The organism is Arthrobacter sp. Ld5 (assembly GCF_051172775.1).
Lineage (GTDB): Bacteria > Actinomycetota > Actinomycetes > Actinomycetales > Micrococcaceae > Arthrobacter_D.
The window spans coordinates 111,604-167,414 of record NZ_JBPKBO010000017.1 but is presented as its reverse complement, the minus strand read 5'-3'; the positions used below and the strand labels follow the sequence as shown (position 1 = coordinate 167,414).

The window sequence follows — 55,811 nt, the reverse complement described above, 5'->3', positions numbered from 1 at the left end:
CCGGGCGGAGAGCGCCGCCCGTCGCGCACGGAGCAGCTTCGTGACGCCGGCCGCCGCCCGGTAGGAGAAGAACAGCAGCACGCGGTGGCTGTCGTGGCCTGCCAGCGCGGCCGCCGCCGGAGCGGCGCCCTTCGCCTCGCCCGCGGCGGCGCGGGCGGCCAGCACGGCCTCCCGCCGGACATCCGGCGGGACGGGCGCGGGACCGACGACACGCACCGCGCCGTCGGTTTCCAGCCCGTCGAGGAAGTGCGTGAGGGCTTCCCGGGTCCCCGTGAGCACCGCGTACCGGACGGCCGGCGGGAGCCCCAGCTCATGGCGCTCGGCCAGTTCACGGGAGGCAGCGCCGGCGGGATCCCACCGCACGAGGTGGCCCACCGCGACGTCGTCGTCGCCGGTGATCACCACGGTCCCGCCGGCGGCGGCGGGACGGGCGAGGATCGCCGCGGAGAACCAGCGGCGCAGGGCGTCCTCCGCTGCCCGCAGTGATTCGCGGCTGAGCAGGGCGTTGCCGTCGAGGAGGATGACGGCGGCATACCCTCCCGCGGCCACGGGCTCGGCCCCGGGGGTGGCGACGACGACCGCCGGCACGTCGCGGACGTCGTCGACGATATGCTCGCCCGCCGAGGAGATGACGGGGACCCCGGGGAAGGCCCGACCCAGTTCCTCGGCCGTCCGGGTGGCGCCCGCGACGGTGGCCCGCATCCGGGTGCCGCCGCACTCGGGGCAGGCCCAGTGGTTGTCGGGGCGTCCGCACCACCGGCAGGCCGGCGGCGCGTGCCGCCCGGGCTGGGCCAGCGGCCCGGAGCAGGCGGTGCAGCGCGCGGCGTGGCGGCACCGGTCGCAGGCCAGCGCCGGGGAGAAGCCCGTGCGCGCGACCTGCAGGAGGACGGGGCCGGTCCTCAGCCCGGCCTGTGCGGCGGCCCAGGCCGCGTGGGGGATGCGTGCCTGGGCGGCCAGCGGGTCGCGCTCCATCTGGTAGGCGTCCGCGGCGTGGAGGACGCGGGGCGCCGACCGGCGGACCTCGTTGCGGTCGGCCTGGATGGCATGCGCCCAGCCGGTGTCGACGAGGCGCTGCGCCTCCGTGGTGCGGCCGAAGGAGGACAGCAGCATCGCCGCCCCGGACTGCTCGGCGCGCAGCAGCAGGACGTCGCGGACGTGCTGGTAGGGCGCACGCTGCTCGACGTGCTGGTCGTCGCCGTCGTCCCACAGGCAGACGAGTCCGAGGTTCTGGACGGGCGCGTAGGCGGCGGACCGCGTGCCGACGGCGACGGTCGCCGCTCCGTGGAGGACGCGCAGGAAATTGCGGTATCTGGGGGTCGCGCCGTCCTCGCCCGTCAGCCGGGCTACCGCGGGCGCTCCGAGCCGCGCCACGAGGGAGGCCTCCACGCGTGCGAGGTCCCGCTGGTCGGGGACGACGACGACCGCTCCCCTGCCCGAGGACGCGGCGGCCGCGACGGCGTCGGCGATCTCCTCGTGCCAGGCCATCGCACCGTACCCGCCGAGACTCGTGAGTACCGCCCGGGGCGATTCCCCGGCGCGGACGTGCTGCAGGAAGGCGGAGCCGTTCGGGTAGCGCCGGAAGCCCCCGGAGGCCGCCCGCCCGGCGGCGACGGGCAGCAGGTCCGGCGGCACGGCGGAGGCCTCCGGGTCTTCGGAGGGCGGAGTCGGAGGGTCCGCGGCAGCGCCCGGCTCGTCGAACTCTGCCTCGACCCGTGCCATGCGTGGGGGGATGGCCGACCGCAGGACGTCGCTCACGGTGCCGACCGAGCGCGCGGCGACCGCCGTCGCGAGGGCGAGGACACCGGGCGTGAGCACCTGCTGGGGGGACACGACCTTCGCGAGGGGCAGGAGCGTCGCCGTCGTGCTGGCCTCCTCGACCCGCTCGGCGAGGAAACCGGCGTGCTCCCGCCCGGCGAACCGTACCTTCACCCGGACGCCCGGCTGCGCCTCCGCGTCCATGGCCGCGGGCACGGCGTAGTCGAAGAACCGGTCGAGGTGGGGCAGCTGCGCGTCGAGGATCACCCGGGCGACGGGCAGCGACGACGCCCGCTCGGGATCGGCCTGCGGCAGCCGGGCCGCCCCGAAGCCGTGCAGCAGCGACAGCTGGCCCTCGGTCGTCTCGGACACGCGGGTGGTGTGCGTCATGGTGTCCGCCCGCCCCCTCCCCTGTCAGGCGTTGAAGTAGCTCCTGAGCTTGTCCACGCGGTCGGTGCGCTCCCAGGTGAAGCCGTCCTCCTCGCGGCCGAAGTGGCCGTGGGCGGCGGTGCGCTGGTAGATGGGGCGCTTGAGGTCGAGGGCATGGATGATGCCGAGCGGCCGGAGGTCGAAGACCTCGCGGATCGCCTCCCCGATCTTCAGGGGGTCCACGGTCTCGGTGCCGAAGGTCTCCACGTAGATGCCGACGGGCTGCGCCATGCCGATGGCGTAGGCGATCTGGATCTCGGCGCGGCGGGCGAGGCCGGCCGCCACGACGTTCTTCGCGACCCACCGCATGGCGTAGGCCGCCGAGCGGTCCACCTTCGACGGGTCCTTGCCGCTGAACGCGCCGCCGCCGTGGCGGGCCATGCCGCCGTAGGTGTCGACGATGATCTTCCGCCCGGTCAGTCCGGCGTCGCCCACCGGGCCGCCGATCACGAAGGCGCCACCGGGGTTGAGGATGTGGCGGACCGAGGAGGCGTCGAGGTCGGACTCGGCGAGGACCGGGGTGACCACGTGCTCGACGAGACCGGCGCGCAGCTCCTCGAGGGACACCTCGGCGGAGTGCTGGGAGGAGATGACCACGGAGTCGATCGATACGGGGCGGTCGCCGTCGTACCCGATGGTGACCTGGGTCTTCCCGTCGGGGCGGAGGTACGGGAGGGTGCCGTCCTTGCGGACGGCGGTGAGTCGCTCGGACAGCCGGTGGGCGAGCCAGATGGGGGCGGGCATGAGCACCGCGGTCTCGTCGCTCGCGTAGCCGAACATGATGCCCTGGTCCCCCGCGCCCTGGGCGTCGTAGGGATCCACGCCCCTGCCCTCGCGGGTCTCGAGGGACGTGAACACCCCGGAGGCGATCTCGGCGCTCTGCTGTCCGATCGACACGGACACGCCGCAGCGGGCGCCGTCGAACCCGTTGGCGGAGGAGTCGTAGCCGATGCCGAGGATGGTCTTGCGGACGATGTCCGGGATCTCCACGTACGCCTCGGTGGTCACCTCTCCCGCCACGTGCACGAGCCCGGTGGTCACGAGCGTCTCCACGGCGACGCGTGAATCCGGGTCCTGCTCCAGCAGGCCGTCGAGGATGGCGTCGCTGATCTGGTCGCAGATCTTGTCGGGGTGGCCCTCGGTCACCGATTCCGAGGTGAACAGGCGCAGGGGCGAATCGATGCGGGGAGAATTCACGTGCTCACTCTACTTGGTCGGAGGGACAGTCTCGCCCGGGGATCAGCGGGCCAGCCGGCGCGCAGCATGGGCGACGACGGCGTCGGCGACGACCCGCTTGGAGCCGCGGACCGGCTCGGACCCGCCGTCGGCGTCGAGGATGGTGACCTCGTTGGAGTCCTTGCCGAACACCCGGTCCGGGCCGACGACGTTGAGCACCAGGAAGTCGCAGCCCTTCCGGCCGAGCTTGGCGCGGGCGTGCGTCAGGGGGTCGGCGGCGGCGTCTCCGGTCTCGGCCGCGAAGCCGGCGATGACGAGTGGGAGCGCGTCGGCTTCGCGGGCGAGCACGGCCTCCCGGAGCACATCGGGGTTCCGGACGAGGGTGATGACCGGGTCCGTGCCGTCCTCGGTCTTCTTGATCTTGGTGGCGGTGACCTCCGCGGGCCGGAAGTCGGCGACGGCGGCTGCCATGATCAGCACGTCCGTGGTGGGCAGCGCGCCGAGGACGGCCTCGCGCAGCTGGAGGGCGGACTCGACACGCACCACCTCGCAGCCCGCGGGAGGTGCCACCTCGGCGTGGGCGAGGACGAGCGTCACGTGGGCGCCCTGCGCGAGGGCGGCCTCGGCCAGCGCCATCCCCTGCTTGCCGGAGGACCGGTTCCCGAGGAACCGCACCGGGTCGAGGGCCTCACGCGTGCCGCCCGCGGAGATGGTGACGCGCCGGCCCTGCAGGCTGCCCCGGGCGTCCCCGGCGGACTGTCCGGCGGCGATGGCCGCCGTGAAGATCTCCGCGGGTTCGGGGAGCCTGCCGGGGCCGGAGTCCGCCCCGGTGAGGCGCCCGGACGCGGGGTCGAGGACGGTGACGCCGCGCGAGCGGAGGGTCTCGACGTTCGCGCGGGTCGCCGCGTGCTGCCACATCTCGGTGTGCATCGCCGGAGCCATGACCACGGGACCCCTTGCCATGAGGAGCGTGCCGGTCAGGAGGTCGTTGGCGAGCCCGGCCGCGGCCCGCGCCAGGACGTCGGCGGTGGCCGGCGCGACCACGATGAGGTCGGCCTCGTGCCCGAGGCGCACGTGGTTCACCTTGTCGACGTCGTCCCAGACGCTGTTGCTGACGGGGTGGCCCGAGAGGGCCTCCCACGTGGCGGTGCCGACGAAACGGGTGGCGGCGTCGGTGGGGATGACGGTGACGTCATGGCCCGACTCCGTGAAAAGGCGGAGGAGGGATGCGGCCTTGTAGGCCGCGATCCCTCCTCCGACACCGAGGACTACGCGCACTGGCTGTCCGTGCTCCGGGCTGCCGGAACTACTCGGACTGTTCCATGGGCGAGGACACGAGCATGCCCTCGTTGATCTCGCGCAGGGCGATCGAGAGGGGCTTCTCGTTCAGGCGGGTGTCGACGAGCGGGCCGACGTACTCGAAGAGACCTTCGTGGAGCTGGGAGTAGTACGCGTTGATCTGGCGGGCGCGCTTGGCGCCGTAGATCACGAGGGCGTACTTCGAGTCCGAGGCCTCCAGCAGAGAATCGATCGGCGGGTTGATGATGCCTTCGGGCTGAGTTGACACAGAGTTCTCCAAAAAATTAGGCGGGACCGGCCGGTTCAGCGCACTTCAGCGCTCCAGCGGTCGCAGTCCCATCAGTGATACGAGCTCGTCTGCCGCATGCTCCACGCTGTCGTTGACGACGGTGTGGTTGAATTCCGGCTCGGCGGCAAGTTCCAGTTTAGCGGTTTCCAGCCGCTGCTGCTGTTCCTCGGGCGATTCCGTGCCGCGCCCCACGAGCCGACGCACCATCTCGTCCCAGCTGGGGGGCGCCAGGAACACGAAGTTCGCCTCCGGCATGGTCTCCTTGACCTTACGTGCTCCCTGCAGGTCGATCTCCAGGAGCACGGTCCGGCCCTCGTCCATCGCGGCCTGCACGGTCCGGCGCAGCGTGCCGTAGCGGTTGCGGCCGTGCACCACGGCCCACTCCAGCAACTGCTCCTCGGCGACGAGCCGGTCGAACTCCTCCGGGGAGACGAAGTAGTAGTGCACGCCGTCGATCTCCCCCGGGCGGGGCGGGCGGGTGGTCGCCGACACGGAGAGCCAGACAGCCGGATAGTTGTCCCGGATGTAGGTCGAGACTGTTCCCTTGCCGACCGCCGTCGGGCCGGCCAGGACTGTCAACCGGGGCTGTGACACTAATGCTTCCTTACTTCCTGGCCGAGCCAGACTGGTGGTGTTCGAGATACGTGACGAGGGACTTGCGCTGGTGGATGCCGAGTCCGCGGACCCTGCGCGTCCCCGCGATGCCCACCTCCGCCATGATGGCGGCCGCCCGCACGTCGCCGACGCCGGGCAGGGCCTTGAGGAGGTCGAGGACCTTGAGGCGGCCCACGGCGTCGTCGCCGTCGGGGTTCTGGATCACGTCCGCCACCGAAAGCTTACCGGTCCTCAGCCGGGACTTGATGTCCGCCCGGACCGCACGGGCCGCCGTCGCCTTCTCGCGTGCCCGGGTCCGTTCGTCATCCGTCAATGGCTTCAGGCTCACTGCTGCTCCCTACAGTGGACGGCACCACGCAGCGCGGCGACCGCTCGTCGTGGCCGGGTCGGGTGGACCGCCGGACACGCATGGACGTCATCCGGAGGAGGTGGGGCCCGGCAGGCCCGGTGCAACGAACCTACCGGGCACACGCCTCCGAAATCAATGCGCGCCCGTGCTCAGGCGAGCCCGTCGCGGGTGCGCTCCGCCTCGGCCCGCAGGGACGCCGCATCGGGCCCGGCGGCGAGGATCGCCCGGCTCGACGTCGGCAGCACGAGCGGCAGGGCCGCCCCGAACGCGGCCTCCAGCTCGCGGCGCCCGGCCCCCTGGGCACCGACGCCGGGGGCGAGGACAGGCCCGTTGAGGGAGGGCAGGTCCAGTCCTAGCCGCTGTGCCGCGTCGCCGATCGTGGCGCCGACCACGAGTCCCACGTGGCCCGGCCGGGGCCCGGCGTTCTCCGCGCCCGCCGCGGAGGCGACGGACCGCGCCACGGACGCGTCCCCGCCCGCATGCTGCACCGACCGGCCTTCGGGATTGGAGGTCAGGGCGAGGACGAACACGCCCCGCCCGGTCGCGGCGGCAAGATCGAGTGCGGGACGGAGGGACTCGAATCCCAGGTACGGGTTCAGGGTGACGGCGTCGGCGGCCAGCGGGCGGCCCTCCCCCAGCCAGGCCTCGGCGTAGGCCTGCATGGTGGACCCGATGTCGCCGCGCTTGGCGTCCGCGATGGTCAGGGCCCCGGCGTCGGCCGCGCGGGCCAGCAGCGTCTCGAGGACCGCGAGTCCGCGTGCGCCGTGGCGCTCGTACAGCGCGACCTGCGGCTTGAGGGCCGCGGCGACCGGCCCGACGGCGTCGAGCACCGTCAGCGAGAACCGCTCGAGGCCCGCCGGGGTGTCCTCCAGCCCCCAGGCGGCGAGCAGCCCGGGATGCGGGTCGATGCCGATGCAGAGGCTCCCCCGATCCGCCCGCGCCGCCGCGAGCCGCTCCCCGAAGGGGGCTCGGCCCGCGGCGGCACCCGCCTCAGGAGGCATCGCGGACCGCTGTCGACGCCCGGAGGTTCGCCGCGTGCTCCTGGAGGCTCGTCACCGACCACTCGTAGGAGCGCATGGCCTCGATCGCCTGCACGGCGGCCCCCACCTCGGGGATCGTCGTGATGACCGGGAGACCGTAGGAGGTCGCGGCAGCGCGGATCTCGTACCCGTCGCCGCGCGCCTGGCCGCCGGAGGGCGTGTTGATGATCATGTCGATGCCGCCCTCGGTGATGAGGTCGACGACGGTGCCCTCGCCGTGTGCGCCCGTACCCTCGGCGACCTTGCGGACCGTCGTCGCCTGGATGCCGTTGCGCCGCAGGACGTCCGCCGTCCCGCCCGTGGACACGATCTCGAAGCCGAGGTCCACGAGCCGCTTGACCGGCATCACGATGGCGCGCTTGTCCCGGTTCGCGACGGAGACGAAGACCTTGCCCTGCACCGGCAGGGCCGCGTTCGCCGCGGCCTGGCTCTTCGCGAACGCCGTGTCGAAGTACTTGTCGATGCCCATCACCTCGCCGGTGGAGCGCATCTCGGGACCCAGCAGCGAGTCCACCACCGTGCCCTCGGGCGTGCGGAACCGGCTGAAGGGCAGCACGGCCTCCTTGACGGACACCGGCGCATCCAGGGGCAGGGACCCCCCGTCGCCCCGGGCCGGCAGCATGCCGCGCTCGCGCAGCTCCGCGACCGTGACCCCGGTGCCGATGAGGGCGGCGCCCTTGGCGAGCTGCACGCCCGTCGCCTTCGAGACGAACGGCACGGTCCGCGACGCGCGGGGGTTCGCCTCCAGGACGTACAGGACGTCGGAGGCCAGGGCGAACTGGATGTTGATGAGCCCCCGCACGCCGACGCCCTCGGCGATGGCGAGCGTGGCCGTCCGGACGCGCTGCAGCACATCGGCCCCGAGGGTGATGGGCGGCAGCACGCACGCGGAGTCACCGGAGTGGATGCCGGCCTCCTCGATGTGCTCCATGATGCCGCCGAGGTACATCTCCGTGCCGTCGTACAGCGCGTCGACGTCGATTTCGATCGCGTCCTCGAGGAAGCGGTCGATCAGCACCGGGTGCGCCTCCGTGATCTCCGTGGCGTTGCTGATGTAGCGGGAGAGGTTCGGCTCGTCGTAGACGATCTCCATGCCGCGGCCGCCGAGCACGTAGGACGGCCGGACCAGCACCGGGTAGCCGATGTCGTCGGCGATCGTCTTCGCGTCCTCGAAGGACACCGCGGTGCCGTTCTTGGGGGAGATCAGGCCGCCGGCGTCGAGCACGCGGCTGAAGGCCCCGCGGTGCTCGGCGAGGTCGATGGCCTCGGGGGACGTGCCGAGGATGGGGATCCCGGCGTCCGCGAGTTCCTGGGCGAGCTTCAGCGGCGTCTGCCCGCCGAGCTGGACGAAGACGCCGAGGACCCCGCCGGTGCGCCGCTCGGCCGCGATGACCTCGAGGACGTCCTCGAGGGTCAGCGGCTCGAAGTACAGGCGCGTGGAAATGTCGTAGTCCGTGGAGACCGTCTCCGGGTTGCAGTTGACCATCACCGTCTCGTAGCCGGCCTCCCGCAGCGCCATCGTGGCGTGGACGCACGAGTAGTCGAACTCGATGCCCTGCCCGATCCGGTTGGGCCCGGAGCCGAGGATGATCACCGAGGGCTTCTCGTGCTGCGCCACCTCGTCCTCCTCGTCGTAGGACGAGTAGTGGTAGGGCGTGTAGGCGGCGAACTCCGCCGCGCAGGTGTCCACGGTCTTGAAGACCGGGCGGATCCCGAGCGCGTGCCGCACCCCGCGCACCACGGCCTCGGGCGTGGAGGTGAGGGAGCCGATCTGCTCGTCGGAGAACCCGTGGCGCTTGGCGCGCCGCAGCACGTCCTCCGTCAGGTTCGGCGCCGAGCGGATCTCCTCCGCGATCTCGTTGAGGAGTTCCAGCTGGTCGAGGAACCAGGGGTCGATCCCCGTGGCCTCGTACATCCGCTCCACGCCGGCGCCGCCGAGCAGGGCGCGCTGCACCTGCGCGAGCCGTTCCGTGGTGGGGCGCCGGGCTGCCTCGACGAGGGCGTCCACCTCGCCGGCCGGGACGGGCGTGAAGGAGAACTGCGAGCCCTTCTGCTCGAGGGAGCGGAGCGCCTTCTGCAGCGCCTCCGTGAAGTTGCGGCCCATCGCCATGGCCTCCCCCACCGACTTCATGGTGGTGGTCAGCGTGGGGTCCGCGGCGGGGAACTTCTCGAACGCGAAGCGCGGCACCTTGACCACCACGTAGTCGAGGGTCGGTTCGAAGGACGCCGGGGTCTTCAGCGTGATGTCGTTGGGGATCTCGTCGAGCGTGTAGCCGAGGGAGAGCTTCGTCGCGATCTTGGCGATCGCGAACCCGGTGGCCTTCGACGCGAGGGCGGAGGAACGCGAGACGCGGGGGTTCATCTCGATGACGACCACGCGCCCCGTGTCGGGTTCGATGGCGAACTGGATGTTGCAGCCGCCCGTATCGACGCCGACCTCCCGGATCACGGCGATCGAGATGTCCCGCAGGCGCTGGTACTCGCGGTCGGTGAGCGTCAGGGCCGGTGCCACCGTGATGGAGTCGCCGGTGTGCACGCCCACGGGATCGACGTTCTCGATGGAGCACACGACCACGACGTTGTCGTTCCTGTCGCGCATCATCTCGAGCTCGTACTCCTTCCACCCGAGGATGCTCTCCTCGAGGAGGACCTCGCTCGTGGGACTGTACTGCAGGCCCTGGCCGACGATCCGGCGGAGGTCCTGCTCGGTGTACGCGAGGCCGGAGCCGAGGCCGCCCATCGTGAAGGACGGCCGGACGACCATCGGGTAGCCGAGCTCCTCCGCGGCGGCCAGGGCCTCGTCGAGCGTGTGGATGATCGAGGACCGGGCGGATTCGGCGCCGCACCGCGCGACGACGCCCTTGAACTTCTCGCGGTCCTCGCCGAGCTCGATCGCGGCGATGTTCGCGCCGATGAGCTCCACCCCGTACTTGTCGAGGACGCCGTTCTTGTCGAGGGCGATGGCCGTGTTCAGCGCCGTCTGTCCGCCCAGGGTGGGCAGCAGGGCATCCGGGCGTTCCTTGGCGATGATCTTCTCGACGACGTCCGGGGTGATCGGCTCCACGTAGGTGGCGTCCGCGAACTCCGGATCGGTCATGATCGTGGCCGGGTTGGAGTTCACGAGGATGACCCGCAGGCCCTCCTCACGCAGCACGCGCAGCGCCTGCGTTCCCGAGTAGTCGAATTCGGCGGCCTGCCCGATGACGATCGGCCCGGAGCCGATCACGAGGACGCTCTTGAGGTCGGTTCTGCGGGGCATCAGTTCTTCTCCTGGGTTGTGCTGTCGGAGGCGGGCTGGTCACCGGTGCGGTCCTTCTCGGCCCGCATCAGGTCGATGAAGCGGTCGAAGAGGTACGCGGAGTCGTGCGGACCGGCCGCGGCCTCGGGGTGGTACTGGACGGAGAAGGCCGGGAGGTCCAGGCACGCCAGGCCCTCGACGACGTCGTCGTTCAGGGACACGTGGCTCACCTCGACCCGGCCGTAGGCGCCGGCCGGTGCCTCGACGGGGCCGTCGAGCGGCGCGTCGACGGCGAACCCGTGGTTCTGCGAGGTGATCTCGACCTTGCCGGTGCGGCGGTCCAGGACCGGCTGGTTGATCCCCCGGTGGCCGTAGCGGAGCTTGTAGGTACCGAAGCCGAGCGCGCGGCCGAGGATCTGGTTGCCGAAGCAGATGCCGAAGAACGGCACGCGGGCGTCGAGCACGCGCCGCAGGAGCTCCACCTGGGCGTCGGCCGTCGCCGGATCGCCGGGGCCGTTGGACATGAAGACGCCGTCCGGCCGGACGGCCAGGACGTCGTCGAACGTCGCGGCGGAGGGCAGGACGACGGTGCGCACGCCGCGCTGGGCGAAGTGCCGGGGCGTCATCGCCTTGATGCCGAGGTCCAGGGCCGCGATGGTGGCCACCGTCTCGCCGGACCAGCCGTGGTCGGCGGGTTCGACGACGTACGCCTCCTCGATGCTGACCTCCTCGGCGAGCCGGGAGCCGGCCATGGACGGCTGGGCGAGGACCTGCTCGACGAGCCGGTCCTCGGGCAGCGCCGCGTCGGCGCCGGAAAAGATGCCGGCACGCATGGCCCCGCGCTCGCGGAGGTGCCGCGTCACGGCGCGTGTGTCGACGCCCTCGATCCCGACGATCCCCTGCTCGCGCAGCTGGTCGTCGAGGCTCTGCTCGGAGCGCCAGTTGGATGGACGGCGGGCCGCGTCGCGGACGATGTACCCGGCCACCCAGATGCGGCGGGACTCGGCGTCGGCGGCGTTCACCCCGGTGTTGCCGATGTGCGGTGCCGTCTGGACGACGAGCTGGCGGGCGTAGGACGGATCGGTGATGGTCTCCTGGTACCCGGTCATGCCGGTGGCGAAGACCGCCTCGCCGAACGTGGTGCCCTCGGCCCCGTAGGTGCGGCCGCGGAAGGTGCGGCCGTCCTCGAGGACGAGCACCGCGGGTGCCTGTCGGTGGACCGGTGCCGGTGTTGGAGCATGGCTCACAGCTGTTCCCTGCCTTCGGGGGTCGGTGGAGTGCGGTCGGGGATGGTGTCGGTGCGTGCGGTGCCCGGGTGTGCGCGGGTCGGGACGAGCGCGGAGGCGGCGGCGAGGAGCTGCGCCTTGTGCGCGGCGTGGCGCGTGCGGAACCCGGTGTCCACACCGTGGGTTCCGAGGCGCCAGGTGAGGATCACGAGCCCCTCCTTCTCGACGAACTTGCCCGTCATGCCGCCGGCGAGCTGCACCGAGGTGAGGTCGGCGCGCGGGATGAAGACGGTGCGGGCGCCGGTGCGCGCGATCAGGACGCCGTCCCGGTGGACGGAGGCGACGGCGTTGCCCCGCAGGCCCAGGCCGTGGACCGCGATGCGGTCGAGCCAGTCCCCCGCCGTCGTCGTCGCCACGTACTGTCCCTCCGCCTCGTACAGGACGGGTCCCGGGTCCGAGGGCGGCTCCGGGGGTGCGGGGACGTCCGCCTGGCGACGCAGCCGGTTGCGCCAGCCGAGTCCCATGAGCGCGACGATCACGACGATGATGGCGACGGTCAGCACCACCCAGCCTAGATATTCCATGCTGCGGCCTCCTCCGTCGTGGCGGCGGACGACGGGCGCGGCGTGGCCAGGCGCCCGTCGAGGACGGTCGGGTGCCCGGCGTAGAAGACGGCCCGGACGCTGCCGGGGAGCTCGAGCCCGCGGAACGGGCTGTTGCGGCCCTTCGTGGCCATCGTGGACGGATCGACGGTCCAGCGCGCGGCCGGGTCGACGAGGATCAGGTGGGCGGGCTCGCCCGCGGCGATGGGCCGCCCCTGGTGTCCGAGCCGACCGATCCGGGCCGGGCTGACCGAGGTGACCCGGGCGAAGCCCTCCCAGTCGAGCAGGCCGGTCTCCACCATGGTGTGCTGCACCACGGACAGGGCGGTCTCGAGGCCCGTCATGCCCATGGCGGCCTGCGCCCACTCGCACTCCTTGTGCTCGCTCGGGTGCGGGGCGTGGTCGGTGCCGACGACGTCGATCGTGCCGTCGGCGAGGGCCGCCCGCAGCGCGTGCACGTCGTCGGCGGAGCGCAGCGGCGGGTTGACCTTGTACACCGGGTCGTAGCTGCGGACCAGCTCGTCGGTCAGGAGGAGGTGGTGCGGGGTGACCTCGGCGGTGACGTCGATGCCGCGGGCCTTCGCCCACCGGATGATCTCCACCGACCCGGCCGTGGAGACGTGGCAGACGTGCAGGCGCGATCCGACGTGCTGGGCGAGCAGGACGTCGCGGGCGATGATGCTCTCCTCCGCGACGGCCGGCCAGCCCACCAGGCCGAGCACGGCCGAGACCTCGCCCTCGTTCATCTGGGCGCCCTCGGTGAGGCGGGGTTCCTGCGCGTGCTGCGCGATGACGCCGTCGAACGCCTTGACGTACTCGAGCGCGCGGCGCATGAGGACGGGGTCGGAGACGCAGATGCCGTCGTCGGAGAAGACGCGCACGGCCGCCCTCGACTCGGCCATGGCGCCGAGCTCGGCGAGCCGCTCGCCGCCGAGGCCCACGGTGACCGCGCCCACGGGGCGCACCTCGACCCAGCCGGCGGCCAGGCCCAGGCGGTACACCTGTTCGACGACACCGGCCGTGTCGGCGACGGGGGAGCTGTTGGCCATGGCGTGCACGGCGGTGAAGCCGCCGAGCGCGGCGGCACGCGACCCGGTCTCGACCGTCTCGGCGTCCTCCCGGCCCGGCTCGCGGAGGTGCGTGTGGAGGTCCACCATGCCGGGCAGGGCGATCAGGCCCCCGGCGTCGATGGTCCCGGCGTCCGTCGGGGCGTCGGCCGTCGCGGCGGCACCGACGGCGGCGACGACCCCGTCGCGGACGAGGAGGTCCTGCACGCCGCGGCCCAGGATCGAGGCGCCCCGGACGAGGTAAGCGGGCGGGGTGGGGCCGGTGGTGCTGGTGCTGGTCGTCACGGGGTGCGGCCTTCCGGGGTCGGGATGGGCGGGGAGTCGGAGCGGTCGTAGCTGCCGGGTTCGTCGACCTCGTCCCGCGGATCCCCCGAGAGCAGCAGGTACAGCGCGGCCATGCGCACGGAGACACCGTTGCGGACCTGGGCGAGGACGGTGGAGCGGGGCGAGTCCGCGGCGGCGGCGGAGATCTCGAGGCCACGGTTCATGGGCCCGGGGTGCATGATCACGGTGTCGTCGAGGCCCATCGTGTCCAGCAGTGCGAGCCGGCCGTCGTCGAACCCCCAGCGCCGCGAGTACTCGCGCGTCGACGGGAAGAAGGCGGCATTCATGCGCTCGGCCTGCAGGCGGAGCATCATGACGGCGTCGGGCCGCTGCGCGAGGGCGTCGTCGAGGTTGTAGAAGACGGTGCAGGGCCAGGACGCGATGCCGACCGGGAGCAGGGTGGGCGGGCCCGCCAGCAGGACCTCCGCGCCGAGCGTGGTCAGCAGCCAGACGTTGGAACGGGCCACCCGCGAGTGGAGGACGTCCCCGACGATCAGGATCTTCATGCCGGCGAGGGTGGTCCCCGCGCTGGGTGTGCCCCCGAGCCGCGCCCAGTGCCGGCGCAGCGTGAAGGCGTCGAGCAGGGCCTGGGTGGGATGTTCGTGGGTCCCGTCCCCGGCGTTGACGACGGCGGCGTCGATCCAGCCCGACGCCGCGAGCCGGGCCGGTGCCCCGGAGGCCGGGTGGCGGATGACGACGGCGTCGGCGCTCATGGCCTCCAGGGTCTGCGCGGTGTCCTTCAGGGATTCGCCCTTGGACACCGACGATCCCTTGACCGCGAAGTTGATGACGTCCGCGGAGAGGCGCTTCGCCGCGGCCTCGAAGGAGATGCGCGTGCGGGTGGAGTCCTCGTAGAAGAGGTTCACCACCGTCCGGCCGCGCAGCGCGGGGAGCTTCTTGATCTCCCGCTCCCCCACCGCGGCCATCTCCTCGGCGACGTCCAGCAGGCGCAGCGCGTTCCGGACGGAGAGGTCCTGGGTGCTGAGCAGGTGCTTCACGCGCCGCCCTCGATGACGACCTCGTTCACGGCGGACCCGCCGATCAGGTCGATCTCCGCGAGGTGCACGCGCACGCGTTCCCGGGACGACGTCGGGAGGTTCTTGCCGACGTGGTCGGCGCGGATGGGCAGTTCGCGGTGGCCGCGGTCCACGAGGACCGCCAGGCGGACCGCGCGCGGCCGGCCCAGGTCGGCGAGGGCGTCGAGGGCCGCCCGGATGGTGCGCCCCGAGTAGAGGACGTCGTCGACGAGGACCACGACCTTGTCGTCGATGCCCGACGGCGGCAGCTGGGTCGCGAGCGGGGAGCGCGTGGGGTTGCGGCGGAGGTCGTCCCGGTACATGGTGACGTCGAGCTGGCCCGTGATGAGGTCCGGGTCCACCGAGGGGTCCACGGATGCGATCTTCTGGGCGAGCCGCTGGGCCAGGGGGAAGCCCCGGCGCGGGATACCGAGGAGGACGAGGTCACGCGACCCCTTGTTCGCCTCGAGGATCTCGTGGGCGATGCGCGTGAGCGCGCGGTCGATGTCTGCTGCTGCGAGAACAACGCGCTTGGTGATGCCGGATTCCGAGGCAGGCATGGTCATGACACGCTTCCTCCTTCCCCGCCTCACAGGACGGAACTTAAAGGGTGGTTGCGCCTTCAAAACTACCACAGCGGTGCTTGCCCCTAGGGTTGGATCATGGCGTTGAACAACCAGGGAACGAATGCGGGCGGCCCGCACGGCTACGGACGATCCGACGATCCCCACCGGGCAGGGCAGGCCCCGCCGTGGCACCGGCAGGGTGACCAGGGCTGGTGGAGCGACACCACCGTGCGGCACCCCCGGGCGGCCCCGGTCCGCGGCCCGGGCCATCCCCTCCACCCGGTGTGGGATCGGACGCCCCGGCGCCGCCGCGTGCTCGACGTCGTCCTCGTGCTCGTCGCAGCCCTGGTGGTCGCCGCCGTCCTCCTCGTCCTCTCGCTGTCCCTCGGGCCGTCGGCGTTCGTGCTCTGCGGCATCCTCGCCCTGGTGCCGTTGGGCATCTGCCTGCTCGGGCTGCGCTGGATCGACCGGTGGGACCCCGAACCGCGCGGGGCCCTGCTCTTCGCGTTCCTCTGGGGTGCCGGCGCGTCGGTGGCCGTGACCCTGCTGCTCGGCACCTACGTGGTCGAGCTGCTCGGGGACGCGCTCACCTCGACGTCCCCCGACGTGATCGGGCCGGTCCTGCAGGCCCCGCTCGTGGAGGAGTTCGCCAAGGGCCTCGGCGTGCTGATCCTCGTGTACACGCGCCGCAGCCACTTCGACGGGCCCGTGGACGGCATCGTCTACGCCGGGACGGTCGCGGCAGGCTTCGCGTTCACCGAGAACATCCTCTACTTCGGCTCCGCCGTGATAAACTCGGGCAGCGCCGGCGCCCTCGTCGGTGTCTTCGTGCTGCGCGGACTGTTCTCCCCGTTCGCACACGTCATGTTCACGGCCCTGCTCGGGTTCTTCCTCGGCTACGCGCTCACCCGGGGCGGCGGCAACGCGCGCATCCTCGGCGCCTTCTTCCTCGGGCTCCTGCCGGCCATCGCCGGACACATGCTGTGGAACGGCGGCACGATCCTCCTGTTCGACAACTTCTTCCTCTTCTACTTCGTGGTCCAGGTGCCGCTGTTCGTCGCCGCCGTGATCGCCGTCGTCCTCCTGCGGCGGGCCGAGCGGCGCCTCACGGAGGCCCGCCTCGGCGACTACGCGCGGGCGGGGTGGTTCACGGTCGAGGAGGTGCACATGCTGGCCACCCGGCCCGGCCGGTCCCGGGCCCTCGCGTGGGCCGGGTCCGTCGGGGCGAAGGAGGACATGCGCGCGTTCATCCGGACGGGGTCGCGCATCGCGCACACGCGCCAGCGGATGCTGGGCGGGCGGCGCGACGGCGACTACGCGGCCGAGGAACGCGCCCTGCTGGCCGAGGCGACGCAGCGGCGGGCCCGGATCTTCCACCTGGCCTCGACCGCCCGGTAGCGTCACGACCCCGGCCCCATCCCAGCCGTCGAGTGCGCACCTCCGGTCGGTGTCCGACGGCACGACCCGCCACAGGTGCGCAACGAACGCCCGGGGCCGGAAACACGGAAGCTCCCGGGGCCATGGACGGCCTGCGGGAGCTTCCGGAGGATGAGCGGGGAGCCGCTCAGGCGAGCAGGGTCGGCTTGAGCTGCTGCAGGCGCCCGAGGAGGCCGTTGACGAACTTCGGCGACTCGTCGGTGGAGAGCATCTTCGCCAGCTCGACGGCCTCGCTGACCGCGACGCCGTCGGGCACGTCGTCGTTGTAGAGCAGTTCCCAGCTGCCGATCCGGAGGATCATGAGATCGACGGCGGGCATGCGGTCGAGCGTCCAGCCCTGCGAGTAGGTGCTCAGGTACTCGTCGATCTGCTCCTGGCGCTCCAGGACGCCCTCGACGACATCCACGGTGTAGTCCGCGATGATCATGTCGGTCTTCTCGCGGCGTGCGCGGATGACCTCGAGGGCCGGCAGGTCGCGCTGCGCGGATTCGAAGAGGATGTCCAGGGCCCGGCGTCGGGCCTTACTGCGTGCGCTCACTCGTTGACGCGTCCCAGGTAGTCGCCCGTGCGGGTGTCGACCTTGACCTTGGTGCCGGTGCCGAGGAACAGCGGGACCTGGATCTCGTGGCCGGTCTCGACGGTGGCGGGCTTGGTGCCGCCGGTGGAGCGGTCGCCCTGGAGGCCCGGCTCCGTGTACGTGATCTCCAGCGTCACCGACGCGGGGAGCTCGACGTACAGCGGCGAGCCCTCGTGCATGGCGATCGTGGCCATCTGGCTCTCGAGCATGAAGTTGGCGGCGTTCCCGACGGTCTTGCCCGGCACCGTGATCTGGTCGTAGTCCGTGGTGTCCATGAAGACGAAGTCCTCGCCGTCCTTGTACAGGTACTGGTAGTCGCGGCGGTCCACGGTGGCCGTCTCGATCTTCAGGCCGGCGTTGAAGGTCTTGTCGACCACCTTGCCGGAGAGGATGTTGCGAAGCTTGGTGCGGACGAAGGCGCCACCCTTGCCGGGCTTGACGTGCTGGAATTCGAGGACGTTCCAGAGGTTGCCTTCGAGCTTCAGAACAGTGCCGTTCTTGATGTCGTTCGTGGTCGCCACAGATTCACTTTCGTCGGTTTCGTACGTGTACGGGAGCGGGATGGGCCGGCCGGGGCGCAGCGGGCGCGCGGAGGCGCGCCGAAAGTCCAGGAACCAGTCTACCCCGCGCGGCGCCGGGACCCGGCGGACGCGGTCAGGACGCGATCTCCTGGTAGGCCGCGAAGAGGAGCGACGTGTCGGGCACCTCGAGCATGCCCGGCTTGCCGATGCCGTCCAGCACCACGAAGCGGAGGAGGTCGCCGCGGGACTTCTTGTCGCGCCGCATGCCGTCCAGGAGCGATGCCCAGCGGTCGCGCCGGTACGTGACCGGCAGTCCGAGGGACTCGAGGATGCTCCTGTGCCGGTCCGCGTCGGCGTCACTGAGCCGCCCGACCATCCGGGAGAGCTCCGCGGCGAACACCAGGCCCACCGACACGGCCGCGCCGTGGCGCCACGAGTACCGTTCGGCGAGCTCGATGGCGTGGCCCAGCGTGTGGCCGTAGTTCAGGTACTCGCGGCGCCCGGATTCCTTCAGGTCCTCGGAGACGATGTCCGCCTTCACCCGGATGGCGCGCTCCACGAGGTCCCGCAGCACGGGCGAGGCCGCGTCCGTCGCGCCGGCCTGGTCCCGCTCGATCAGGTCGAGGATCACCGGATCGGCGATGAACCCGCACTTGGCCACCTCGGCGAGTCCCGTCACGAGCTCGTTCTTCGGCAGCGTGCCCAGCGCGTCGAGGTCCACCAGGACGGCGGCCGGCGGGTGGAAGGCGCCGACGAGGTTCTTGCCCTCCGCGGTGTTGATGCCGGTCTTCCCGCCGACGGCGGCGTCGACCATGCCGAGCAGGCTCGTGGGCAGGTGCACCACGCGGACGCCGCGCAGCCAGGTCGCCGCGACGAACCCGCCCAGGTCGGTCACCGCTCCCCCGCCGACGGTGACCACGGCGTCCGAGCGCGTGAAGTCGTTCTGGCCGAGCACCTGCCAGCAGAAGGCCGCCACCTGGATGTGCTTGCCCTCCTCGGCGTCCGGGATCTCCGCGGTGACGGCGGTGAAACCGGCATCGGCGAGCTCGTCGCGGACGGTGTCGCCGGTCGCGCGCAGCGCCCGCGGGTGGATCACCAGGACGCGCCGCACGCGCTCGCCGAGGAGGGCGGGCAGCCGCCCGAGGAGGCCGTGCCCGACGACGACGTCGTACGAGTCTGCGGGCGCGCTCCCGGTGACCGGGATGGTGGTGGGGGTTTCAGTGTCCATGGGGTGTCGTCCCGCTCTCGTGGTCCAGGTCGTGTGTCGAGTCGTGTGTCGTCGGGGTGCCGCTGGTGCGACCGCTCTCGTCCAGGTCCGGCAGGGCCCGGAGCACCGCGGTGGTCACTCCGCGGACGGAGAGGCCGCGCGTGTCGACGACGGTCGTGGCCACTGCGGCGTAGACGGGCCGCCGGACGTCGTACAGTGCCTGCCACCGTTCCGCCGGGCGCCCGGCCAGCAGCGGCCGGCCGGACTCGGCGCCGAGGCGCGGGAGGACGGTGGCGAGGTCGGTGTCGAGGAAGACGACCGTCGTGTCCTGCAGCAGCTCGCGGGTCCGCGGATGGAGGACGGCCCCGCCGCCCAGGGAGACGACGGCGTCCTCGGCGAGGGCGGCGCGGACGACGTCGGCCTCGAGGGCGCGGAAGGCATCCTCCCCCTGGCTCGCGAAGATCCCGGCGATGCTGCCGTGCTGCTCGACGACGAGCCGGTCCGTGTCGATGAACCGGGCGCCGATCCGTTCGGCGAGCATCCTGCCCACGGCCGACTTGCCGACCGCCATGGGCCCCACCAGGGCGATCGCGCGGGTCCGCGGCATCAGGCTCCTGCGGAGTCCAGGAACTCCGGGATGTTCTCGAGGTAGCTGCGCAGGTTGCGGGCGGTCTCGTCCAGGGAGTCGCCGCCGAACTTCTCGGTGACGGCCTCCGCGAGCACGAGGGCGGTCATGGCCTCGGCCACGACGCCGGCCGCGGGGACGGCGCACACGTCCGAGCGCTGGTGGTGCGCGCGGGCGGCGGCGCCCGTGCTGACGTCGACGGTCCGGAGCGCCCGGGGCACGGTGGCGATCGGCTTCATGGCGGCGCGGACGCGGAGCGTGTCCCCGATGCTCATGCCACCCTCGATCCCGCCGGCGCGGTTGCTGGCACGGACGATCTTGCCCTCCGCGTTGCGGACGATCTCGTCGTGAGCGGCGGTGCCGCGTCGGGCGGCCGTCTCGAAGCCGTCGCCCACCTCGACGCCCTTGATGGCCTGGATGCCCATGAGGGCGGCGGCGAGGCGTGCGTCGAGCCGGCGGTCCCAGTGGACGTAGCTGCCGAGGCCGGGCGGGAGTCCGTACGCGATCACCTCGACGACACCGCCGAGCGTCTCGCCCTCCTTGTGGGCGGCGTCGACCTCCGCGACCATGGCGTCCGAGGTGTCCCGGTGGAAGCACCGCAGGGGGTCGTTGTCGAGGGCGATCACGTCCTCCGGCGTGGGCAGGACGGCGTCCTCGGGCACCGAGATGTAGCCGACGGCGACGGTGTGGCTGACGAGGTGGATCCCGAGGCCCTCGAGGAATTTCGCGGCGACGGTGCCGAGCGCCACCCGGGTGGCCGTCTCGCGGGCACTGGCGCGTTCGAGGACGGGGCGTGCCTCGTCGAAGCCGTACTTCTGCATGCCGGTGAAGTCCGCGTGGCCGGGGCGCGGGCGGGTCAGGGGGGCGTTGCGGGCGGAGTCGGCGAGCTCCGCGGCGTCCTGGTCGCCCAGGGGGTCCGCGGACATGATCTTCTCCCACTTGGGCCATTCCGTGTTTGCGACCTCGATGACGACCGGGCCGCCCTGCGTCTTCCCGTGCCGCACACCGCCCATGATGCGCACCTCGTCCCGCTCGAACTTCATCCGGGCACCGCGCCCGTATCCGAGCCGCCGGCGGGCCAGGGCGTCCTGGATGTCACTGCTCGTGATTCCCACCCCGGCGGGCATGCCCTCGATGATGCCGACCACGGCGGGGCCGTGCGATTCTCCTGCGGTCAACCAACGCAACATGGCTTCCATACTGCCATGCGGCGCAGCCCAGCTCAGCGCCGGGTGACCCCCGCGGCGTCACACATGGCGCGCAGGACGGCGGCGCGGTCCCCTCCGGCCCCGGGGAAGAACAGCGCCACCTGCTCGACGGCCTGGTGGATCAGCATGTCGAGGCCGGGCACGATGCGCCCGCCGGCCCGTTCCCAGGCCTCGGCGAGCCGGCTGGGCCAGGGGTCGTAGGCGACGTCGAGCAGCGTCCCGTCCGTGTGGAAGGGCGCGCCGGCGGTGAGCTCGCCGGCGAGCGGGTCCGCGGCCCTCGGCGGGAGGGTCGAGACGACGACGTCGGAGGTGCGCACCGCGTCCGCGGCCGAAGCCCACGGGACGACGGCGACCGCCACGCCGAGGGCGGCGCCGATGCGCTGCAGGGCCGCCGCGGCGTCGGGACGGCGCACGAGGACGGACACCGTCCCGGCTCCGAGCTGCGCGAGGCCGGCCACGGCGGCCGCGGCGGTGCCCCCTCCGCCCAGGACGACGGCGCGTCGGGGCGTCCCGGCTCCGGCCGCCGCGAGGGCGTGCGCCACCCCGGCGACGTCGGTGTTGTGGCCAATGAGGGTGGGGTGCGGGCCGTCACCGACGACCACGGTGTTGACGACGCCGAGCACGCTCGCCGGCGCCGTCGTGCTGTCGACCAGCCGTGCGACGGCGCCCTTGAGGGGCATCGTCACGGACAGTCCGCGCCACGTCCCGCCGGTGCGCACGCCGTCGATGAACGCGGCGAGACCCGCCTCATCGACGTCGACCGCGGCGTAGGAGCAGTCGACGCCGAGCGCCCGGTACGCCGCGGTGTGCAGCAGCGGCGACTTGGAGTGCGAGATCGGCGAACCGATCACGGCCGCCCGGCGCCCCCGGGGCGCGGTGGGCCCTGCGGCGTGCACCTACTCGCACCGTCCGGGATTGTCGCCGCACCATTCGTCGTACTCGGCGACGTAGCGCAGGTGCTCGGCGTACGTCTCCGAGAACTTGGTCTCCCCCGTGTCGAGGTTCACCGTGACCCAGAAGTAGAACGGCACGTCGGCGGGGTTGACGGTCGCGTCGATCGCCGCGTCGCTCGGGGAGCCGATCGGCCCCTTCGGGAGCCCAGGGTTGGCATAGGTGTTGTAGGGGTTGGAGGTGTCCTTCTTCTCCTCCTCCGTCAACTGGTACGTGCGTGTCCCGAGGCCGTAGGTCACGGTCGCGTCCGACTGGATCAGTCCGTTGGTCTCCGTGTTGCCAGGCTTGAGCCGGTTGAAGATGGATCCGGCGACCGTGGCGTAGTCGCCCTCCTGCGCCTCCGCCTGCACGATGCTGGCGACGGTCAGGATGTCGTACTGCTCGTCCGGGTCGGTCACACCGTCCTGGACGAGGCGGTCGGTGGTCGCCGTGATCATCTCGGTGAGGATCTCGGTGGCCGTGGCCTCGACGTCGAAGCGGTACTCCCCCGGGTGCAGGTAACCCTCGAGGGAGAGCGCCTGGTCGGGGAGGCCGAACTGTCCCGGGTCCTCGGCGAGGGCGTCGAACTCGGCGCGCGGGATCCCCGTCGACTCGCTCAGGATGTCGAAGACCTCGCCCTGGCGCAGGTCGCGCGCGACGGCGGCGTAGGACACCATCGTCGGATCCTCACCGAGCAGCGCCTCGGCGGCGGCGGAGGAGGACATCTGCAGGCGCATCTCGTACTCGCCGGGCTGGACCTCCCGCCCGTCGGCGATGGCGCCGAGCGCCTCGACGAACGTCCCGGAGTCCGCGACGATGTCCGCAGTCTCCAGTCCGGTCCCGATCGCCAGCGCGCCGGCTCCCTCGGGGACGGTGAACACCGTCTCCTCGCCGCCGGGGCCCGCATAGTCCTTGACGTCGTTCAGGCCGAGGAAGTCGCGCAGCATGAGCGCGGCCCCGTACACCGTGCCGGCGAACAGGGCGAGCACCACGAGCAGGATCACGGTCCGGCGGAGGCGTCGGCGGCGCTTGGCCTTCGACGGCGTGCGCTTGCCGGTGCTGCGCGGGACGTCCTGGGTCGCGAAGAACTCCTCGACGGGCTCCGGGTGCGCGTGGCCGTCCTCGGGCCCCTCGTCGTAGTACCCGTCGTCGGCCGGGTGATGCGCCGCGTCGTCCGCGGCGCCCTGGGGGGTTGAATGGCGGTCGCTCACGACTCGGACTCCCTCCTGCTGGGCGTACTGTGTCTGATGAGTCGCTCCTCTGTAGGGGTCGGCGACGGGTTCTGTGCACCCGCCGCGGATCTCACAGGAACCGGATCCCCCACATCCCGTCCGCGTGAACGTTGCATGTCGATGGCATGCTGGAGTATTTCAACGGCAGCCACCTGATCTACCACCTTACGATGATCACGGCTGCCGAGACCAGCGGCGTGCAGCGAACGGTGCGCCGACACGGTGCTCAGCCTCTCGTCCACCAGGCGGACCGGCGACGGATGGGACTGCCGGGCGAGTTCCTCCACGATCAGGGCGGCGTACTCCCTCGCCATCTCCGCGGATGCCCCTTCCCCGCCGCTCAGGTTCCTGGGGAGTCCCACGATGATCTGCACGGCGCCGCGTTCCACCGCCTCGCGGACGAGGATCCGGATGTCGTTGTTCTTGCGCGCATCCCGCTTCAGCGTGCGGACGGGTGTGGCGATCAGGCCGTCGCGGTCGCACCCGGCCAGGCCCACGCGGACCTTCCCGACGTCGACGCCGAGCTTCGGTCCGTGAGGGTAGGGCGTTCCGGACGCCCCTCCCCCGCCGTTCACCTCCACGGTGCCGTCAGCGCTCCGCGACCGCAGTGCGGATCGCGGCCAGCGCGTCCGGGATGCGCGTGGCGTCGGCGCCGCCGCCCTGCGCGACGTCGTCCTTGCCGCCACCGCCGCCGCCGAGGATCTTCGCGGCGGTACGCACCAGCGCACCGGCCTTGACCCCGGCGGCCCGTGCCGCCTCGTTGGTCGCGACGAGGACGAGGGGGCGGTTCTGGGCGACGCCGGTCGCGGCGACGACGGCGGGCTCGGATCCGAGGCGGCCGCGCAGGTCCAGCACGAGGGTCCGCAGTTCGTCGGCGCCGCCGATCTCGCCGGCGTCGTGGGCGACGAGGCGGACGCCGTCGACGTCCACCGCGGTGTCGACGAGCGCCCCCGCGGTCACGGCGATCTGCTCCTTGCGGAGCCGGTCCAGTTCCTTCTCCGCGGCCTTGAGCTTGTCGAGGGTGGCCGACAGGCGTTCGGGCAGCTGCGGCGACGGGACCTTCAGCATGTCCGAGAGCTCCGTGACGAGCGCGCGCTCGGCGGCGAGGTGACGGAACGCGTCCAGCCCCACGAGGGCCTCGATGCGCCGGTTGCCGGAGCCGACGGACTGCTCGCCGAGCAGCGTCAGGCTCCCGATGTGCGACGTCGACGGCACGTGCGTGCCGCCGCACAGTTCGCGCGAGAACTCGGCGTTCATCTCGACGACGCGCACGGTGTCGCCGTACGCCTCACCGAACAGCGCGGTGGCGCCGAGCGCTTTCGCGTCCGCGAGGGACATGATCTTGGTCTCGACCTCGTAGTTGTCGCGGATGGCGATGTTCGAGACCTCCTCGATCTCCGATCGGGCCCCGGCACTGATGCCCTCGCCCCAGGAGAAGTCGAACCGGAGGTAGCCGGCCTTGTTGAAGGAGCCGCGCTGCAGCGCCTCGGGGCCGAGGATCTCGTGGAGGGCCGCGTGGACGATGTGCGTGCCCGAGTGCGCCTGCTCCCCCGCGTGCCGGCGCCGGCGGTCGACGGCGGCCGTCACCACGGCGCCGGGGAACACCTCGCCCTCGCGCACCACGGCGCGGTGGACGCTCAGCCCCTTGACGGGTCGCTGGACGTCGAGCACCTCGACCACGAATCCGTTGCCCGTGATGAACCCGACGTCGGCCGCCTGCCCGCCGGCCTCGGCGTAGAACGGGGTCTGGTCGAGGACGAGTTCGACCTCGCTGCCCTGCAGCGCGCTCGGAACGGACTGGCCGTGGTCCAGGACGGCGACGATCGTGGCCTCGGAGGTCAGCTCGTCGTAGCCCGTGAACACGGTCTGGCCGCGGCCGAGGAGTTCGGTGAACACTGAGAGGTCGGCGTGGCCGGCCTTCTTGCCGCGGGCGTCCGCCTGGGCGCGCTGGCGCTGTTCGAGCATGAGCGCGCGGAAGCCGTCGGCGTCGACGGCGAGCCCTGCCTCCTCGGCCATCTCGAGTGTCAGGTCGATGGGGAAACCGAAGGTGTCGTGCAGCGTGAATGCGTCCTGGCCCGACAGCGGACGCTGCTCGGACAGTGATTCCCGGACGGCCTCCTCCAGGCGCGCGGTACCCGACGCGATGGTGCGCAGGAACGCCTTCTCCTCGGCGTAGGCGATCCGGCTTATGCGGGCGAAGTCCGTCTCGACCTCCGGGTAGACGCCCTTCATGGCGTCCCGCGACGCGGGCAGCAGCTCGGGGAGGCAGGCCTTCTCGACGCCGAGGAGGCGCATGGCGCGCACGGCGCGGCGGATCAGGCGGCGCAGCACGTAGCCGCGGCCCTCGTTGGAGGGGGTCACGCCGTCGGCGATGAGCATGAGCGAGGAGCGGATGTGGTCGGCGACCACGCGCAGGCGGACATCGTCGGTGTGGTGCGGGTCCTGGGGGGACTCGGAGCTCGTGTACGTCTTCCCGCTGATCGCCGCGGCGCGGTCCAGGACGGGACGCACCTGGTCCGTCTCGTACATGTTCTCGACGCCCTGGAGGATCATCGCGAGGCGCTCGAGGCCGAGGCCCGTGTCGATGTTCTTCTTGGGCAGCTCGCCCAGGATCTCGAAGGCGTCCTTGCCGGTGCCCTCGCCGCGCTGGTACTGCATGAAGACGAGGTTCCAGATCTCCACGTAGCGGTCGTCGTCGGCCTCCGGGCCGCCGTCGGCTCCGTAGGCGGGCCCGCGGTCGTAGAAGATCTCCGAGCAGGGACCGGCCGGCCCCGGCTGGCCGGTGGACCAGTAGTTGTCCTTCTTGCCCATCTTCTGGATGCGTCCCGCCGGGACTCCGACGACGTCGCGCCAGATCTCTAGCGCCTCGTCGTCCTCGTGGTACACCGTGATCCACAACTTGTCCGCGGGCAGACCGAAGCCGCCGTCGGCGACATCGCTCGTCAGCAGTTCCCAGGCCATGCGGATGGCGTCGGTCTTGAAGTAGTCACCGAAGGAGAAGTTGCCGCACATCTGGAAGAAGGTCCCGTGCCGGGCGGTCTTGCCGACCTCCTCGATGTCGCCGGTGCGGATGCACTTCTGGACACTCGTCGCACGGCTGTAGGGTGCCGTCTCGCGGGCGGTCAGGTACGGGATGAACGGCACCATGCCGGCGACGGTGAACAGGAGGGACGGGTCCGAGGAGACCAGCGACGCCGAGGGCACGACCGTGTGCCCGTTCTTCTCGAAGTAGCTCAGCCAGCGGGCGGCGATCTCGTGGGACTTCATGTGAGGGCAGATCCTTCGGTGGTGGTCCGGACACGAGGGGCCGGACGGGGAGATGGGGCGGCCTGGACGGGCGGCGCCGGCGGTGCTCCGTCCTAGCGGAGGGAGCGGCGCGTGGCGGGTGCGGCGGCGTCCGCGGCAGCGGTCGTCGGTGCCGCCACGCCGAGGGCGGAGCGGAGGTCGTCCTCCCGCTCGGTCATCGCCGAGCGCAGGGCGTCCGCGAAATCGGCGATGCTGTCGCTGATCTGCCCGACGGCGCGGTTGAGTCCCTCGGGGCCGAGGTTCGCCTTGGCCTGGGTCACCTTGCGGACGGCGACCACGCCGATCGTGATGCCGGCGGCCAGCCAGAATGCTCGTCTGATCATCGTTCTCTCCGGTTCGTCGTGGGGTTAGCGGCTGCGGCGGCGGCGTGCCGGCGAGGTCCGGCCGGCGAAGGCCGAGCGGACGCCGTAGGAGAACGCCGAGACCTTGATGAGCGGGGAGCCGACCGTCGCGGCGATCAGGGAGGACAGCGCCGAGATGTTCGCCGACGCGTCGGAGACGTTGGACGTGATGCCGTCGACCGTCTTCAGCTGCCGGTGCGTGGTGCTCACGGTGCTCGTGACCTCCTCGAGCAGCGGCGTCGTCTCGTCGGTGACGGTGCGGATGGCCTTGCGGAGTTCGTCGAACACGCGGCCGAGCTTCCAGATCGGCACGGCCAGCAGCAGGACCAGGACGGCGAACACGCCCGCAGCGATCAGGCCTGCAATATCTCCACCTGACATGGGCGGTCTCCTTTACGCATGGGTGCACGCCGGAAGGGGCGGGCGGGGGAAGTGGTGCTTCTAGTACTTTACAGAACGAAGAGCCCGCGGCGGGTGCCGCGGGCTCTTCGACCACGCTTGTCGTTCAGTGCCGCGGGAGGAACCCGTGGCCGTGGACGCCTAGCGTGCGTAGTACTCGACGACGAGCTGCTCTTCGCAGGTCACGGGGACCTCGGAGCGCTTCGGGCGACGCACGAGGCGCGCCTGGAGCTTGTCGAGCTGGACGTCCAGGTAGCCGGGGACGGCGGGGAGGACGTCGCGGTGCGCACCGGCGGCCGCAACCTGCAGCGGGACCATGGTCTCGCTGCGGCTGTGCACGTGGATGAGCTGGCCCTCGGACACGCGGTACGACGGGCGGTCGACGCGCGCGCCGTCGACCATGATGTGGCGGTGGACGATGAGCTGGCGCGCCTGGGCGCTCGTGCGGGCGAACCCGGCACGGAGCACGAGGGCGTCGAGACGCATCTCGAGCAGTTCGATCAGGTTCTCACCGGTCAGGCCGGCGGTCCGACGCGCTTCCTCGAAGACGCGCGCCATCTGCGCCTCGCGGATGTTGTACTGGGCGCGCAGGCGCTGCTTTTCGCGCAGACGGACGGCGTAGTCGCTGTCCTGCTTGCGACGCGCACGGCCGTGCTGGCCCGGCGCGTACGGCCGACGCTCGAGGTACTTCTCTGCCTTGGGAGTCAGGGCGATGCCGAGGGCCCGCGAGATGCGGACCTTCCGGCGGGCACGTGTGTTGTTAGCCACGTCTACCTTTCGATGTTTTTGCGGCGAAGAAGCGGACCTGCGCCACGGGGGCGTCCGCACTTCCGGTGTCGCTGGCCTCCACTTGCGGAGAGCCGGGATTGGCCGCTTCCCGGTACTACAGTCCGCCGCGACCCTGGCCGCCACCGCACGCGGCGACAGGAATCTGCTGCACGGTGTGGGGGTGGCTGGTACACGACGACTTGCCAGTCAGCCTTCAATGCTAGCAGTGCGCGGCGGCGGGCCGAAACGCGACGCCCGGGCACCGCCGCCGGCAGGCCGCGGCGGATCCGTCAGGTGCCGCGCAGGATCCGACGGAGCCGTGACAGGCGCGACGCGATGTCCCGTTCCGCGCCCCGATCCGTCGGCTCGTAGTAGTTGCGGCCCACGAGGTCGTCCGGCGCGTACTGCTGCGGCGCGATCCCGTGCGGCGCGTCGTGGGAGTAGACGTAGCCCTTCCCGTGACCGAGCTGCGAGGCACCCGGGTAGTGCGCGTCCCGCAGGTGCGCCGGGATGCCCTGACCGCGGCCCGCCCGGACGTCGGCGATGGCGGCGTTGATGCCGTTGTAGGCCGCGTTCGACTTCGGCGCGGTGGCGATGTGGACGACCGCCTCGGCGAGGATGATCCGGGCCTCGGGCATGCCGACGAGCTGCACCGCCTGGGCCGCGGCGACCGCCGTCTGCAGTGCGGTCGGGTCCGCCATCCCCACGTCCTCCGACGCGGAGATCATCAGCCGCCGGGCGATGAACCGCGGGTCCTCTCCGGCCTCGAGCATCTTCGCCACGTAGTGCAGGGCGGCGTCCACGTCCGATCCACGCAGGGACTTGATGAACGCACTGGCGACGTCGTAGTGCTGGTCGCCGGCGCGGTCGTACCGCAGGGCGGCGACGTCGACCGCCTTCTCCGCGTGCTGGAGCGTGACCAGCACGGGCAGGACCTCCTCCCCGCCCTCGTCCGCGTCCTCGGTACCGGAGGCCGGACGCGGGTCCGCGTCGTCGTCTGCCGGGTGGCGCGTCTCGGACTGCGCGACGCCGGCGGCCGCTTCCAGCGCGGTCAGGCCACGCCGTGCGTCGCCCGCGGCCAGGCGCACGAGGTGCTCGAGGGCCTCCGCGGACAGTTCCACCGTCCCCGCGAGTCCGCGGTCGTCCTCGACGGCCCGCTGGAGCAGGCCCCGGATGTCGGCCTCGTCGAGCGGCCGGAGGGTCTGCAGCAGCGATCGTGAGAGCAGGGGCGAGACCACCGAGAAGGACGGGTTCTCCGTGGTCGCCGCGATGAGGACCACCCAGCCGTTCTCCACCCCGGGCAGCAGGGCGTCCTGCTGCGCCTTATTGAACCGGTGGATCTCGTCGAGGAACAGGACGGTCGTCTGCCGGTACAGGTCCCGCGAGGTCAGGGCGTCGTCCATGACGCGGCGCACGTCCTTGACCCCTGCGGTGATGGCGGACAGTTCGACGAACTTCCGGCCCTGGCCGCGCGCGATCACGTGGGCGAGCGTCGTCTTGCCCGTCCCGGGCGGGCCCCAGAGGATCACGGACGACGGCGCGGCGTGGGCGCCGGGATCGTGCTCGCCCGCGAGCGTGCGCAGCGGCGAACCCCGGCCCAGCAGGTGCTGCTGGCCGACCACCTCGTCGAGGCTGCGCGGCCGCATCCGGACGGCGAGCGGACTCCTGGGCCGCAGGCCCGCCGACCCGCGGCCGCCGCTCGCGGGTGCGTCGTCCGACTCGGCGTCGTCGGCCGCGGCACTGAATAGATCATTCACGGCACCAACGTTACTGTGGGCCACTGACCGCCCCGGTTCCCGCCGGGCTCCCCCGCAGGACGACGGCCGGACAGCGCGCGCCGACGAGAGGAACACGATGCCCCCCAGCAGGTCCGTCCTGGTCGAGGCCGGGCGCCTCGAGGGATGGCTCACACGCTTCCGGACCCGCAACGGACCCTTCGAGGCACAGCCGGTCCCGGGGGGCGCGGACGGCTCGGTCTCCCTGACCGCCGCGAACGGCTGCACCGCGGTCCTGACGCCGCCCCTGCCCCCGGGCACCCTCCCCGCAGCCACGGCACCGGGCCGCGCTCCGGCGGGCGCCCCGGAGGGCGTGGCGGGCACGTCGGCGGAGGTCCCGGCGCCGGTCGCGGACCTGCTCTCCGCCGTGGACCCGGGCGTCACCGTGGGGGTCCTGCTCATCCGGCGGGGCGGCTACTCCGTGGGCGTGGCCCGCGAGGGCGGGGTGATCTCCTCGAAGACGGGCACGCGCTACGTGCAGGGTCGCACGGCCGCGGGGGGCTGGTCGCAGCAGCGGTTCGCGCGCCGGCGGGCCAACCAGGCGGACGCCCTCGTGGAGGAGACCGCGCTCCGTGCCGCGGCCCTGTTCGGAGCCCACCCGCCCGCGTGCCTGCAGCTCGGCGGTGACCGGGCGCTGGCGACCAGCGTGCTCGGCGAGCCCGTCCTGTCGGCGTTCGCGCAGCTCCCGCAGGTCCCGTTCCTCACGGTGCCGGACCCCCGGTTCGCCGTCCTCAAGGAGGCGGCCCGCACGGCCCTGTCCGTCCGCATCACGGTGACCGACCCGCCCGCAAACGGGTGAACGCCGTGTCAGCCCTCCCGGACCGCTGCCGTCCGGAGGGCGGCGATGGCGGCGGCGGGGTCGTCCGCCCCGTAGACCGAGGAACCGGCCACGAACACCGTCGCCCCGGCGTCGGCGGCGCGCAGGATCGTCTCCTCCGTGATGCCCCCGTCCACCTGGATGACGAGCGGCCGGGCGGTACCCTTCAGGGCCTCGGCGGCGCGTCGGATCTTCGGCAGGGTCAGGTCCAGGAAGGACTGCCCGCCGAATCCCGGCTCCACCGTCATGACGAGCAGCATGTCCAGCTCGCCCAGCATGTCGAGGTAGGGCTCCACGGGGGTGGACGGCCGTAGCGCCATGCCGGCCTTCGCGCCGGCGTCCCGCAGTTCACGGGCCAGCCTGACCGGGGCCGCCGCGGCCTCCGCGTGGAAGGTCACCGACGCGGCGCCGGCTTCCGCGTAGGCGGGCGCCCAGCGATCGGCGTCCTCGATCATGAGATGCACGTCGAGCGGCACCGGGCTGACCTGCTGGATCCTCCGGACGATTGGCAGCCCGAGCGTGAGGTTCGGCACGAAGTGGTTGTCCATGACGTCCACGTGCACGGCGTCGGCCGACGCGATGCGCTGCAGTTCGGCCTCCAGGTTCACGAAGTCCGCCGAGAGGATGCTCGGATTGATGCGAAGGTGCGTCACTGCCGTTCCTTTCGTTGCCTGGCGTCCTCAGGGATTCTTCCGGATCAGCGCGAGGTACATCGCGTCCGTCCCGTGCACGTGGGGCCAGAGCTGCGCGCTGGTCCCGTGGCCGGCGTCGAGCGGTCCCCCGATGCTCACGGCGTCGAGCGCCGCTCCCGCGTCGAGGCGCTCGAAGCCGGGACGCTTGCGCAGGCAGTCGTCCACGACGGCGTCCGTCTCCGCGTGGTGCGGCGAGCAGGTCACGTAGGCCACCACGCCGCCGGGGGCGACGGCCTCGAGCGCGGAGGTGAGGAGCTCACGCTGCAGCGGTGCGAGGCCCACGAGGTCGGAGGGCTTCCGGCGCCAGCGCGATTCGGGACGGCGGCGCAGAGCACCGAGCCCCGTGCAGGGCGCATCCACGAGCACGCGGTCGTAGCTCTCCGGCTGCTCACGGCCGACATCGCGACCGTCCCCCACGCGCACGGTCCAGGAGCCCTCCGGCAGGGGCCGCAGCGCCTGCCGCACCAGTTGGGCGCGGTGCGGGACCGGTTCGTTCGCCGTCAGGTGCACGCCGTCGCCGAGCCCGATCGCCGCCAGGAGGGCGGTCTTGCCGCCGGGCCCGGCGCAGAGGTCCAGCCACTGCTCGGGCCCGTCCGTCCGGCGTCCGTGGAGGTCAACGGCGGCCAGGGCCCGCGCCACGAGCTGTGACCCTGAGTCCTGCACGCGAAGGGTGCCGTCGGCGATCCCGGGGAGCCTGCTGACGTCGCCGCCCGAGTAGTAGGCCGATCCGGGCGCCAGCCGGCCCGGCTCGGCGCCTTCGTCGAGGGCGTCGTCGATCGTGCCGAGCCCCGGCAGGGCCACGAGATGGACCACGGGCGCGGCGTTGTCGGCTGCCAGCAGCGCGTCGATCTCCACGACCTCCCGGCCGTGGGCGACGAGGGCCTGACGCATCGCGCGGACGATCCACTCGGGATGGCTGTGGGTCAGTGCTGCGACGGCGGTCGGGTCCGTGAGGTCCCGGACGAGTTCGGCGACCCAGCCGTCCAGGTCGTGCGCCGTGACCTTGCGGAGCACGGCGTTCACCAGCGAGGAGGGCCCGGCGCCGATGACCGCGCGCACGAGGCCCACGGTCTGGTCCAGCGCCGCGTGGGCGGGGACCCGCATGGCGAGGAGCTGGTGCACGCCGAGCCTGAGGGCGTCCAGGACGGCGGGGTCGAGCTGGTCCAGCGGACGGTCGACGCAGCGGGCGAGGACGGCGTCGTAGGTGCCCTGCCCGCGCAGGGCGCCGTAGGTGAGCTCCGTCGCGAAGCCGGCGTCGCGGCGGTCGAGGCGGTGCCTGCGGATGCTGGTCGGCAGGACGAGGTTCGCGTAGGCGTCATCGCCGGCGACGGCGCGCAGGACCTCGAACGCCACGAGGCGCGCGGGGTCGGCGCGGCGGGTGCGCTGCGACGGTGCGGCCTGGGAGAACTGACGGTCTCCGCCGCGGTTGCGCTCCCTGCCCTGGTCGTCGCGACGGCGCGTGCCGCCGCCCTGACCGCCGCCGCCCGTCCTGCCCGCGCCGTTGCCCGCGGTACCCGGCCTGCGCTCGCCGCGGCCGCCGGTTCCCCTGTTCGCTCCTCCGGTCGCACTCACTCGAACACCAGCTCTCCGCGCGTCGCCGCGCCCCGGGCCCAGTCCAGGGCGCTCATCATCTTCTTCCCTGCCGGCTGCAGGTCCCCGAGGACCACGGCATCCGTGCCCGTCCCCACGAGGACCTGCCGGCCGACGACGTCGATCCTGCCGGGTGGGACGGCAGGCTGCCCGCCGTCCGGGCTCCCGTCGATCGGGGTGACGGGGCCGAGCTTCACGCGCTGCCCGTCGAGCGTGCTCCACGCCCCGGGCTCGGGGGTCACCGCGTTGATGCGGCGGCGCACGGCGACGGCCGGGAGCGACCAGTCGATCCGCCCGTCGTCGATGGTGAGCTTGGGGGCGAGGGTCGCCTCGCCCGTCTGCGGCGTCGCCGTCACCCGGCCGGCCTCGAGGCCGGAGAGGGTCTGCACGAGCAGGACCGCCCCACTGTGCGACAGGCGTTCGAGGACCTCGCCGCTCGTGGCACCGGGGTCGAGGCTCTCCGTCATCACGCCGAAGACGGGCCCGGTGTCGAGCCCCTCCTCGAGGAGGAACGTGGTCGCACCCGTGATGTCGTCCCCGGCGAGGACCGCGTGCTGCACGGGGGCCGCACCCCGCCAGGCGGGGAGGACCGAGAAGTGCAGGTTGATCCAGCCGTGCCGGGGAACAGCGAGCCCCTCACGCGGAACGACGCCGCCGTACGCCACGATGGCCGCGGCGTCGAGGCCGAGGGTGCCCAGGTGGGCGATCAGGTCGGGCGTGAAGCGGTTCGCCTTGAGGACGGGCAGCCCGAGCTCCTCCGCGGCGGCGGCGACCGGGCTCGGCGTCAGGACCTTTCGGCGCCCGACGGGCGCATCGACCCGGGTGAGGACGGCGGCGACGTCGAATCCTGCGTCCACGAGCGCCCGCAGCGAGGGGACGGCGACCGCGGGAGTCCCCGCGAACAGGATCCTCATCGTGCGGTCCGGCCCGCAGCGCCTGCGCGTCCACCGCCGGTCGGCGTCGCGGGCCGGGCGAAGCTCGATCCGAGGGAGCGTGATCGCTCCTCCGCCGTCCGCGAGGTGACGCGGTTGTAGTCGGCGCTCCGGATGGCCCGGAGCGCGTTCTTCCGGTCCTCGCCCGAGAGCCGGTCGATGTACAGCGTGCCGCGGAGGTGGTCCGTCTCGTGCTGGAGGGCGCGCGCCAGCATGCCCGTCCCTTCCACGGCGATGTCCTGCCCGGTCACGTCCTGGCCCGTGACGCGGGCCCAGTCCGACCGGTCCACGAAGCTCCCGAGGCCCGGCACGGACAGGCAGCCCTCGACGTCGGACTCGCCCTGGGAGGCCCCACCGACCTCCAGCACCGGGTTCACCACGTGCCCCTGCGCGCCGTCCACCCGGTAGGTGAAGACCTGGAGGCCGATGCCGACCTGGGGTGCGGCGAGGCCTGCCCCCTGCACGTCGATCATCGTCTCGGTCATGTCCTCGACCAGCTTGGCGAGCTCGGGCCCGAACTCGGTGACCTCCGCGGCGGGCGTGCGGAGGATCGGGTCGCCGATCATGCGGATACTCAGGACGGCCATCGGTGCTCTGTGCCTCGTTTCAATTGCTTCGGGTACTTCGGCTGTGCCGACGGCGGGCGCGCTGCGCCGGCCGTCCGGGTGGGGTCACCGGCGCCGTACTCCGGGCGCGGGGTTCCCGTCAATCCTAGTGCCGCGGCGCCGCGGGCAGTGCGGGTTCGACCCGGGCCGGACGGCCGGGCGGTGGACCGAGCGGCAGCAGGGCACGCCCGGCCTCCTCGGCGTCGAGCCCGGCTTCCCACGCCCGGCGGAGCGCGCAGAACCGCAGCCAGTGATTCCTGAGCACGGACGGGTTGGCCCTCATGGCCCGCACCTCGGTCTGCCCCACGGCCACCCCGAGCAGCAGCGGCTGGTCCCCGTGCGCCCACGCCTGCCACTCGCCCTTCTCCGGGTCCACGAGGGACTCCTCCGCCTTCATCCCCGCCACGAGCTGCATCACCACTTTGTCGTCGAGCGCCTTCACGAAGCCGTCGCGATCGGTGTTCTTGGTCTTATAGTCGATCAGGCACGTCCGGCCACCGATCGTGGCGACGAGGTCCAGCGTGCCCGCGTAGCCGAGTCCGGTGTTCCAGACGGTCAGCTCGGGCTCCACGGGACGGACGTCGTAGAGGTCCCACCACTCGTCGAACCGGAGGGCGAAGCCGCCCTCGCCCTGCTCCTCGAGGGCGAGGCGAGCGGCGTCGAGCTCGTCGGGACGCCCGAGGGCCCGCAGCGCCACCTGCTCGCAGTAGTGGTGCACGCGCGTGCCACGCAGGGCCGCCTCGTCGCGGTAGCGTTCGGCGGCCCCGGAGGCCTCCCGGACGGCCGTGCGCAGCTCGGAGGGATTGCCCAGGGCCCCTGGCAGCCGCGGGTCGCGGGAGAGGGCGCTGGCCGCCATGTGGCCGAACCAGCCGCCGAGGGAGGTGGGGAGCTGCGAGATGACGGTGGTGATGGACGGGACGGAGGGCTGCTCCGAGGTGGAGCGGGCGTACATCCGGCCGTGCGGGGTCGCGTGGGCGAGGAGCGGGGCGGTCATGACTCCAGTCTCTCAGGTGGCTCCGACACCGATTGGACGAACCCCCGAACGTCCTATAGAGTTTTCTCTCGTTGGAAAACGAAGAAACACCGCGAAATGCACGGCATCGAACGGGACTTTCAGATTTTTCTTTTTCTTGCGGACGTAGCTCAGCTGGCTAGAGCACCACCTTGCCAAGGTGGATGTCGCGGGTTCGAATCCCGTCGTCCGCTCGCAAGTCACTGTATGGCCGGATCCGTCCGGTGGTCGGAGCGATCCGATCATGGTGGGGTGGCCGAGAGGCGAGGCAGCGGCCTGCAAAGCCGTATACGCGGGTTCGAATCCCGTCCCCACCTCGTTACAGAACGAGCACCCATGAGAATGGGCGATTGGCGCAGCGGTAGCGCGCTTCCCTGACACGGAAGAGGTCACTGGTTCGATCCCAGTATCGCCCACCACGGCGCCCCCTCGGGGGCGCTTTTTTGCGGACGTAGCTCAGCTGGCTAGAGCACCACCTTGCCAAGGTGGATGTCGCGGGTTCGAATCCCGTCGTCCGCTCTCAGGCCCGTCGACGGCCAGAGCCCGGTCCTCCCGAGGACCGGGCTTTTTCGTGCTCCGCCGACGGCGAACCGCCACCGCGCCCGTGGGGCTCCTCCCGGTCCTGACCTATGCTGGATGCAGCGGAGACGGACTGCGTCTCCACGACCGAAAGGAGGTGTCCGTGGGTTTATTGGACGGGCTCAAGGGCAAGGCCGGCACCCTCGCGGGTAAGGCGACCGAACTCATTGGCGGTAATTCCGACAAGGTGAAGAACGGCATCGGGAAGGCTGGCGACTTCGTCGACAGCAGGACCCATGGCAAGTACTCACGCCACATCGACGGAGTGCAGACGAAGGCTTCGGAGATGGTCGACCGGATCGACGAGAAGGACGGCAAGGGCGACGTCGGCCCTACCCCTCCGCCGGCCGTGTAGCACCCAGCCTGGCAATAAGGGAGCGCCGGTCCCGCCGAGAGGCGGTACCGGCGCTTCTTGCATGGGGCGGCCGCCCGAGGGTCAGGACGCCACGTCGCTGCCCTGCCGGGCCAGGGCCGTCAGGCGGGAGACCGCCCGGTAGTACTTCTTCATGTACCCGCCGTGCATCATCTCCTCGGTGAAGAGGTGATCGAACGTCGTGCCGCTCGCCATGATGGGCACGTCCCGGTCGTACAACCGGTCCGCGAGGACCACGAAGCGCAGGGCGACGGCCTGTTCCGTGATGGTCTGCACGTTGTGCCAGGCCACGGCGTCGATCCCGTCCAGCATCTGGCGGTACCGGCTGGGGTGTACGTCGGAGAGATGCCGGAGAAGATCCCCGAACTCGTCCTCGGCGAGGACCCCGTCCGCGTAGGAGGCGATCCTCTCGCGCAGACCGGCGTCGTCCATCGCATCCGGGGCCCGCGGCAGGCCGCGGTGGCGGAAGTCCTCGCCGTCGATCCGGGCCACCTCGAACTGGTCGGCCAGCACCTGGATCTCCCGCTGGAAGTCCTGGGCAGCGAAGCGACCGTCCCCCAGGGATCCCGGCAGCGTGTTGGAGGTCGCCGCGAGCTTGACGCCGGCATCCGCGAGCTCGCGCATCAGGCGCGACATCAGGACGGTGTCCCCCGGGTCGTCCAGCTCGAACTCGTCGATGCAGACGAGGCTGTAGCCGCTCAACGCGTCGACGGTCTTGCGGAAACTGAGTGCCCCCACCAGGTTCGTGTATTCGACGAACGTCCCGAAGGCCTTCGGTCCCGTGGACGCGTGCCAGAGGGAGGCCAGGAGGTGCGTCTTGCCCACGCCGAAGCCGCCGTCGAGGTAGATGCCCGCGCGCGTGTCGGGTTTCTTCGCCCCGCCGAAGAACCTGCGCAGGCCCGACTGCTGCGGCTGGTCGACGGAGGCCGCGAAGTCGCGGAGCTTCGAGACCGCGGCGGACTGCGACGGCTGCTGCGGATCCGGACGGTAGCTGTCGAACGAGACCTCGCCGAAGCGGGGGGACGGGTAGAAGCCCCCCAGCAACTCATCGACGGAGACCCTGGGGCTGCGCTCGGTCAGGTGTTCGATGACTGGCACGGATGGGGCCCGCTTTCTCTTCTCCGGCTGGTGGTGGCGGCGGCGGGCCCGCGGGCTGCCGTTCCGCTACGCAAGACTACGGCACCCCCCGCCCGCGTGATGCTCCCCCGCCGCCCACGCCCACGGCCCTTGACGCGCGGCAGGGCCCGGAAGCAATCGTCCGGCCGCGTCGTTAGGCTAGAGGGAACCACGAGCGCCCGTCCGCAGGACGAGCGCCGTCGTGTCCGGACAGCCGACAGCTACGCGAAAGGCCGCAATGACCCTGGCTCCAGATCCGCAGGACAAGTTCGCCGAGTACGCCCACCCCGAGCGGCTCGTCTCGACCGACTGGCTCGCCGCGAACCTCGGCGCCGAGGGGCTCGTGGTCGTCGAGTCGGACGAGGACGTCCTGCTGTACGAGACGGGCCACATCCCGGGTGCCGTGAAGATCGACTGGCACACGGAACTCAACGACGAGGTGACGCGGGACTACGTCGACGGGGAGGGCTTCGCGCGCCTCATGGCGTCCAAGGGCATCTCCCGGACCTCCACCGTGGTCATCTACGGCGACAAGAGCAACTGGTGGGCCGCGTACGCGCTGTGGGTCTTCACCCTCTTCGGCCACGAGGACGTCCGCCTGCTCGACGGCGGCCGGGACAAGTGGGTGGCGGAGGACCGGCCGCTGACCACCGACCGGCCCGCGATCACCGCCGTCGACTACCCCGTGGTCGACCGCGACGACACGACCATCCGCGCCTACCTCGGCGACGTCCTGGACCACCTGGGCAGTCCGCTGATCGACGTGCGCTCCGGCGACGAGTACACGGGGGCCCGCACCACCATGCCGGCCTACCCCGAGGAGGGCGCCCTGCGCGGGGGCCACATCCCCACCGCCCGCTCCGTCCCCTGGGCACGGGCCGCCGCCCCGGACGGCACCTTCCGCACCCGGGCCGAACTGGATGCCATCTACCGGGACGAGGCGGGACTGCAGGACGGCGACGACGTCGTCGCCTACTGCCGGATCGGGGAGCGCTCGAGCCACACCTGGTTCGTCCTCACGCACCTGCTCGGCTTCGACCGGGTCCGCAACTACGACGGATCCTGGACCGAGTGGGGCAATGCCGTCCGCGTGCCCATCGTCCGCGGCACCGAGCCCGGCGACGTGCCGGCCGCAGCACCGAGGTCGGCACGATGACCACGGAGACCGTCCCCGCGAAGCTCGCCGAGATCATCGACGACTTCCAGGCCCTGTCGGAGGCGGACCGCCTGCAGCTCCTCCTCGAGTTCTCCACGGGGCTCCCGGGGCTGCCCGGCCGGTACAGCGACCACCCCGAGCTGCTCGAGCAGGTCGTGGAGTGCCAGAGCCCGCTCTTCCTCGCCATGGAGATCGGCAGCGGGCCGGACCGGCCGGTCCGGCTGTTCTTCTCCGCGCCGCGGGAGGCGCCGACGACGCGCGGGTTCGCCGGCGTCCTGCTCGAAGGGCTCGACGGCCTTCCGGCCGCGGACGTCCTCGCCGTGCCCGACGACGTCCCCGACCGGCTCGGCCTCACCCGCGCCATCACTCCCCTGCGCATGCGGGGCATGTCCGCGATGCTGGGGCGGATCAAGCGGAAGATCAGGGAAGCCCGGTAACGGCCGGGCCGGGCATCCTCCCGCCGGGGAGGGCCCGCCCGAAGAGCCGGCCGGCGAGCCAGCGTTCGACGACGGATTCCCACCGCTGGGGGTCAACGTTCCACTCCTTCGTGTGGCGCGCCCGGTGGAACCGCTCCAGCGTGACGAAGACCGGGTTCTTCGCGGCCAGTTCGGCCGACGCGCCGATGGGGACGAACTCGTCGTCCTCGCTGTGGAGGATCAGCGTGGGCAGGGTCAGTTGCTCCGCGCGCGCGATCCAGTCCATGCTCTGCAGATCCAGCGGGGCGGCGAGACCCGTGATCCGGCGCGCGCGCTGGCTGGCCAGGAGGTACTGGCCCAGGCGCCCCACGCGGGCGGGGATGCGGTTCAGGGCGGCGTGGTGCGCGAGCACCTCCATCCAGTTGATCACCGGCCCGTCCAGGACGAGCGCGGTGATCCGGCTGCGGTGCCGTGAGAGATCGGCGGCCTGCAGGACGATCGCCCCGCCCATCGACCACCCGAAGAGCACGACGTCGCGGGCGCCGTGCGTCATTGCGAAGTCGATGGCGGCGTCGACGTCGTGCCACTCCGTCATGCCGAGGCCGTAGCGCCCGTCCGGCGCCGCCGGCGCTTCGCCGTCGTTCCGGTAGGAGATGACCAGGCTGGTCAGCCCGAGTCGTCGGGCCGGGGCGAGCGCACGCAGCGCCTCCGCGCGCGTGGCACCGCGGCCGTGCACCATGATCGCCCACGTGCCGGACGGCGCCTCGGCCCGGACCAGCCAGGCGGGGGCCGCTCCGCCCTCGACCGGGACGAGCACCTCCTCGTCCGCGAAGCCCACCGCGGACGGCGAGGTGTACACGGAGCCGCTCCACCAGCCGCGCGTCGCCGAGGCCAGGTCGCCGGCGCCCACCGCGTCGACGACGCGCTCCACCGTGCCCTCGCGGGGGACGTAGGACCGGATGGCCCCGATGCGCGCGTGACCGGCGCCCTGGGCGAAGTACAGGCTGTAGGTCCCCTCCACGGTGGTGTCCTCGGTGGCGGGGAGGATGACCGTCCGGTTGTCGGCGGACCCGACGACGGCGAGGATGTCGAGGTTCTCGTCGCGGGTGCGCGCCGGCGTGACGATCTGCCGTGCGAAGTACACGGCGAGGCCTGAAATCGCGCCGGCCGCCGACGAGGCCAGCGCCGCCCCCGCCCCCACGCCGAGTGCGGTCCACTTGAGCCACGGTGCGGTCCCCTGCTGCGCTGCGGCCGGTGGCGTCTTCGATGTCATGGTTCCATTTCTACCCTGCGCCGCGGAGGACCGTCGATTCCCTCCCCGGCGCGGTTCCGGCGGTCCCGCCCGGCCGGTGTGCAGGGCCGCGCAGTACAGTGGCGTCATGACGCAGACAATCCTCGTGCTGAGCGAAGAAGCACTGACCAGCCCGGATCTCCGCAACCTCCAGACGCTGCGAGGGGAGGACGAACTGGTGGAGATCGTCCTCCTGATCCCCGAGGACACCGGCGAGTCCGTGCTGGGAGAGTTCTTCCGCCATCTGGGCCTGCTCGAGGTCGGTGAGGCGTTCCGCACGTTCTCGTCCGACGACCGCCGCCATGACGAGGTCGCTGCCCGCGAGGCCCTCGCCACCTCGCTGCAGCTGCTCGCGGACGAGGGCTTCCCGGCCCGCGGTCGGACGACGAGCGAGGATCCCGTGGACGCCATGATCCAGGAGGCGGCGGCCAGTGGAGCCACACAGGCGGTGGTCATCACGCGCCCCCACGCAATGGCGGACACGTTCCACGCGGACTGGGCCAGCAAGGCCCAGGCCAAGCTCGGCATCGCCGTCCTGCACCTCTACTCGGGGTCGGGATTTATTGGCGACTCGTAGGCGTTGCAGGAATCATGACCACTGAACGCGAGAGCTACCGGCCCGAGATCGAGAAGTCCGACGACGAATGGCGGCAAGAGCTGACCCCCGAGGAGTTCCAGGTCCTGCGGAAGGCCGGCACCGAGCGCCCCTACACGGGTGAGTACTACGACGCCAAGACGGCCGGCACCTACGCCTGCCGGGCGTGCGGTGCCGAACTGTTCACGAGCAACGAGAAGTTCGACTCGCACTGCGGCTGGCCCTCCTTCTGGGCTCCGCTCGCGGAGGGGACGGTCCGCTATCTCCACGACCGCTCGCTCGGCATGGAGCGCATCGAGGTGCGGTGCACCCGCTGCGACTCCCACCTCGGCCACCTGTTCAAGGGCGAGGGATTCGACACCCCGACGGATCAGCGCTTCTGCATCAACTCCATCTCCATGAAGCTGGTGCCGGCCGAGTAGCCGACGGCGGTGCAGGACGGCCGGCCCACCGGGCCGGCCGTTCGCGCGTCCGGGGTGCTGTGAAGGTCGACTGCTCCTCCCCTGCGTGGAACCCGCTCCGAGAATAAGAATCACTGCGTCTCAGTGCTCTCACCTGTAAGAGTCTCTGTTTCGATTGCTACGCTCGCCGCAGAGCACCAGCACTTGTCCCGGCCAGAGAAAGCAGCAGCCATGACCGTCACCCCCCTCGTCCGCGCAGACAGCATGCCGCAGCACACGGCCGCCTGGAAGGCGCTCAAGGCCGCGGCCCAGGAGCTGCGGCTCCTGCAGGTCAAGGACGGATCCGTCCCCGACGCCGAGCACCATGCGGCGGCCACGGACCACACCCTGAGGATCACCGCGGCCGTGCGGGAACTGGCGCCCCTGTTCCCGCACGACGCCGACTACCTCGCCCGCACCGTGACGGCCTTCGACCAGTGGCGCGCCGACGGGTTCGGCGTGCCCGACTTCCTCGAGCCGCTGCTCGCCTTCCAGCCGCAGCTCGACCGGACGGACGGTCTGCAGCACCTGGTCGTCTTCCCCATGTACACGCAGAACGGCAGCACCAACCGCCTCGTCGAGGCCGTGCTCGTCGAGGTGCTGTGGCCGGAGTTCGTCGCCGAACTGGAGGCCGGCGACTACTCCAACGCCCTCTTCGTCCCGATCAGGTTCCTCGACTTCACCGACGGCTACAGCACGAATTCCGCCGTCCTCTTCCCCGAGACCGTCGCGGTCAGCCGGACGCCCACCTTCACGTGGGGCGCCATCTTCGCCGACCGGGAGGCGGCCCGGTTCCGCCGGGTGGTCAGGGCCGCCGCCGGGATCACGCGCCTCGACCTCCCCGAGGAGGCCCAGGAACTGCTCGGGGACCAGACGCTCGCCGAGGAGACCTTCGTCATGTGGGACCTCATCCACGACCGCACCCACATGCGCGGCGACCTGCCGTTCGACCCGTTCATGATCAAGCAGCGCATGCCGTTCTTCCTGTACTCGCTCGAGGAACTGCGCTGCGACCTGACGGCCTTCCGCGAGTCGGTGAAGATCGCCAGGGACGAGGACGCCTCCGCCGAGGCCCGCCGGCACGCCCGGCTCGTGCAGTACGCCGTGATCTTCGACCGCATCTTCCGGTTCAGCATCACGGGCAGCCGCGTGCGCAACTACGACGGCCTCGGCGGGCAGCTGCTGTTCGCGTGGCTGCACCAGCACCGCGTGCTCCACTGGACGGACACCAAGCTCACCATCGACTGGGACGAGGTGGCCGACGTCGTCGTCGCCCTCGGCGAGGAGATCGAACAGCTGTACTGGCGCTCCATCGACCGCCCGAAGATCGCGCACTGGCTCGCCGCGTACCAGCTCGTCTCGGCGACCGTCACGCCGCACCCCGCGTCGGTGTGGGCGAAGGGACCGGATGCGCTCGAGCTCCTGGGCCCCCCGCGCGCCCTCACGGACGCCGTCCTGGACGACGAATTCCCCCTGTCCATGTTCTTCGAGGCACTGGAGAAGAAGATGAAGCCCGTCATCGAATCGACGGCCGGCATCACGGGGGACGCCGCATGAGCGCCGGTCCCCGGGCTCGGCTCGCCGTCGTCGCCGGCGCCACCAGTGCGTCCGGCGTGGCCCTGACGCGCCGGCTGGTGGCGGACGGGCTGCGCGTGGTCGCCGTCGGATCCCACGCCGGCCGCCTCGAGGCGGCCTTCCCGGACCTCGACGGCGTGGACCGCCAGGTGTGCGACCTGACGGACGAGGCGGCGGTCCTCGCACTTGCCGGACGCGTGCGCGCCGACCACGGGGGCGCCGACGCCCTGTTCCACCTCGTGGGCGGCTGGCGCGGCGGCAAGGGCATCACCACCCAGACCAGCGAGGACTACGCCTTCCTGCACCGGTCGGTCTTCGTCACCCTGTTCAACACGAGCCGGGCGTTCTACGACCAGCTGGCCGAGCGCGGGGGCCGGCTCGCCGCCGTCTCCGCGACGGCCGTCGCCGCGCCCACAGCGGCGAACGCGTCCTACGCGGCGGTCAAGGCGTCCGTCGACGCCTGGGTGCAGGCCGTCGCCGACGGCTTCGCCAGGGACGGCACGACGGCGGCCGCGGCCGCCGTCGTCGTCAAGGCCCTCGTGGACGACGCCATGCGCGAGCAGCATCCGGAGCGCGCGTTCACGGGCTACACGCACGTCGAGGACCTGGCGGGGATCCTCGCGGGCCTGCCCGGAGCGCCGGCCGCGGAAGTCAACGGGGCCCGCATCGATGCGGTTCGGGGATAATGGCACGGTGACCGACACCCTGACCCCAGCGCCCTCGCCCGCCGCCCTCCACGACCGCACGCGACGCAGCTTCGCGTCGGACAACTACTCGGGGGTGCACCCCGAGGTCCTCGCGGCCGTCGCCGCGGCCAACGAGGGACACCAGGTCGCCTACGGCGAGGACCAGTACACGGCGCGGCTGCTCGAGGTGATGGAGCACCACTTCGGCGAGGGCATCTCCATCTACCCCGTCTTCAACGGCACCGGCGCGAACGTCCTCTCCCTGCAGTCGATCCTGCCGCGGTGGGGTGCCGTCATCTGCCCGCAGACCGCCCACATCAACGTGGACGAGAACGCCGCGCCGGAACGCGTGGGCGGCATCAAGCTCCTGACCGTCCCCACCCCGGACGGCAAGCTGACGCCCGAACTGATCGATCGCGAGGCGTGGGGGTGGGGCGACCAGCACCGTGCGCAGCCCCTGGCCGTGTCGATCACGCAGACCACGGAACTCGGCACGCTCTACACCGTCGCCGAGATCAGGGCCATCGCGGACCACTGCCACGCCCGCGGGATGCGCCTGCACATGGACGGCGCACGGCTCGCCAACGCGGCGGCGGCACTCGGCCAGCCCCTCCGGGCCTTCACCCGGGACGCCGGCGTGGACATCCTGTCCTTCGGCGGCACCAAGAACGGCCTCATGTTCGGCGAGTGCGTCGTCGTGCTCGACCAGGAGGCGTCGACGGGCCTGGAATACCTCCGCAAGCTGAACATGCAGCTCGCGTCGAAGATGCGCTTCGTCTCCGCCCAGCTGATCGCCCTGCTCGACGGCGACCTGTGGCTCCGCTCGGCGACGCACGCGAACGCCATGGCGGCCCGCCTCACCGAGGGCGTCCGGAACATCCCGGGCGTGACGCTGACGCAGGAGACCACCGCCAACGCGGTCTTCGCGATCCTGCCGCCCGGTGCAGCGGACCGCATCCGGGAGAGCTTCCCGTTCTACGACTGGGACCAGGCCACGGGCGAGGTCCGCTGGATGTGCTCGTTCGACACCACCGAGGACGACGTCGACGCCTTCGTCGAGGCGATCCGCCGGGAGGCGTCCGCCTGACGGTCACGGCGCGCCGCCGCCGCGCGCCCGCCGGCAGGGCATAGCCTGCGGGAGTGAGTGCAATCGGTGGCGTGTCGCAGCTTCCAGCGGAGTTCCTCGACGCCCTCGCGGGTCTCCGGAAGGCTGCTCGCCGCAGCGAGATCCGCCTCGAGGAGGTTCCCGCGCCCTCGCGACTGGCCCCGTTCGCCGTCGCCCTCGGCGCCGAGGTCTTCGGGGCGACCGCGGAACCACCCCTGCCCGTCCACGGCCCCACCCGCACCCTCGTGGTCGCACCCGATCCGGAGGAGCTGGCGACCGGGCGGTTCATCCTCCTCCACGACCCCGCCGGCTCCGAGGTGTGGAACGGCCGCTTCCGGATCGTGACGTACATCCGCGCCCAGCTCGAGGCGGACATGGGCAACGACGCCCTGCTCGGCTCCGTGGCCTGGACCTGGCTCGCGGAGGCCCTGCGGAACCACGGCGCCCGCCATCACAGCGCGGGCGGCACCGCCACGAGGATCCTGTCGGAGAGCTACGGCACGCTCGAGGACCGCCCGGACACCATCGACATCGAGCTGCGGGCCTCCTGGACGCCCGACACCTCCGACGTGCGGCGCCACCTCGAGGCCTGGACGGACATGGCGTGCACCTTCGCCGGCCTGCCGCCCCTGCCCCACGGCGTCGCGTCGCTGCCGCACCGCCGGTCCTGAGGCGGCGTGCGCGCCTCGGGCAGGGCGCGGAATGCCCCGGGATAGACTGAAAACACCATGAGTTCCCACACTTCCGAACAGACGGACCACCCCTCGGCGTCCGATCCCGCCGACGACGGCATCCCCGCAGCCCTCCCCCTCACCGAACCGCGTGACGGCGTGCCCCTGGTCATCGACACGCAGGCCGGGCTCGAGCGTGCGGCCGCGGCCCTCGCGGCCGGGACGGGCCCGGCAGGCGTCGACGCCGAGCGCGCCTCCGGCTTCCGGTACGGCCAGCGTGCCTTCCTGGTGCAGATCCGGCGCGAGGGTGCAGGCACCTGGCTCATCGACCCCGAACCCTTCGAGGACCTCCGCATCATCGACGATGCCCTCGACGGCGTCGAGTGGATCCTGCACGCCGCCAGCCAGGACCTGCCCTGCCTCTCCGAGCTCGGCATGTGGCCGGACCGGCTGTTCGATACCGAGCTCGCCGCGCGGCTGGCCGGCCTGCCGCGCGTGGGTCTCGCCGCCGTCATCGAATCGCTGCTCGGCCTCAGCCTGGCGAAGGAGCACTCGGCCGCGGACTGGTCCAAGCGGCCGCTCCCCGAGCCCTGGCTCCGCTACGCGGCGCTCGACGTCGAGGTCCTCACGGAACTCCGCGACAAGCTGGCCGCGCTTCTCGAGGAGGACGGCAAGCTGAAGATCGCCGAGGAGGAATTCGAACACATCCGGCGGACGCCCCCCGCCGAGCCGCGGGTCGACCCGTGGCGCCGCACCTCGGGCCTGCATCAACTCCGCGACCGCCGGCAGCTCGCCGCCGTGCGCCAGATGTGGCTGGAGCGGGAGGACCTCGCGCAGCGTCGCGACGTCGCTCCCGGCCGGCTGATCCCGGACTCCGCGATCATCGCCGCGGCGAGGGCCATGCCCACGACCGTCCCCCAGCTCCTGGCCACCAAGGGGTTCCACGGGCGGGCGGCGCAGAAGGAGGCCCCCCGCTGGATCCGGTGCATCAGCGAGGCGGGCAAGCTCACCGACCTCCCGCCCCTGCACGTCGCCTCGAACGCCCCTCCCCCTCCGCGTGTGTGGGCCGAGAAGGACCCGGAGGCCGCAGCCCGGCTCCAGACCGCGCGGCCCCGCGTGACCCAGCGTGCCGAGAAGCTGGGCATGCCGGTGGAGAACCTGCTGACCCCTGACTACCTGCGCCGCATCGCCTGGCGGCCGCCCGCGGAGATCTCGCTCGAGTCCGTCTCGGCGGCCCTCGCCGATCTCGGGGCACGTCCCTGGCAGATCGAGCAGGTGGCCGCGATCATCACGGTCGCGTTCCTCGACCCGGACCCGCTGCCCGCGAAGGGTGCGCAGGGAGGCCCGGACACGGCTCCCCGGTAGCGGGCCCTCGCCTGGCGCCGCTTGCACGCTATGTTACTGACCAGTAACATATTCGCGGATCAACATCTCAAAGAGGAGTACCAGGTGAGCCTAGAAACCGGCAGCACAGCCACGGGCACGACGTCGCGCGCAGCACGTGCCGTCCGTGACGTCGTCTTCGTCGACGGAGTACGGACCCCCTTCGGCAAGGCGGGCCACAAGGGCATCTATGCGGGCATGCGCGCCGACGACCTCGTGGTGAAGTGCATCCGCGACCTGCTGCGCCGCAACCCGTCCCTGCCGCCGGAGCGCGTGGACGACGTCGCCATCGCGGCCACCACGCAGACCGGTGACCAGGGGCTCACGATCGGCCGCACGGCCGCCCTCCTGGCCGGGCTCCCCCGCACCGTCCCCGGCTTCGCCATCGACCGCATGTGCGCAGGCGCCATGACGGCCGTGACCACCACGGCGTCCGGCATCGCGTTCGGCGCGTACGACGTCGTCATCGCCGGCGGCGTCGAGCACATGGGCAACCACCCGATGGGCGCCAGCACCGACCCGAACCCGCGCTTCATGTCCGAGCGCATCGTCGATCCGGCGGCGCTGAATATGGGCAACACCGCCGAGAACCTCCACGACCGGTTCCCGGCGATTACGAAGGACCGCACCGACGCGTACGCCGTGCGCAGCCAGCAGAAGCTCGCCGCGGCGTACGAGGGCGGGCAGATCCAGCCGGACCTCGTGCCGGTCGCGGGGAAGAAGCCCGGTGCGGGCTGGACCTTGAACAGCGTGGACGAGCCGCCACGCCCCGGCACCACCGCCGAGGACCTCGCGACGCTGCGCACGCCGTTCCGCGCCCACGGGCGTGTCACCGCGGGCAACGCCGCCGGCCTGAACGACGGCGCCACGGCGGCCCTGCTTGCCTCCGCCGACGCGGCAGCCGAACTGGGCCTCCCGGTGCGCATGCGCCTCGTGGCCTACGCGTTCGCCGGCGTGGAGCCCGAGGTCATGGGCATCGGACCCGTCCCGGCCACCGAGAAAGCGCTGCGCCAGGCCGGTCTGGACATCAGCGACATCGGGCTCTTCGAGATCAACGAGGCGTTCGCCGTCCAGGTCCTCAGCTTCCTCGACCACTTCGGCATCGACGACGGCGACCCGCGCGTGAACCGCTACGGCGGCGCCATCGCCGTCGGGCACCCCCTCGCCTCCTCCGGCGTCCGCCTCATGAACCAGCTCGCCCGCCAGTTCGAGGAGGACCCGACGGTCCGCTACGGCATGACCACCATGTGCATCGGTCTCGGCATGGGCGCGACCGTCATCTGGGAGAACCCCCACCACGAGCACTACGGACAGGATGCAGCATGAGCTTCGAACGCTACGACGAACTGGCCGCGCTGGTTCCCACCGAGATCGTCACCCACTCGTACGTCCAGGACGTGACGCTCCCCGAGGGCGCCGGAGTGCTCGCGCTCATCACGCTCGACAACGACCTCGACCACGCGAAGCCCACCACCCTGGGGCCCAACACGCTGATCGAGTTCGGCCGCACCCTCGAGGGCCTGAAGGAACGGGCAGCACGCGGGGAGATCTCCGCCGTCGCCGTGACCGGCAAGCCCTACTTCCTCGTCGCGGGCGCCGATCTCAGCACCGTCAAGAGTGTCAGGTCCGAGCACCTCGGCCGCCTCATGGCCGAGCTCGGCCACGAGGCGTACGACCTCCTCGCCGACCTCGGCGTGCCGAGCTTCGCATTCATCAACGGTGTGGCCCTGGGCGGCGGACTCGAGATCGCCCTCGCGGCGACCTACCGCACCGTCTCCTCGGGTGCCAACGGCATCGGCCTGCCGGAGGCCTTCATCGGCCTCGTCCCGGGCTGGGGCGGCGTCTACCGCCTCCCCCGCCTGGTCGGCCCCGCCAACGCGGTGAAGGTCATGATCGAGAACCCGCTCAGCAACAACCGGAGCCTCGACGGCAGGGCGGCCTACGAGCTCGGCATCGCCGACGCCCTCTTCGAACCCGCCGACTACATCGAGCAGTCCCTGCTCTGGGCGGCCCGCGTCCTGAAGGGCGGCGAGGCCGCGCAGGCCGTCGAGCAGCGCCGGGCCGAACGCGCACAGTACGACGACGCCGCGTGGACCGCCGCGGTCGCCGCCGGACGTGCCTTCGTCGAGGCGAAGACCAGCAACGCGGCCCCGGCGCCGTCGCGGGTACTCGACCTGCTCGAGGCGGGCCTCAGCCTGTCCCAGAAGGAGTCGGCGGCGGCCGAGTGCACCGCCCTCGCCGAGCTCATGCAGACGCCCGAGTTCCACGCGACGGTCTACGCCTTCCTCGACCTGGTGCAGAAGCGCGGCAAGCGCCCCGCCGGCGCCCCGGACAAGAAACTCGCCCGCCCGGTCTCGAAGATCGGCGTCGTGGGCGCCGGGCTCATGGCGAGCCAGCTCGCCCTGCTGTTCGCCCGGCAGCTGAAGGTGCCGGTGGTCCTGACGGACATCGACCAGGCCAGGGTGGACAAGGGTGTCGCCTACGTCCACGCCGAGATCGACAAGATGCTCTCCCGCAAGCGGCTATCGCAGGACGCGGCGAACCGCACCAGGGCGCTCGTCTCCGGCTCCGTGTCGAAGGACGTCTTCGCCGACGCCGACTTCGTCATCGAGGCGGTCTTCGAGGAGATGTCCGTCAAGAAGCAGGTCTTCGCCGAGGTCGAGGCCGTCGTCTCGCCCGAGTGCATCCTCGCGACCAATACGTCCTCGCTCTCCGTGGCCGAGATGGCCGCCGACCTGGTGCACCCGGAACGCGTGGTCGGCTTCCACTTCTTCAACCCCGTGGCAGCCATGCCGCTGCTCGAGGTGGTCCGGGCGCCGAAGACCGACGACGCCGTGCTCTCGACCGCCTTCGTCCTCGCGAAGGGCCTGAAGAAGAACGCAGTCCTCGTCCAGGACGCCCCGGCATTCGTGGTCAACCGCATCCTCGGCCGCATGTTCGGCGAGATCACGGCCGTCTTCGACGAGGGCACGGACGCGGAGACCGCGGACAACGCCCTGCGGCCCATGGGACTGCCCATGACGCCGTTCCGGCTGCTCGCCCTGGTGGGCCTGCCCGTCGGGCAGCATGTGCAGGAGTCGCTGCACACCGCCTTCGGCGACCGCTTCCACGTCTCGGCGAACCAGCAGAAACTGATCGACGCCGGCCTGAAGGGCCTGTGGGAGAAGCAGGAGGACGGCTCGTCGGTGGTCCCCGAACGGACCCTCGCCCTGATGGACCGTGCGAATAGTCCGTCCTCCTCGGAGGAGGTGCTGCACCGCACGCAGGATGCACTGGCGGACGAGATCGGGCGCATGCTCGACGAGGGCGTCGTCGCAGCGCCCGAGGACATCGACCTGTGCATGATCATGGGCGCCGGCTGGCCGATGCACCTCGGTGGGATCACCCCCTACCTGGACCGCGTCGGCGCGTCCGAGCGTGTCAACGGGAAGCGGTTCCACCAGGGCTGACGCAGTAGCTCCAGCAGCACCGCAAGAGGCCTCCGACCGCCCGGTCGGGGGCCTCCCCCCGTTCAGGCCCGGGGTCGGCGGCGCTCCTGCGGTGGACGGGCAGTCCGCAGTTTTCGACCGCCCTCTGCGCGGTGGGTCACGCGTAGACCATGTCGACGGAAAGGCTCCGCCGCGCCTGCGGAAAGGATGGAGCCCTGAAATCGTGGGATGCGTGACCCGGCACGAGGGTCGGTGTCGGCGAACGGTCGCGCGTCCCGGCTCCCCGTTCGTGGTCCGTCCTGTTCGGTCTGCTGCCGGGGAGGGGTGGTGCGGTGGAGGTGTAGGTGTGGCCGGTGGGCGTGCTGATGGTGAGGGTGTGCCGGGCATTGGATCCGGGGCCGGGCCTGGGGCCGGGTGGTGCTGTGGCCCTCCAGCCGGGGAGTTCCTTGGTGTGGTTGCAGGCTTCGCAGAGTCCTGCACCGTTGGCGAGGCTCGTGGGTCCTTTGGTGTGCCAGGGGATGATGTGGTCGTAGTGCCGGATCGGGGCGTCGCAGTACGGGGTCCGGCACAGGTCATCCCGGGCCTGTAGGAAGCGGCGCTGCCCGGGGGTGAACAGGCGGGCCCGGGAGTCGGCGGCGATCAGGTCCCCGGTACCGGGGGCGGTGTAGAGGCGCCGGAGCCACACCTGGACCGCGTGGGTGGCCGCCGGATCTGCTGATGACCCGGACGCCTGCCCGCGCTGATCCGCGGCGTTCGTCGAAGGCTTCTCGCCGGTGAGGAGGCTTCGTGCCCAGCCGGCGGGCACGATCCCGTACCCCGGCAGCCGTGCCGGTTCGCTGTCGCCCTGGAACAGGGCACGGTCGGTCATGATCAGCTGCACCTCCACCCGGGAGAACCCGCCCGGTGTGCCCGTGGTCCGCTCCACCAGGGCATCCGCCATCAACTGCCCCCGGCTCCGCTCATCGCCTGCCGCGCGGCAGGTGTCGGCGTGCCGGGTCAGCTCCGCATGCACCGCCACGCCCTGCGCGACCGGGAGCAGGGCGGTCAGGTACGTCATGGTGTCCGGGGCGGGGCGCAGACTCACATGCCGGTCCCGGGCAGCGTGGGCCGCCCGCTCGGTCACGCTGCGCGGATCCCGCCGGTACGCCGCCGCCCGTGCCGCGGCAACCAGCTGTCGGTCCCCGGCGCCGTCGAATGTGCCCCTGTCGGCTGCCAGCTCGTCGTCGACCGCGCACCGATCCGCCGCGGACAGGCACGCGGTCTCCCGGACCAGCAGGGTCGCCCGCCACTCGTTCAACATCCCCGCCTCGAGGGCGGTGAGGGTGTGGGGCATCTCCGTCACCAGCGCCCGCGCCAGCCCGAGGAGCCTGCTCCCGCGGGCCGGGGACTCCCGCCGGGCCAGGGCGAGCTGCGCGCCCACCCCCTGACCCTGCTCCCCGACCGGGACACCGGAGGCGGCCTGCGCTTGGCGTTGGGCGAGATCGAACGCGACCGCGGCCCTCGCCTGCCGGCCCGCGATCGCCGACTTCAACTCCTCCAGCGCCCGCACCTCATCGATCAGCTCCGGACTCCCTGAACTCAGCGGGAGGGACGCCAGGGCGCCGATCAGAGCCCGCACCCCGGCAACCCCCGAAACGCCACCGACATTGGTGACCTCGTCGAACGGAGCATTCCGGCTGCTGTCCATACCGAATTCTCCCAACCACCACCGACATTATGAGGTCGTTCGAACCCGTCACCGGCGGCCTGACTTTCACCAACGAACGAGCAATCGGGATGCGGATTTTTCCGACTCTGACCATCGGATCGCACCTCGGGAAGGAGACGCCGCTGGAGCGTGCGGTCGGCGACGCCTTCAGGGCAGGTGATCCTGAAGGGTTGCTCCGCTCCGGGGGGCCGGAGTTGTCCGTTATCGTGTCGGCGCCATCGGCGTCGTGATCGGTCGCCTAGTGTGGTCGGACGAATTGGAAACGTTTCTCATCGATTCGGACGTTCGAACAAGCCCTCGCTGGACACGGACAAGGTGTCGAGTCGAATTACAGGAGAGCCCATGGCTGAATCAAAGCATGTCCCCCAAAGACCCACTGGGGCTTTCATCGGCGCCAGCTGGTGCGCGTTGATCATCGGAGTGTCGTCCTATCTCGTCGGGCTCTGGAATGCGACGAGCATGGAGCTCAACGAGAAGGGCTACTACTTCACGATCCTGCTTTTCGGACTGTTCGCCGTGATCTCGATCCAGAAGACGATCCGAGATCGAGCTGAAGACATTCCGGTCACGAATATCTACTACGGCGTGGCATGGTTCTCCGTTGTCGCGTCGATCTCGCTCCTGGTGATCGGCCTGTGGAATGCCGATATGCTTCTGTCCGAGAAAGGCTTCTACGGTCTCGCCATGCTGATGTCCCTCTTCGGAGCAATTACCGTTCAGAAGAACGTGCGGGACATGGCCGCATTCGCCGAGGTCGAGAAGACTGAGAACCCGAAGCGCAAGCTCTTCTCGGGTCAGGACGATTCTGCTGCAACGCTCGGGTCCAATACCCGCGCCACCTCCACTCCGATCCCTGGCCGGCCAGAGTGAGTTCGAGTCCGATGAAGGACTCCCTCGGCGGTACCGACCACCAGCCCGGCCGCGCCGGAAGCCTCAGCGTGCAGCGCCTGCCGGGCGACGCCACGCCCTAGCCGACCCGCGTACCGGCCCGGACTGGCCGGGATCAGGCCGCGGGGCGTGGGAAGATCGCGTCCAGCGCGGCGAGGTCCTCCTCCGACGGCGTCCAGTCGGCCGCTGCCGCGTTCTGCCGCACCTGCTCCGGCGTCGTGGCACCGGCGATCACCGATCCGACGGACGGCTGGGCGGCGAGCCACGAGAAAGCCACCCGCACCTCGGTCAGATCCCGTTCCGCGGCGAACGCGGAGAAGGACTCCAGCTGGTCCCAGTCGGCGGTCTCCAGGAGGTTCCTGCGGGAGTGGGTGAGCCTGCTGCCGGCGGGCACCTCGTCCCGCCGGTACTTCCCGGTGAGCAGGCCGTTGGCGAGGGGGAAGTACGGCAGGACGCCCAGACCGTAGGACTCGACGGCGGGGACCACCTCGCGTTCGAGGCGGCGGTCCAGCAGATTGTAGGGGTTCTGCGCCGAGATGAAGGGCGTGTACCCGCCGCTGCGCGCCGTGAACTCGGCCTCGGCGATCTGCCAGCCGGCGAAGTTGGAGTGCCCGAGGTAGCGCACCTTGCCGCTCGTCACGAGGTCGTCGAGGGCGGCGAGGGTCTCCTCGAGGGGCGTCTGCGGGTCCGGCACGTGGTACTGGTAGAGGTCGATCCACTCGGTGCCGAGGCGCCGGAGCGAGGCCTCGACCGCCCGGATGATGTAGCGGCGGGAGCCGCGGGCACCCCAGTCGGGTCCGTTGGCGCCGGCCATGTCGAGGCCGAACTTCGTCGCGAGGACCACGTCGTCGCGGCGGCCCCGCAGGGCCTTGCCGAGCTGCACCTCACTGACGCCGGGCTCCCTGCCGTAGGCGTCGGCGACGTCGAACAGGGTGATCCCGGCATCGATCGCCGCGTGGACGACGGCGTCGGTGCCCTCCTGCGACTCGGAGGTGGTGCCGGCGCGGCCCAGGTTGTTGCAGCCAAGCCCGACGGTGGAGACGCTGAGCCCCGAGGAGCCCAGTCTGCGATAGGTCATCATGCCCCTAACCTACCAAGTCAGTTGCCCCAGGCACATGACCCGGGGCAACAACGTGCGGGATGGCGTCAGGCGAACCAGATGCCGATCTCGCGCTCGGCGGACTCGGCGGAGTCGGATCCGTGCACGAGGTTCTGCTGCACCTTGACGCCCCAGTCGCGTCCGAAGTCGCCGCGGATGGTGCCGGGGGCGGCCGTCGTCGGATCGGTGGTCCCCGCGAGCGAGCGGAAACCCTCGATGACGCGCTGGCCCTCGAAGACCGCGGCGACGACGGGGCCGCTCAGCATGAACTCGACGAGCGGTTCGTAGAAGGGCTTGCCGACGTGCTCGGCGTAGTGCTCCTCGAGCAGGGCCCGGGTGGCGTGCACCTGCTTGAGTTCGGCGATGGTGTAGCCCTTCGCCTCGATCCGGGACAGGATGGCGCCCGTCAGGCCGCGGGACACGCCGTCGGGCTTGACGAGGACAAGGGTGCGCTCAATGCTCATGGGGGACTCCTGGGGGGGTGGGGGTGCGCCGTCGGGGACGGCACGGATGGAACAGCTGGTACCGGGTTCGACTCTACTAAAGCCCCTGCTCCTCGGGGTTCGCCTTCTCCCACTCGGCCTGCAGCCGGTCCCGCTCCACGTTCTCGCGGTCCACGCGGATCCCCTGCCGGATCCCGTACAGCCAGGTGAGGGCGAACGCGAGGCCGACGACGAACATGACGGGCTCGACGAAACCGCCGGCGATGAGGACGAGTTGGAGGATCCACCCGAGTGCGATGCCCCACTTCTTCGTCAGCACGGCGCAGGTGAGCACCAGGACCAGGCTGAGGAGGAGTCCGGAGGTCAGGATGAGCGCCGGGGAGATCTCGTCGCGGCGCAGGCCGAAGACCGCGAGCGTCGCAAAGAACACCACGAAGGCCTCCAGCACGAGGACCGTCGAGGCGAACAGGACCTTCGTGGACCGCCGCTTCTTCGGCATCCCCGGCCGCCACTCGCGCTGAGCCTTGGTCATGCGTCGTGCCATGGGGTGGGCCTACTTCCCGAGGAGGGTGCGGGTTTCCCCGACCACCGTGATGGATCCGGTCACGAGGATGCCTCCGGAGAGGTCGTTGTTCTCCTCGGCCTTCATGACAGCCCACTCCAGGGCGTCGTCGAGCCCGGGGAGGATGGTGATGTTCTCCTCCGCGAACCCGGCCGCCAGGGCGGGCTGGAGGAGGTCCGCGGCGGGCACCGACCGGGGCGAGGTGGACTGCGTCAGGCAGACGTCCTCGAGGATGCCGCCGAGCTCCTCGTGCAGTTCGGCCAGCATGCCCGCCACGTCCTTGTCCTGGAGCGCCCCGATGACGAGGACGAGTCGGCTGAAGTCGAACGCCTCGTTGATACCCCTGGCCGCGGCACGCGCCCCGGCGGGGTTGTGCGCCGCGTCGACGATGATGCTGGGCGCGGTGCGGACCACCTCGAGCCGGCCGGGTGAGGTGACCGCGCGCAGCCCGTTGCGGACGAGCTCCGTCTCGAGTTCGCGCTCACCCCCGCCGAGGAACGCCTCGACGGCGGCGACGGCGACGGCCGCGTTCTCCGCCTGGTGTTCGCCGTGGAGGGGTACGAGCAGCTCGCCGTACCGGCCGGCGAGACCGGTGAGGGACACCACCTGGCCGCCGACCGCGACCGTGCGCGATTCGACGCCGAACTCGACGCCCTCGAAGCGGAACTCCGCCCCGACCTCGCGGGCCCGCTCCAGGAGGACCTGCGCGGCGTCGCGGGGCTGGATGGCACTGATCAGCATGGCGCCGGGCTTGATGATGCCCGCCTTCTCCAGGGCGATGTCCTCGACGGTGTCGCCGAGCAGCTCGGTGTGGTCGAGGGAGATCGGAGTGACGACCGCCACCTGCCCGTCGCCGACGTTCGTGGCGTCGGTGATCCCGCCGAGCCCCACCTCGATGACGCCGACGTCGATCGGCTCGTCCGCGAAGATCGCGAACGCGAGGACGGTGACGCATTCGAAGTAGGTCAGGCGGGGTTCACCGGCGGCGAGGAGCTCGCCGTCGACGATGTCGAGGTAGGGCTTGATCTCGTCCCAGACCCGGACGAACGTCTCGTCCCGGACGGGCTCGCCGTCGATGCTGATGCGCTCCGTGACCCGTGCGAGGTGCGGACTGGTGAAGCGGCCGGTCCGCAGGTCGTGCGCCAGCAGGATGCTCTCGATCATGCGCGCGGTCGAGGTCTTGCCGTTGGTCCCGGTGATGTGGATGATCGGGAACGCCCGGTTGGGCTCGCCGAGGATCTCCATCGCCCGGTGGAGCGGCGCCATGCGTGGCTCCATCCGGTTCTCCGGGGCACGGCCGAGGAGCTCGGCGTACACGCTCTCGACCGAGAA

The 55,811-nt window shown here is 71.5% G+C and carries 53 protein-coding genes and 4 tRNA genes (2 of these 57 only partly in view); 19 read left to right on the top strand and 38 right to left on the bottom strand.

Translation table 11 applies throughout. The annotated features are described in order from the left end of the window. The 13 genes from ACSGDB_RS08660 to pyrR all read right to left on the bottom strand — a co-directional run. On the bottom strand, positions 1-2,145 hold the 5' portion of the coding sequence (locus ACSGDB_RS08660) for a primosomal protein N' (RefSeq protein WP_434994161.1). It extends 51 nt beyond the left edge of the window; 2,145 of the gene's 2,196 nt are visible here — the first part of the coding sequence; its start codon is at positions 2,143-2,145; its stop codon lies off the left edge, out of view. A 24-nt stretch (positions 2,146-2,169) separates the two neighbouring features. Then, positions 2,170-3,381: a methionine adenosyltransferase gene (metK, locus tag ACSGDB_RS08655; protein ID WP_434994160.1), complete on the bottom strand. Its 1,212-nt coding sequence runs from the start codon at positions 3,379-3,381 to the stop codon at positions 2,170-2,172. A gap of 42 nt (positions 3,382-3,423) precedes the next feature. After that, entirely contained in the window at positions 3,424-4,638 is a 1,215-nt protein-coding gene (gene coaBC / locus ACSGDB_RS08650) for a bifunctional phosphopantothenoylcysteine decarboxylase/phosphopantothenate--cysteine ligase CoaBC (RefSeq protein ID WP_434994159.1), read from the bottom strand. 28 nt (positions 4,639-4,666) lie between these two features. Next, positions 4,667-4,927 (bottom strand): DNA-directed RNA polymerase subunit omega, encoded by a 261-nt coding sequence (gene rpoZ / locus ACSGDB_RS08645; protein ID WP_043445516.1) that lies wholly within the window; start codon positions 4,925-4,927, stop codon positions 4,667-4,669. A gap of 45 nt (positions 4,928-4,972) precedes the next feature. Next, complete coding sequence (gene gmk, locus ACSGDB_RS08640) at positions 4,973-5,542, bottom strand: guanylate kinase (RefSeq protein WP_434994158.1); 570 nt, start codon at positions 5,540-5,542, stop codon at positions 4,973-4,975. A gap of 10 nt (positions 5,543-5,552) precedes the next feature. Next, a complete protein-coding gene (gene mihF, locus ACSGDB_RS08635; protein ID WP_434994157.1) occupies positions 5,553-5,891 on the bottom strand; it encodes an integration host factor, actinobacterial type in 339 nt (112 codons plus the stop codon). Positions 5,892-6,061: 170 nt separating this feature from the next. Next, on the bottom strand, positions 6,062-6,913 hold the full coding sequence (pyrF, locus tag ACSGDB_RS08630) for an orotidine-5'-phosphate decarboxylase (protein WP_434994156.1): 852 nt from the start codon (positions 6,911-6,913) through the stop codon (positions 6,062-6,064). Then, positions 6,903-10,211: a carbamoyl-phosphate synthase large subunit gene (gene carB, locus ACSGDB_RS08625; RefSeq protein WP_434994155.1), complete on the bottom strand. Its 3,309-nt coding sequence runs from the start codon at positions 10,209-10,211 to the stop codon at positions 6,903-6,905. Before carB ends, pyrF begins: the two co-directional genes overlap by 11 nt. Next, positions 10,211-11,437: a glutamine-hydrolyzing carbamoyl-phosphate synthase small subunit gene (carA, locus tag ACSGDB_RS08620; protein ID WP_434994154.1), complete on the bottom strand. Its 1,227-nt coding sequence runs from the start codon at positions 11,435-11,437 to the stop codon at positions 10,211-10,213. Before carA ends, carB begins: the two co-directional genes overlap by 1 nt. Then, the gene (locus tag ACSGDB_RS08615; RefSeq protein WP_434994153.1) at positions 11,434-12,000 is read right to left on the bottom strand and encodes a hypothetical protein; all 567 of its coding nucleotides are present in this window, start codon (positions 11,998-12,000) and stop codon (positions 11,434-11,436) included. Before ACSGDB_RS08615 ends, carA begins: the two co-directional genes overlap by 4 nt. Next, the gene (locus ACSGDB_RS08610; protein WP_434994151.1) at positions 11,988-13,370 is read right to left on the bottom strand and encodes a dihydroorotase; all 1,383 of its coding nucleotides are present in this window, start codon (positions 13,368-13,370) and stop codon (positions 11,988-11,990) included. The genes ACSGDB_RS08615 and ACSGDB_RS08610 overlap by 13 nt, the downstream gene beginning before the upstream one ends. Then, positions 13,367-14,407 (bottom strand): aspartate carbamoyltransferase catalytic subunit, encoded by a 1,041-nt coding sequence (locus ACSGDB_RS08605; RefSeq protein ID WP_434994149.1) that lies wholly within the window; start codon positions 14,405-14,407, stop codon positions 13,367-13,369. Before ACSGDB_RS08605 ends, ACSGDB_RS08610 begins: the two co-directional genes overlap by 4 nt. After that, entirely contained in the window at positions 14,404-14,985 is a 582-nt protein-coding gene (gene pyrR, locus ACSGDB_RS08600) for a bifunctional pyr operon transcriptional regulator/uracil phosphoribosyltransferase PyrR (RefSeq protein ID WP_434994178.1), read from the bottom strand. Before pyrR ends, ACSGDB_RS08605 begins: the two co-directional genes overlap by 4 nt. Before the next feature lie 102 nt (positions 14,986-15,087). Between pyrR and ACSGDB_RS08595 the strand changes: the two genes are divergently transcribed. Beyond that, a complete protein-coding gene (locus ACSGDB_RS08595; protein ID WP_434994148.1) occupies positions 15,088-16,389 on the top strand; it encodes a PrsW family intramembrane metalloprotease in 1,302 nt (433 codons plus the stop codon). Positions 16,390-16,555: 166 nt separating this feature from the next. Here the strand turns inward: ACSGDB_RS08595 and nusB are convergent, their stop codons facing one another. From nusB to ACSGDB_RS08530, 13 genes are all read right to left on the bottom strand, one after another. Then, positions 16,556-16,966 (bottom strand): transcription antitermination factor NusB, encoded by a 411-nt coding sequence (gene nusB / locus ACSGDB_RS08590; protein WP_434994147.1) that lies wholly within the window; start codon positions 16,964-16,966, stop codon positions 16,556-16,558. After that, positions 16,963-17,526 (bottom strand): elongation factor P, encoded by a 564-nt coding sequence (efp, locus tag ACSGDB_RS08585; RefSeq protein ID WP_434994146.1) that lies wholly within the window; start codon positions 17,524-17,526, stop codon positions 16,963-16,965. Before efp ends, nusB begins: the two co-directional genes overlap by 4 nt. Positions 17,527-17,659: 133 nt before the next feature. Continuing rightward, complete coding sequence (gene aroB, locus ACSGDB_RS08580; RefSeq protein ID WP_434994145.1) at positions 17,660-18,754, bottom strand: 3-dehydroquinate synthase; 1,095 nt, start codon at positions 18,752-18,754, stop codon at positions 17,660-17,662. Further along, positions 18,744-19,340, bottom strand: a complete 597-nt coding sequence (locus tag ACSGDB_RS08575; RefSeq protein WP_434994144.1) for a shikimate kinase — start codon at positions 19,338-19,340, stop codon at positions 18,744-18,746. The genes aroB and ACSGDB_RS08575 overlap by 11 nt, the downstream gene beginning before the upstream one ends. Then, a complete protein-coding gene (gene aroC, locus ACSGDB_RS08570) occupies positions 19,340-20,548 on the bottom strand; it encodes a chorismate synthase (RefSeq protein ID WP_434994143.1) in 1,209 nt (402 codons plus the stop codon). Before aroC ends, ACSGDB_RS08575 begins: the two co-directional genes overlap by 1 nt. A 32-nt stretch (positions 20,549-20,580) precedes the next feature. Continuing rightward, the gene (locus ACSGDB_RS08565; RefSeq protein WP_434994142.1) at positions 20,581-21,462 is read right to left on the bottom strand and encodes a shikimate dehydrogenase; all 882 of its coding nucleotides are present in this window, start codon (positions 21,460-21,462) and stop codon (positions 20,581-20,583) included. Beyond that, positions 21,463-22,707 (bottom strand): endolytic transglycosylase MltG, encoded by a 1,245-nt coding sequence (gene mltG, locus ACSGDB_RS08560; protein WP_434994140.1) that lies wholly within the window; start codon positions 22,705-22,707, stop codon positions 21,463-21,465. Beyond that, positions 22,704-23,303, bottom strand: coding sequence for a Holliday junction resolvase RuvX (gene ruvX, locus ACSGDB_RS08555; protein ID WP_434994139.1), 600 nt, complete (start codon positions 23,301-23,303; stop codon positions 22,704-22,706). The genes mltG and ruvX overlap by 4 nt, the downstream gene beginning before the upstream one ends. A 13-nt stretch (positions 23,304-23,316) precedes the next feature. Further along, positions 23,317-25,995 (bottom strand): alanine--tRNA ligase, encoded by a 2,679-nt coding sequence (alaS, locus tag ACSGDB_RS08550; RefSeq protein ID WP_434994137.1) that lies wholly within the window; start codon positions 25,993-25,995, stop codon positions 23,317-23,319. A gap of 92 nt (positions 25,996-26,087) precedes the next feature. Continuing rightward, positions 26,088-26,357 (bottom strand): hypothetical protein, encoded by a 270-nt coding sequence (locus ACSGDB_RS08545; protein WP_434994136.1) that lies wholly within the window; start codon positions 26,355-26,357, stop codon positions 26,088-26,090. A gap of 24 nt (positions 26,358-26,381) precedes the next feature. Further along, entirely contained in the window at positions 26,382-26,756 is a 375-nt protein-coding gene (locus ACSGDB_RS08540; protein ID WP_104119703.1) for a DUF948 domain-containing protein, read from the bottom strand. A gap of 159 nt (positions 26,757-26,915) precedes the next feature. Next, on the bottom strand, positions 26,916-27,542 hold the full coding sequence (rpsD, locus tag ACSGDB_RS08535; protein WP_434994135.1) for a 30S ribosomal protein S4: 627 nt from the start codon (positions 27,540-27,542) through the stop codon (positions 26,916-26,918). Between the two features lie 290 nt (positions 27,543-27,832). Beyond that, positions 27,833-29,299, bottom strand: a complete 1,467-nt coding sequence (locus ACSGDB_RS08530) for a replication-associated recombination protein A (RefSeq protein ID WP_434994133.1) — start codon at positions 29,297-29,299, stop codon at positions 27,833-27,835. Positions 29,300-29,396: 97 nt separating this feature from the next. On the opposite strand from ACSGDB_RS08530, the gene ACSGDB_RS08525 reads away from it, so the two are divergent. Beyond that, complete coding sequence (locus ACSGDB_RS08525; RefSeq protein ID WP_434994131.1) at positions 29,397-30,116, top strand: acVLRF1 family peptidyl-tRNA hydrolase; 720 nt, start codon at positions 29,397-29,399, stop codon at positions 30,114-30,116. A gap of 8 nt (positions 30,117-30,124) precedes the next feature. Here the strand turns inward: ACSGDB_RS08525 and rpe are convergent, their stop codons facing one another. The 5 genes from rpe to ACSGDB_RS08500 form a co-directional block, all read right to left on the bottom strand. Beyond that, positions 30,125-30,787 carry a ribulose-phosphate 3-epimerase gene (gene rpe, locus ACSGDB_RS08520; protein WP_434994130.1) on the bottom strand — a complete coding sequence of 221 codons (663 nt, stop codon included), beginning with the start codon at positions 30,785-30,787 and terminating at the stop codon, positions 30,125-30,127. Positions 30,788-30,814: 27 nt separating this feature from the next. Continuing rightward, positions 30,815-32,398, bottom strand: coding sequence for an RsmB/NOP family class I SAM-dependent RNA methyltransferase (locus ACSGDB_RS08515; RefSeq protein WP_434994129.1), 1,584 nt, complete (start codon positions 32,396-32,398; stop codon positions 30,815-30,817). Beyond that, on the bottom strand, positions 32,395-33,330 hold the full coding sequence (gene fmt / locus ACSGDB_RS08510) for a methionyl-tRNA formyltransferase (protein ID WP_434994127.1): 936 nt from the start codon (positions 33,328-33,330) through the stop codon (positions 32,395-32,397). Before fmt ends, ACSGDB_RS08515 begins: the two co-directional genes overlap by 4 nt. Continuing rightward, positions 33,327-33,935 (bottom strand): peptide deformylase, encoded by a 609-nt coding sequence (gene def / locus ACSGDB_RS08505; protein WP_434994125.1) that lies wholly within the window; start codon positions 33,933-33,935, stop codon positions 33,327-33,329. The genes fmt and def overlap by 4 nt, the downstream gene beginning before the upstream one ends. A 124-nt stretch (positions 33,936-34,059) precedes the next feature. Further along, on the bottom strand, positions 34,060-34,947 hold the full coding sequence (locus ACSGDB_RS08500; protein ID WP_434994124.1) for a cytochrome: 888 nt from the start codon (positions 34,945-34,947) through the stop codon (positions 34,060-34,062). A gap of 138 nt (positions 34,948-35,085) precedes the next feature. Between ACSGDB_RS08500 and ACSGDB_RS08495 the strand changes: the two genes are divergently transcribed. The 5 genes from ACSGDB_RS08495 to ACSGDB_RS08475 all read left to right on the top strand — a co-directional run bounded on the left by ACSGDB_RS08495 (position 35,086) and on the right by ACSGDB_RS08475 (position 35,899). After that, positions 35,086-35,159 (top strand) — tRNA-Gly (locus tag ACSGDB_RS08495). Between the two features lie 52 nt (positions 35,160-35,211). Beyond that, positions 35,212-35,282, top strand: a tRNA-Cys gene (locus ACSGDB_RS08490). Positions 35,283-35,309: 27 nt separating this feature from the next. Further along, positions 35,310-35,384, top strand: a tRNA-Val gene (locus ACSGDB_RS08485). A 26-nt stretch (positions 35,385-35,410) separates the two neighbouring features. Further along, positions 35,411-35,484 (top strand) — tRNA-Gly (locus ACSGDB_RS08480). A gap of 163 nt (positions 35,485-35,647) precedes the next feature. Beyond that, entirely contained in the window at positions 35,648-35,899 is a 252-nt protein-coding gene (locus tag ACSGDB_RS08475) for an antitoxin (protein WP_434994123.1), read from the top strand. An 81-nt stretch (positions 35,900-35,980) separates the two neighbouring features. Here the strand turns inward: ACSGDB_RS08475 and zapE are convergent, their stop codons facing one another. After that, the gene (zapE, locus tag ACSGDB_RS08470; RefSeq protein WP_434994122.1) at positions 35,981-37,015 is read right to left on the bottom strand and encodes a cell division protein ZapE; all 1,035 of its coding nucleotides are present in this window, start codon (positions 37,013-37,015) and stop codon (positions 35,981-35,983) included. A 256-nt stretch (positions 37,016-37,271) separates the two neighbouring features. Here zapE and ACSGDB_RS08465 point away from each other — a divergent pair, with 256 nt between their 5' ends. Together ACSGDB_RS08465 and ACSGDB_RS08460 are read left to right on the top strand one after the other, a co-directional pair. Continuing rightward, positions 37,272-38,189 (top strand): sulfurtransferase, encoded by a 918-nt coding sequence (locus tag ACSGDB_RS08465; RefSeq protein ID WP_434994120.1) that lies wholly within the window; start codon positions 37,272-37,274, stop codon positions 38,187-38,189. Next, on the top strand, positions 38,186-38,626 hold the full coding sequence (locus tag ACSGDB_RS08460; RefSeq protein WP_434994118.1) for a SufE family protein: 441 nt from the start codon (positions 38,186-38,188) through the stop codon (positions 38,624-38,626). Before ACSGDB_RS08465 ends, ACSGDB_RS08460 begins: the two co-directional genes overlap by 4 nt. Here the strand turns inward: ACSGDB_RS08460 and ACSGDB_RS08455 are convergent. Further along, the gene (locus ACSGDB_RS08455) at positions 38,610-39,878 is read right to left on the bottom strand and encodes an alpha/beta hydrolase family protein (protein WP_434994117.1); all 1,269 of its coding nucleotides are present in this window, start codon (positions 39,876-39,878) and stop codon (positions 38,610-38,612) included. The genes ACSGDB_RS08460 and ACSGDB_RS08455 overlap by 17 nt on opposite strands. 106 nt (positions 39,879-39,984) lie before the next feature. Between ACSGDB_RS08455 and ACSGDB_RS08450 the strand changes: the two genes are divergently transcribed. From ACSGDB_RS08450 to ACSGDB_RS08410, 9 genes are all read left to right on the top strand, one after another. Next, positions 39,985-40,473 (top strand): hypothetical protein, encoded by a 489-nt coding sequence (locus tag ACSGDB_RS08450; RefSeq protein WP_434994116.1) that lies wholly within the window; start codon positions 39,985-39,987, stop codon positions 40,471-40,473. Positions 40,474-40,487: 14 nt separating this feature from the next. Next, positions 40,488-40,913, top strand: coding sequence for a peptide-methionine (R)-S-oxide reductase MsrB (msrB, locus tag ACSGDB_RS08445; RefSeq protein ID WP_434994115.1), 426 nt, complete (start codon positions 40,488-40,490; stop codon positions 40,911-40,913). A gap of 210 nt (positions 40,914-41,123) precedes the next feature. Continuing rightward, on the top strand, positions 41,124-42,488 hold the full coding sequence (locus ACSGDB_RS08440) for a DUF6421 family protein (protein ID WP_434994114.1): 1,365 nt from the start codon (positions 41,124-41,126) through the stop codon (positions 42,486-42,488). Further along, entirely contained in the window at positions 42,485-43,192 is a 708-nt protein-coding gene (locus ACSGDB_RS08435; RefSeq protein WP_434994113.1) for an SDR family NAD(P)-dependent oxidoreductase, read from the top strand. The genes ACSGDB_RS08440 and ACSGDB_RS08435 overlap by 4 nt, the downstream gene beginning before the upstream one ends. Positions 43,193-43,199: 7 nt before the next feature. Further along, on the top strand, positions 43,200-44,279 hold the full coding sequence (locus ACSGDB_RS08430) for a threonine aldolase family protein (RefSeq protein WP_434994111.1): 1,080 nt from the start codon (positions 43,200-43,202) through the stop codon (positions 44,277-44,279). A gap of 62 nt (positions 44,280-44,341) precedes the next feature. Continuing rightward, a complete protein-coding gene (locus tag ACSGDB_RS08425; RefSeq protein ID WP_434994176.1) occupies positions 44,342-44,968 on the top strand; it encodes a DUF3000 domain-containing protein in 627 nt (208 codons plus the stop codon). Positions 44,969-45,025: 57 nt separating this feature from the next. Then, positions 45,026-46,333: an HRDC domain-containing protein gene (locus ACSGDB_RS08420; protein ID WP_434994109.1), complete on the top strand. Its 1,308-nt coding sequence runs from the start codon at positions 45,026-45,028 to the stop codon at positions 46,331-46,333. Positions 46,334-46,417: 84 nt separating this feature from the next. Next, on the top strand, positions 46,418-47,677 hold the full coding sequence (locus tag ACSGDB_RS08415) for a thiolase family protein (protein ID WP_434994107.1): 1,260 nt from the start codon (positions 46,418-46,420) through the stop codon (positions 47,675-47,677). Continuing rightward, positions 47,674-49,800: a 3-hydroxyacyl-CoA dehydrogenase NAD-binding domain-containing protein gene (locus ACSGDB_RS08410; protein WP_434994106.1), complete on the top strand. Its 2,127-nt coding sequence runs from the start codon at positions 47,674-47,676 to the stop codon at positions 49,798-49,800. The genes ACSGDB_RS08415 and ACSGDB_RS08410 overlap by 4 nt, the downstream gene beginning before the upstream one ends. A 136-nt stretch (positions 49,801-49,936) precedes the next feature. Here ACSGDB_RS08410 and ACSGDB_RS08405 read toward each other — a convergent pair whose 3' ends face one another. After that, positions 49,937-51,466, bottom strand: a complete 1,530-nt coding sequence (locus tag ACSGDB_RS08405; protein WP_434994105.1) for a DUF222 domain-containing protein — start codon at positions 51,464-51,466, stop codon at positions 49,937-49,939. Positions 51,467-51,829: 363 nt separating this feature from the next. On the opposite strand from ACSGDB_RS08405, the gene yiaA reads away from it, so the two are divergent. Next, complete coding sequence (yiaA, locus tag ACSGDB_RS08400) at positions 51,830-52,357, top strand: inner membrane protein YiaA (RefSeq protein ID WP_434994104.1); 528 nt, start codon at positions 51,830-51,832, stop codon at positions 52,355-52,357. A gap of 133 nt (positions 52,358-52,490) precedes the next feature. On the opposite strand, the gene ACSGDB_RS08395 is transcribed toward yiaA, so the two are convergent. The 4 genes from ACSGDB_RS08395 to ACSGDB_RS08380 form a co-directional block, all read right to left on the bottom strand. Next, positions 52,491-53,456: an aldo/keto reductase gene (locus tag ACSGDB_RS08395; RefSeq protein ID WP_434994103.1), complete on the bottom strand. Its 966-nt coding sequence runs from the start codon at positions 53,454-53,456 to the stop codon at positions 52,491-52,493. Positions 53,457-53,521: 65 nt separating this feature from the next. Then, positions 53,522-53,938, bottom strand: coding sequence for a nucleoside-diphosphate kinase (ndk, locus tag ACSGDB_RS08390; RefSeq protein WP_434994102.1), 417 nt, complete (start codon positions 53,936-53,938; stop codon positions 53,522-53,524). 76 nt (positions 53,939-54,014) lie between these two features. Next, positions 54,015-54,461, bottom strand: a complete 447-nt coding sequence (locus tag ACSGDB_RS08385; RefSeq protein WP_434994101.1) for a DUF4233 domain-containing protein — start codon at positions 54,459-54,461, stop codon at positions 54,015-54,017. Between the two features lie 9 nt (positions 54,462-54,470). After that, positions 54,471-55,811 carry the 3' portion of a bifunctional folylpolyglutamate synthase/dihydrofolate synthase gene (locus tag ACSGDB_RS08380; RefSeq protein ID WP_434994100.1) on the bottom strand. It continues 72 nt past the right edge of the window, so the window shows 1,341 of its 1,413 coding nt (coding positions 73-1,413); its start codon lies beyond the right edge, outside the window; it ends in the stop codon at positions 54,471-54,473.

What these genes read in the sequence shown, in the direction of transcription:
- pyrF (WP_434994156.1), bottom strand. Translation starts at nt 6,913, where the DNA reads ATGCCTCCTGAGGCGGGTGCCGCCGCGGGCCGAGCCCCCTTCGGGGAG.
- carB (WP_434994155.1), bottom strand. Translation starts at nt 10,211, where the DNA reads ATGCCCCGCAGAACCGACCTCAAGAGCGTCCTCGTGATCGGCTCCGGG.
- ACSGDB_RS08615 (WP_434994153.1), bottom strand. Translation starts at nt 12,000, where the DNA reads ATGGAATATCTAGGCTGGGTGGTGCTGACCGTCGCCATCATCGTCGTG.
- pyrR (WP_434994178.1), bottom strand. Translation starts at nt 14,985, where the DNA reads ATGCCTGCCTCGGAATCCGGCATCACCAAGCGCGTTGTTCTCGCAGCA.
- ACSGDB_RS08595 (WP_434994148.1), top strand. Translation starts at nt 15,088, where the DNA reads ATGGCGTTGAACAACCAGGGAACGAATGCGGGCGGCCCGCACGGCTAC.
- aroB (WP_434994145.1), bottom strand. Translation starts at nt 18,754, where the DNA reads ATGGACACTGAAACCCCCACCACCATCCCGGTCACCGGGAGCGCGCCC.
- ACSGDB_RS08575 (WP_434994144.1), bottom strand. Translation starts at nt 19,340, where the DNA reads ATGCCGCGGACCCGCGCGATCGCCCTGGTGGGGCCCATGGCGGTCGGC.
- aroC (WP_434994143.1), bottom strand. Translation starts at nt 20,548, where the DNA reads ATGTTGCGTTGGTTGACCGCAGGAGAATCGCACGGCCCCGCCGTGGTC.
- alaS (WP_434994137.1), bottom strand. Translation starts at nt 25,995, where the DNA reads ATGAAGTCCCACGAGATCGCCGCCCGCTGGCTGAGCTACTTCGAGAAG.
- ACSGDB_RS08545 (WP_434994136.1), bottom strand. Translation starts at nt 26,357, where the DNA reads ATGATCAGACGAGCATTCTGGCTGGCCGCCGGCATCACGATCGGCGTG.
- ACSGDB_RS08540 (WP_104119703.1), bottom strand. Translation starts at nt 26,756, where the DNA reads ATGTCAGGTGGAGATATTGCAGGCCTGATCGCTGCGGGCGTGTTCGCC.
- ACSGDB_RS08525 (WP_434994131.1), top strand. Translation starts at nt 29,397, where the DNA reads ATGCCCCCCAGCAGGTCCGTCCTGGTCGAGGCCGGGCGCCTCGAGGGA.
- fmt (WP_434994127.1), bottom strand. Translation starts at nt 33,330, where the DNA reads ATGAGGATCCTGTTCGCGGGGACTCCCGCGGTCGCCGTCCCCTCGCTG.
- def (WP_434994125.1), bottom strand. Translation starts at nt 33,935, where the DNA reads ATGGCCGTCCTGAGTATCCGCATGATCGGCGACCCGATCCTCCGCACG.
- ACSGDB_RS08500 (WP_434994124.1), bottom strand. Translation starts at nt 34,947, where the DNA reads ATGACCGCCCCGCTCCTCGCCCACGCGACCCCGCACGGCCGGATGTAC.
- ACSGDB_RS08465 (WP_434994120.1), top strand. Translation starts at nt 37,272, where the DNA reads ATGACCCTGGCTCCAGATCCGCAGGACAAGTTCGCCGAGTACGCCCAC.
- ACSGDB_RS08460 (WP_434994118.1), top strand. Translation starts at nt 38,186, where the DNA reads ATGACCACGGAGACCGTCCCCGCGAAGCTCGCCGAGATCATCGACGAC.
- ACSGDB_RS08455 (WP_434994117.1), bottom strand. Translation starts at nt 39,878, where the DNA reads ATGACATCGAAGACGCCACCGGCCGCAGCGCAGCAGGGGACCGCACCG.
- ACSGDB_RS08450 (WP_434994116.1), top strand. Translation starts at nt 39,985, where the DNA reads ATGACGCAGACAATCCTCGTGCTGAGCGAAGAAGCACTGACCAGCCCG.
- msrB (WP_434994115.1), top strand. Translation starts at nt 40,488, where the DNA reads ATGACCACTGAACGCGAGAGCTACCGGCCCGAGATCGAGAAGTCCGAC.
- ACSGDB_RS08440 (WP_434994114.1), top strand. Translation starts at nt 41,124, where the DNA reads ATGACCGTCACCCCCCTCGTCCGCGCAGACAGCATGCCGCAGCACACG.
- ACSGDB_RS08435 (WP_434994113.1), top strand. Translation starts at nt 42,485, where the DNA reads ATGAGCGCCGGTCCCCGGGCTCGGCTCGCCGTCGTCGCCGGCGCCACC.
- ACSGDB_RS08420 (WP_434994109.1), top strand. Translation starts at nt 45,026, where the DNA reads ATGAGTTCCCACACTTCCGAACAGACGGACCACCCCTCGGCGTCCGAT.
- ACSGDB_RS08410 (WP_434994106.1), top strand. Translation starts at nt 47,674, where the DNA reads ATGAGCTTCGAACGCTACGACGAACTGGCCGCGCTGGTTCCCACCGAG.
- ACSGDB_RS08405 (WP_434994105.1), bottom strand. Translation starts at nt 51,466, where the DNA reads ATGGACAGCAGCCGGAATGCTCCGTTCGACGAGGTCACCAATGTCGGT.
- yiaA (WP_434994104.1), top strand. Translation starts at nt 51,830, where the DNA reads ATGGCTGAATCAAAGCATGTCCCCCAAAGACCCACTGGGGCTTTCATC.
- ACSGDB_RS08395 (WP_434994103.1), bottom strand. Translation starts at nt 53,456, where the DNA reads ATGATGACCTATCGCAGACTGGGCTCCTCGGGGCTCAGCGTCTCCACC.
- ndk (WP_434994102.1), bottom strand. Translation starts at nt 53,938, where the DNA reads ATGAGCATTGAGCGCACCCTTGTCCTCGTCAAGCCCGACGGCGTGTCC.
- ACSGDB_RS08385 (WP_434994101.1), bottom strand. Translation starts at nt 54,461, where the DNA reads ATGGCACGACGCATGACCAAGGCTCAGCGCGAGTGGCGGCCGGGGATG.